The organism is Streptomyces megasporus, assembly GCF_000718985.1.
Classification (GTDB): Bacteria; Actinomycetota; Actinomycetes; order Streptomycetales; family Streptomycetaceae; genus Streptomyces; species Streptomyces megasporus.
Genome location: NZ_JODL01000010.1, coordinates 1 through 56,065, shown reverse-complemented (window position 1 = coordinate 56,065; position 56,065 = coordinate 1). Strand labels below are relative to the sequence as shown.

Below are 56,065 nucleotides of genomic sequence, written 5' to 3'. Positions count from 1 at the left end.
CTCGGTCCTCCGGGCGAGGCGGACGAGGAGCGCCCCGTGGGGGCGCCCCTCACCACCAGTAGGTGGGGTAGTCGGTGGTGGCGCGGAGTCGGCCGACCGCGACGCCGACGAGGACCAGGACCGTCGACGCGGCGGCCAACAGGACCAGGAACAGCGCCGGTTCGGGCGACTGGGCCACGACGATCACGGCGGTGGCCGCCGCGGGCGAGTGGGGGGTGCGGGCCAGCATCATCACGCCGAGCGCGAGACCGCCCGCCACCGCGGCCCCCCACGCGGAGCTCCCGGCCACCGCCAGGACGGCGAACCCGGTCAGCGCGGACAGCAACTGCCCGCCGACGACGCTGCGCGGCTGGGCCAGCGGCAGGGCGGGGGCCCCGAAGACCAGGGCGGAACTGGCCGCGAGCGGGGGGATCAGCCAGACCTGGTCCAGCCCGGTGCCGATGGCCACCAGGAGGACCAGTGCGACCACCGAGCCGGCGGTGGCCACGGCGACGGTGAGGGCGCGCGGACGCGCCGGCGCCTTGCTGCTCAGCCGCCCGGGGGCGGCGGCCGGCGCGGCCTGGACGGGGGCCGCCGCCGTGAGGGTCGGGGCCGCCGCGGTGCCGACGGACGGTTCTGTTGTCACGGAAGACCTCCGGGTCGCTGCCGTCTCTCATCTAATGGATTGGAAGCCATCTAATCCATTAGATCGGGAGTATGGCATTATCGAGTTCGAGGCAGCAACCCGGACTTGGGGAGGGCGGCAGAGACGCAGAGCAGGCAGACGCCCCGGCCACCTCTGACCGGGGAACCACTGGCACTGGACCTGGTGAACACCACGTTCGTCCAGGGTGGGTTGCGCGGTGGCCCGGTCGACGCGCTGACCACCCCGGCCGACCTGGACCGCTGGATCGAGGAGCACGCCGAGGCGTTCCCCCGGGAGCTGATCGAGCGGGCGACCGACCGGGCGACGACCTTCCACGTGGAGGAGTTCCGGCGGCTCCGCGAGGCGCTGAGGGAGCTGAGCCGCGCCTGCACCGCCGAGGAGCCCTACGACGAGCAGCCGGTCACCGTGGTGAACCGGGACGCGCGGCTGGCCGTGAGCTGGCCCGAACTCGGGCACTCCGGGGCGCCGGGGCCGGTGGTGCGCTGGGTCGAGGCGGACCCGCACCTGATCCTGCTGGGCATGGTGGCCGTCTCCGGCGTCGAACTGCTGGCGGGCCCGCGGCGACACGAGGTGCGCGCCTGCGCCGCCCCCGGCTGCATCCTGTACTTCGTCAAGAGCCACCGGCGCCGGGAGTGGTGCACCCCCGGCTGCGGCAACCGGGTGCGGGTCGCGCGCCACCACGACCGCCGGCGGTCCTGACCGTCCGCCGAAGCCTCCCCGCCGCGGGCCGGACGGCCGCGACGGGGAGGCGGAGGGAAGCCGGGCCGCGACGCCGCGGGGGGACGCGGGCGCGGCCGGCGAACGTCACTTCAGGGCGTTGGCGTAGACGTACTGGGCGAGCGCGTAACCCTGCTGCAGCGCGGCTTCGTTGTCCATGCGGAAGTGGACGCCGGCGTACAGACGGCTGTCGGCCTTCTCCTGCGCGGCCTGGCTCAGGCTGGTGAAGCTGCGGGTGACCCCGACGGCCTGCGGGTCGTCGGTGGTGCCGGTGAAGCTGATGTTGTCGGTGCCGTAGTAGGCCCGCAGGATGCCGGCCCAGGCCGCCGCGATGCCCGAGTGACCGGACGAGTAGCTCGGGAAGGACGGCGAGAAGTGGACGCCGGCCGGAGTGGACGACAGCGGCTTCCAGTTCGGGTCGGCGACGGTCAGGTCGTTGTTGTCGGTGTCGGCGAGCTTGATCGCCGTCTCCGGACGCCACAGGTTGGTGCTGTACTTCGAGTCCCAGACGGAGATGGCCGCGTCGGCCAGGCTCACCGACAGCAGGGCGAACAGCTTCGACGTCTGGTACGAGGTGTCGTTGGGCCGCAGGCTCTGCTGGACGATGATGGCGTGCTCGTACTGCTGGCCCACCGGCTTGTAGGTGCCGTCCGCGTCGTTGGCCCAGAAGCGGGCGATCTCGGTCTGGTCGGCGGTGCGCTCGGTGGAGGTCGCGCCGCCCAGCCGCTTGACCTCGTTGACCTGCTCCGCGTAGGCGTCGCTGGCCAGCAGCTCGTTCCTGTTGGCGAAGCCCAGCGGCTCGGCCGGACGGAACTGCGAACCGCTCCGGATCACCCAGGGCTTGACCTTGCCCCAGTTCGCCCCGGCGGGCATCGCGCCCGGGGTGGTCGGCCGCCAGTAGCCCGGCGCGTTGATCTGGCTGTACGGCGTCGTGTCGGCCGAGCCGTCGTTGGCGCGGGCGGCGACGATCGCCCGGCCGACCGCGGTGCCCAGCTTCGCGGCGTACGTCCGGTGGGTGCCGGTGCTGGAGTCGGGCAGGGCGAGGGCGTCCGCGAGCTCGTCGCTGAAGTCGAGCTGCGGGTAGGCGCCCTCCAGCGCGTGGTAGGCGGCGAAGTCGAGGGCGGTGTTGAGGGAGGCGTGTCTGCCGCGCGCCCCGGTCACGTCGGTCAGATAGGGCTTGCCCGCTCCGGATATGGAGTTGGCGACGTCGTAGAGAGCCGTGTTGAGCATGGCCCCACCGCGGGTGAGCGGACCGGGGTGGCCGCCGACCTCGCGGAAGGCGTCCAGGAGCACCCGGTTCCAGTAGATGACGCGGTCGGTGCCGGCCGGAGCGGTCTCGGCGACCGCGGTGGTGGGCGCGACGGAGACCAGGGTGCCGACCGCCAGGGCCGTGGCGGCGGCCTTGAACAGGGTGCGACGGCGCGGTGAAACGGTTCCGGACATGCGGATAGTCCTCTCGTGGGTCGAGTGGTGCCCCACTTGACGGACCGGCGCCGGCGACCGTGGACACCGCCGGCGCCGGTCCGTGACAGGGCCACGCGAAGGACGCTAACGACGTGGAGGGCACTCTCCGCGCCGCGTCCTCGATACCTGCCATCGGCCTGACCGATGAGGGTCCCCCAGGTGTCGGCGACATGGGCCGGATGTTGTCGGCTAATGAATTTTTGCCTTTTCATTGCCATGCGCGGACCGGGGTTTCCGTCACTGTCCGTGATCGCCGTGGTGCCTCGCCTGGTGCCGGGCGACCCGCGCGCGGTTGCCGCAGCCGTTCGAACACCACGCACGGCGGGGGTGGTGGCGGTAGAAGAACCACACACACCCCGGAGCCCGGCAACTGCGCAGCAACGCGCCCTGCTCCCCCGCCAGGAGGAGCACCAGGGCACGGGCGATCAGCCCCAGCGAGTGGGTGACGGCGTCGGCGGTGCAGAACAGTTCCGTGCCGGGTGTCCGGGCGTCCGACCAGACCAGGACGGGCCACGACTGACACATGCCGGAAGCGCGGTTGACGTGCGCGACGTCCCACGGATCAGGGGCTTTCCGGTCCACCCGCGCCGCGATCAGACGCCGGGCCGAGTCGCGCAGGGCGCGCGCGTGGCGCAGTTGCTGCCCGCTGACGCGGAGCGCCTCGTCCCCCGGCGGGAGGCCGGGCTCGGGGAGCAGGCCCCGGTGGCGCCACAGCCACGCCTCCAGGTCGGCGGGCGTCTTGAGCCCCTCCACGAGGACGCCCTTGTCCGCGGAGAGGGTGTTGGCGAACGCGACGGGCAGCGGCTCGGACCGCACCCTCCTACCGCTGTCTGTGACACGGGGTTTTGCCACTGTCATCTCCTAATGCTCTACTCGTGGTGCTAGCGTTTCATCTGTTGCGCGACACAGACCAACATCGATCACGGGTTCGCATACGGGGGCGTGGGACATCGAGTCGGGGACGGTGCGGTCGAGGCGGCGGACCGAGCAGGCCGCCGCGGGGGCTCAGGGAAGCGGGCCGGGAGGCCCGTTGCCCCATCGACCGCGGAACCGGGCCCGGGAGGTGGTCCGCTCGCGACCGTGTGGACCACCGGAACAGCCGTGGGGGGCTCCGCTGTGGATTTTTCGGTCTACCAACTCAAGACATTCTGGGAAGTAGCCAGGACCGGAAGCCTGACGAAAACCGCGAAGAATCTCGGTTACTCCCAGTCGAGCGTGACGGCCCATGTGAGATCCCTGGAGAGCAGGGTGGGTTCTCCGCTTTTCCAACGTCTGCCGCACGGCGTTCGCCTCACAGCCGCCGGTGAGACGTTCCGCGTCTACGTCAGCCGCATCTTAAGCGTCATGGACGAGATGTCCGTCGCCCTCAAGAACAAGGGCGAACCGGCCGGGCGGATCGTGGTGGGGGCGACCGCCCCCCTCATGGACTACGAACTACAGGAAATACTCCGGGAGTGCCGCTACCGGTATCCCAGAATCCACCTCTCGCTCAAGGTGGTCTGCGCCAGGGACCTGGAGGCCGCGGTGGCCTCCGGGGGCGTGGACGTGGGGCTCACCTTCGTCCGCGACCCCGGCGAGCGGCAGGACGAGACGGCGGGTGACATGCTCCGCCGGACGCTCTTCTCCGTCCCCTTCGTGCCGGTCGGCCCGGCCGCTCCCCAGCCGGGCACCCCCTCCCCGCTGGACCGGGTCCTGGTGGTGGACCCGGACTGCGCCTCCCAGGGCATCCTGCCCCGTCACCTGGCGTCGGTCCGGGGGAAGGCGCCGGCCGTCATGGAGACCGGCTCCACCCGCGGCGCCCTCAGCCTGGCGAACCGCGGGCTGGGCGTCGCCATGGTCCCGCAGGCCGCGGTCGGCTGCGGCCTGACGCCGGACGGCCTGGTGGTGATCGACTCCCTGCCCGGCGCCCTGGTGCACGTGCAGGCCCTGCTGCCGAACGGCGGCTGGCTCTCCCCCGCCGTCTCGGCCTTCCTCGACCTGGCCGGCCGGACGCGCGGCGGCCTGCCCTCCGACACTCCGGGGACGGCCGCCGATCCGGTCCCGGCCTGACCACGTCCCCCGAGAAGTCCGCTGAGAATTCCCTGAAAAACCGGTCGCCGGCCGAAGCCGGACCCTGACCGGAGAAACCGACCGACCAAACCGACCGACCAAACCGACCGACCAAACCGCCCGGCACCTTCCGAGGTGCCGGGCGGTTTCGCGTTCCCGGGCGGGCCCGCGACCTTTCCCGGCACCTCTCGCGGGGATACCGGCAAAGGGCCATCGGAAACCCCGATACCGGTCATCAAAATCTCTCCCAGGCAAGAACCCGCGGCCCGGATAGCCTCGTGTCCGGGAGTTTTCTTTCAGGCGTCGAGCCCCTTCTCCGCGTCCACTCGGGAAGGCTCACGACCCGCTTTCGAAAAAGAGGAAGAGATGTCCGACATCGAATTCATTCCCAATGTGTTCCGCAGCGGCTTCGAACTCACCGACCTCTCGTGGGTGCCCTGGAAGGAGCCCGGCCGGGTCGGGGTCGAGCACCACGTCCTGTGGGCCCCCGACGAGGAGAAGGGCGAGGACTCCGTCGGCCTGCTCCTGCGCTTCCCGCCCGGCGCCCACGGCGACTTCCACGAGCACCTGGGCTACGAGCTGATGCTCGTCCTCGACGGCGTCCTCGACCACAGCGACGGCACCTCCTACAACAAGGGGGACCTGGTCGTCGAGGCCCCCGGCACCCAGCACCAGATGTCCAGCCGGCAGGGCTGCACCGTGCTGGCCATCCGGACACGGCCCGCCGCCGCGCGCACTCCCGACCGGCCCATCCGGCCCGTCGCCGAACCGGCCGCCGCGCAGGCCTGACCCGTGTGGCCCCGGGACCGGGGGGTCCGTCCCGAAACCGGCCCCGGGGCCCAAAGCGGTCCGCGGCCCGACACCCGCCCCGCTCACCCACCGAGCTCCTCACACCACTCCACGGGAGATACGCACACCATGTCCGCTGCCGCCCCCGCGGTGATCACACCGGAGCCGCTCCCCGACACCACCGGCCCCCGCCGGGTGCTGGTCTCCAGCGTCTCCTCCGACTCCCACACCTGGAACCTGGTCTTCCTCCAGCTCCTGATCGAGGAGTACGGCCACACCGTCGTCAACGTCGGAGCCTGTGTCCCGGACGAACTCCTGATCGCCGAGTGCCGGCGCCACCGCCCCGACATGGTGGTCATCAGCAGCGTCAACGGGCACGGACACCTCGACGGCCGCCGTCTCATCGCCCGGCTGCGCGCCGAGCCCGACCTGGCCGACCTGCCCGTCGTCATCGGCGGCAAGCTCGGCACCCGCGGGGCCGAGGGCGGCGGCCACACCCGGGCCCTGGTCGAGGCGGGCTTCGACGCGGTCTTCGAGGACTCCGTGGGCATCGGCGAGTTCCGCCGCTACCTCGCGGCCCCCGACACGCGGGCCCTGCGCACGGCCGGCTCCGCGGCTCCGGCCCTGTGAGCGCCCCCGTCGGACGCACCACCCCCACCGGTTCGTTCGCCGCCGCCGTGGCCGCGGCGCGCTCGGACGGGGAGCTGGTCGTCCAGCCGCGCATGGGATTCCCGACCGTGGCTCAGATGGGCGCCGGACTCAAGGCCGTCCACGGCACCTCCGCCCGCACGGTGGGCACCATCACCCTGGACAGCTACACCCGGGTCGGCGACCACGCCTCCGCGGCACGCGCCCTGGAGAGGGACGAGGAGCTCAACGGCTTCCCCATCGTCGCCCACGGAGGCCGAACGACCCGCGAGATGATCGCCGCCGCCGGCGCCGGGGACTTCGCCATCCAGGTGCGCCACGGCTCCCCCCTGCCCCTGGGCATCGTCCAGGCCCTGATCGACGCCGGGCTCGACGCCACGGAGGGCGGGCCGGTCTCCTACTGCCTCCCCTACAGCCGCACCCCGCTGGTCGAGGCCGTCGACGCCTGGGCCCGCAGTTGCGAGGTCCTGGCCGAACAGGTTCCCGGGGCCCACCTGGAGAGCTTCGGCGGCTGCATGCTCGGCCAACTGTGCCCGCCGAGCCTGCTGGTGGCCCTCTCCGTCCTGGAGGGCGTCTTCTTCCGCCGGCACGGCCTGCGCAGCATCTCCCTCAGCTACGCCCAGCAGACCAGCTTCCCCCAGGACGTGGCGGCCCTCGCCGCGCTGCGGCGGCTGGCCGGGGAGTACCTGGGGGACACCGACTGGCACGTGGTGCTCTACACCTACATGGGCGTCTTCCCGCGCACCGTCCCCGGCGCCCAGGCCCTGCTGCGCGAGAGCGCGCGGCTGGCCGCGCTCACCGGCACCGAGCGGCTCATCGTCAAGACGGCCGCCGAAGCCCACCGCATCCCCACCATCGAGGACAACGTCCACGCCCTGGAGACGGCCTCCGAGGCGGCCCGCACCGCGACCGCCACCCCGGCCGACCGCCCCGACGAGGGCGAGGCGGAGGAGATCCACGCCGAGGCCCGGGACATGGTGGAGGCCGTCCTGGAACTCCACCGCGACATCGACCGCGCGATCCCGGCGGCGTTCGCCCGGGGATACCTCGACGTCCCTTACTGCCTGCACGCCGACAACGCCCAGCGCACCCGCAGCCACATCGACTCCCGAGGCCGGCTGCGCTGGTCCTCCGTCGGCCGGATGCCCGTCCGGAGCGCGCCCGGCGGCACGGCCGCGTCGGTCGGCGCCGACGAGCTGCTCGGGATGCTCTCGCACGTCCAGAACACCTTCGACCGCGCGGCCCTGGACCCTGCGGCGTCACCGGAAGCCCTGCCGGCCGCGGGCCGGATCCGACAGGAAACGAAGTGAGGAACAGTGACCGGACTACCGACTGATCCGCAGCCGCTCGCCATCGCCGTGATCGGCACGGGCCCGCGCGGACTGTCCGTGCTGGAGCGGCTCGCCGTCCGGCTGCGGGAGGAGCCCGCGCCGCGCCGGCGGCTGCTCGTCTACGCCATCGACGCGGTCGAGGTCGGCGCGGGCCGCGTGTGGCGCACCGACCAGCAGGACTGGTTCACCATGAACACCGTCGTCGGCCAGGTGACCATGTACTCCGGGGACCCCGACGACGGTCCCGCCCGGCCCGGCGCGGGCCCCAGCCTGGGCCAGTGGATAGCCGAGCGTGCCCGTGCCCACGGCGAGGAGCCCCTGGGGCCGAACGACTACGCCTCCCGGCTGCGCTACGGGCAGTACCTGCGCTCGGTCTACCGCACCATCGCCGAGCACCTGCCCGAAGAGGCCGAACTGATCCCGGTGCGCGACCGGATCGTCCGGCTGCGACCGCGCCCGGGCGGGGGCTACGACCTGGTGCGCGAGAACGACCCGATGCCGCTCTCCGTCGACAAGGTCGTCCTGACCACGGGTCACCCCCGCAACGAGCCCGACGACTTCGCGCGCGAGATGCTCGACTTCGCGGCCGACCGGCCCGGGGTCCACTACCTGTGCGGCGACTCCGCCGCCGACCTCGCCCTGGACGCCGACACCATCCCGCCCGGCACGGCCGTCGGCATCCTGGGCATGGGGCTGTCCTTCTACGACGTGATGGTCGCCCTCACCCTCGGCCGCGGCGGCGCCTTCACCACCCTGCCCGACGGCACCATGCGCTACGAGCCCAGCGGTCGCGAGCCGCGCATCGTGGCCGGCTCCCGCAGCGGGCTGCCGATCCCGGCCCGCGGGAAGAACCAGAAGGAGCCGCACCACAGCCACCGCGCGCTCTTCCTCACCCCCCACGCCGTCGAGCAGGCCCGCAAACGGCGCGCGGCGGAGACCGGCAGCCCCCGCCTGGACTTCGACGAGGACGTGCTGCCGCTGCTCCTGCGGGAACTCGACCACGTCTACTGGACGGCGCACGTCACCGCCCGGGACGGGAAGGAGGCGGGCGAGCGGTTCGCCGAGCGCCACGCCGCCGTGCTGCTCTCCGGCGGCGACCCGACCGAGCTGCTGCGCGAGGCCGGCCTCGACGGCGTCCCCGCCCTCGACCTCCACCGTCTGGCCCGCCCCTTCGGCGACCGGAGCTTCCCCGACCCACAGGCCTTCCGCGCCGAGCTGCTGGAGGTCATGCGCCGGGACCTGGACGAGGCCGACCTGGGCAACAGCGAGGGCCCGCTCAAGGCCGCCCTGGACGTCCTGCGCGACATCCGCAACGTGGTCCGGGAGGCGGTCGACTACGGCGGGCTGCGCCCCTCCTCGCACCAGGACGCCTTCCTCCGCCGCTACCTGCCCGTCAACGCCCTGCTGTCGGCCGGGCCGCCCCGGTACCGGGTCCGCCAACTGCTGGCCCTCATCGACGCCGGGATCGTCGAGGTCGCCGGTCCGGCCACCGCCTACACCCCGGACGAGGAGGCGGGCGGCTTCCGCGTCGCCTCCCCGCGGGTGGCGGGCTCGGCGCGGACGGTCCGGGTGCTGATCGACGCCCGCATCCCCACCCCGAACCTGCACCGCGACACCTCCCCCCTCGTCCGCGGCCTGCTGGCCGACGGCCTGGTCTCGGAGTACGTGGTCGAGGACGCCGTCCACGGCGAGCGGTTCGAGACCGGCGGCCTGGCCGTCACCCGTGCCCCGTTCCACGTCGTCGACGCCGCCGGCCGCGTCCGCACCGACCTGTACGCGCTGGGCATCCCCACCGAGCACACCCGCTGGTTCACCCAGGTCGGCAGCAGTCGCCCGGGGATGCGCACCCTGTTCCACCGGGACGCCGACGCCATCGCCGCGGACCTGCTGGCCGACGCCCCGCGGGAGTCCCGGCCCACCGGGCGGGCGCTCGTCGGCGCCGCCTCGGGGGCACCGGCCGGAGGGGAGGGGGCATGACGTTCGGCCCGGCGGGGCTGCTCTTCAAGCAGGCCCGCGACACCCTGCTGCGGCACCGGGAGGACCTGACGGCCGCCCGCCGGGAGTTCTCCTGGCCCCGGCCGGACACCTTCAACTGGGCGCTCGACTGGTTCGACCCGATGTCCCGCGACAACCACCGCACCGCCCTGCGGGTGGTGGGCGGGGAGGGCGACGTCGAGCTGTCCTTCGCGGACCTGTCCCGGCGCTCGGACCAGGTGGCCAACTGGCTGCGCGACCAGGGTGTGCGCCGCGGCGACCCGGTGCTGGTCGCCTTGGACAACCGGCCCGCCCTGTGGGAGACGGTGCTGGCCTCGATCAAGCTCGGCGCGGTGGTGGTGCCCACCTATGTGACGGCCTCCCCGGCCGAACTGGCCGACCGCGTCGTCCGCGCCGGGGTCCGGCACGTCGTGGCGGAGGCCGCCCTGGCCCCCCGCTTCGAGGGCCTGCCCGGACGGTGGACCCGGATCTCGGTGGGCGGCGAGCCCGCCGGCTGGATCGACCACCGGCACTCCCGGTCCGCGCCGGCCGACTTCCGGCCGGACGCCGCCACCGCCGCCGACGACCCGCTGTTCTGCTACTTCACCTCGGGCACCACGTCGCTGCCGAAGATGGTCCTCCACACCCATCTGAGCTACCCCGTGGGCCACTTGTCGGGCATGTACTGGAACGGCCTGCGCCCCGGCGACGTCCACCTCAACATCTCGGCCCCCGGCTGGGCGAAGCACGCCTGGAGTTCCTTCTTCGTCCCCTGGAACGCCGAGGCGCAGATCGTCGCGTTGGCCGCCGAGCGCAGCGGTCCCGAGCACATCACACAGGTGCTGCGCACCCGCGAGGTGACCTCGTTCTGCGCGCCGCCCAGCGTGTGGCGCGCGCTCGTCCGGCACGGCATCGGGCGGCGCCCGCCCGTGCTGCGCGAGGCCACCAGCGCCGGCGAACCGCTGGACCCGGAGGTCTTCCGCACCGTCCGGGACGCCTGGGGCGTCGAGATCCGGGACGGCTACGGCCAGACCGAGACCACCGGACAGCTCGGCACCCCGCCCGGCCGTCGGGCGGTGCCCGGCCGCATGGGCTGGCCGATGCCCGGCTACCGGGCCGTCGTCGTCCACCCGGAGACGGGCGCGCCGCTGCCGCCGGGGGAGGCCGGCGAGCTCTGCGTCGACCTGGGCGTCGACCCGGCGGACCGGCCCGTCGGCGTGATGGCCGGGTACGCGGGCGACGAGCGGCGCACGGCGGCGGCCTTCGCCGGCGGCCTCTACCACACCGGCGACCTGGTGGTGGGCGAGGCCGACGGGAGCTTCCGCTACGTCGGTCGGGCCGACGACATGTTCAAGTCCTTCGACCACCGCATCTCCCCGCTGGAGTTGGAGCGCGTCCTGTTGTCCCACCCCGCGGTCGCCGACGCGGCCGTGGTGCCGCACCCCCACCCGATCGGGCAGTGGGTGGCCAAGGCGTTCGTCGTCCCGGCCGCCTCCCACACCGGCGACCGGTCCACGGCACGGGAGGTCTTCGCCCACCTCGACGAGGAGTTGCCCCCGCAGAAGCAGGTGCACCTGATCACCTTCACGGACCGGTTGCCGCGCACCGCGTCGGGGAAGGTGCGCCGGGCCGAGCTGCGCGAGCGCACCGGGACCGTCGACTTCCGGCGGGAGCGGTCCCCCGCGCCGGCCCACGCCGAGTGAGCCGGGCCGCCGGCCGGACCACGGCCGGCGGCCCGTCGTCAGACCACGGAGTGACCTATGGAAACCACCGCGCCGACCGATGTCGACGCACTCATCGCACGGGTCGCCGCCGCCCAGGAGGACTTGCGGGCCACGGTGGCCTCCCTCGACGACGCGGCCCTGACCGCGCCCTCGGCACTGCCGGGGTGGACCCGCGGCCACGTCTGCGCCCATGTGGCCCGCAACGCCGACGGCCTGCGCAACCTCCTGACCTGGGCGGAGACGGGCGTGCCCCGTCCGATGTACGCGGGCGACGGCGCGCGGGAGGCCGAGATCGAACGGGACGCGCACCGGCCCCTCGCCACGCACCTGGCGGACCTGGCCCGCTCCGGGGAAGGGCTCGTCGAGCACGCCCGCCGGCTGGACGACGGCGCGTGGTCGGTCGAGGTCGTCCTGCGCAACGGCGACCGGCTGCCCGCCCGCGGGCTGCTGGGGCACCGGCTGCGCGAGGTGTTGATCCACCACGTGGACCTGGCGGCCGGCCACACCCCGGCCGACTGGTCCGAGGAGGACGCCCGGTTCCTGGTGGCCTCCCTGGCGTCCGCCTGGTCCGGGCGCCGGGACTGCCCGCCCCTGGTGCTGCACGTGGCGGGCACCGCGGAGCTGTTCACCGCGGGAGCCGGTTCCGAGGACCCGGTGCGGGTGACCGGCCCGGCGCACGCCCTGGCGGCCTGGTTGGCGGGGCGCGGGGCCGGGCACGAGTTGCGGTGCGCCCGGGGCGGGCTTCCCGCGCTCCCCGCCTGGATGTGACCGCCGCGTTGATGTCGACCGCCGCCTCGATGTGACCGCCGCCCGCGGGTGGTGGGCCCGGGGCTCCCCGGCGGCCGGTGCCGGACCGTGGTCCGGCACCGGCCGCCGGGCCGTCTTCCGGCGATCGCCCGGGGGGCGGGACTACCCCCGGTCCTCCGTGTCCTCCCGGTCCCGGTGCCGGCGGGTGCGCGCGTAGTGCCGCGAGGCCTTGGCGCGGTTCCCGCAGCCGGACATGGAGCACCAGCGGCGGGTGCCGTTCCGGGAGACGTCGTAGAAGTGCAGGACGCACTCGTCGTTGGCGCAGGCCCGGATGCGGTCGGGTGCGGTGCCCACCAGACGCAGGTAGTCGTCGGCCGCCAGCCAGGCCGCCAGCCAGGCGGGGTCCTCGGGCTCGACGCGCTCGGCGGGCCCGTCGGGGCCGAGGCTGCGCAGGACGCGCCCGCGCGCCAGGACGGCGTTGAGCCCCTCGCGGGCGCGCTCGTCGCCGGGGGTCGCGACGACGGCTCCCAGGGCCTCCCGTGCCTCCAGGGCGGCGGCCAGTGCCTCGGGGCCGGCGCCGGCCCGCTCCAGCAGGCCGTGGCCGGCCAGCCACACGGCGAACCCGTCGACGTCCTTCAGCAGGTCGTGTCGGACCCCGTTCTCGATCCACCGGGTGTTGAGCAGGTCCAGGCTGAGCGGTTCGCCCCGGAGCGGCCTGGGGTCGGCACCGGACGCCGTGGGCGGAGGGCTGGTGTCTCCCGTGCCGGCACCCATGCGAGCTCCTTCCGTCGGCTGTCGTTCCCCCACTCTAACCGGCTAACGCGCAGTAGGAAGTTGACCCTCTCTCCTTCTAACCCCTAAAGTCTTCGACAACGGTTAGTTCGGGGTGGTCCCGAACACCGTGTTGGAGGTAATCCGTCATGTCCGCTTCCGCCGTCCCCGCCGCTCTGCAGACCGGCCACATCGGCCTGAACGTCACCGACCTGGACCGTTCGCTGGACTTCTACCGGAAGGTCTTCGGCTTCGAGATCCAGGGCGAGGGCCGCGAGCCCGGCCGCGCCTTCGCCTTCCTCGGCCGCGAGGGCCGCCTCATGGTGACCCTGTGGCAGCAGAGCGAGGGCGGGTACGCCCCCGGCCTCTCCGGCCTGCACCACCTGTCCTTCCAGGTGGAGACCATCGAGGAGGTCCGGGCGGCCGAGGAGGTCCTGCGCAGCCTGGGCGCCGAGTTCAAGTACGACGGCGTCGTCCCCCACGGAGAGGGCGCCTCCTCCGGCGGCATCTTCTTCACCGACCCCGACGGCATCCGTCTGGAGATCTACGCCCCGGCCGGCGCCGACGCCGCTCCCGCCCCCGTCGCCGCCGCCCCCACCTGCGGCTTCTTCTGAGCCGCTCCACGGCCGGGTGGCCGCCGCACCCTCTCCCCGACCGCGGCCACCCGGCTCCTCCCGCCCGCCCCACCGCACCGCCTTCCGAGGAGCGACCACCGTGACCGGCCCCTACCACCACGGCGAGCGCGAGGTCCAGCGGCGCGCCGGCCTCCGGGACGAGGCCGACGTCTCCGGACGCGCGATCCGCGACACCGTGCCTCCCGTGGCGGCCACCTTCCTCACCCAGCAGCGTCTGCTGGTCGCCGGGGCCGCCGACGACCACGGGGACGTCTGGGCCACCCTCCTCACCGGGCCCGAGGGGTTCCTCCGGGCCCCGGACGAGCGCAGCCTGTCCATCGCGGCCCGCCCCGCCCCGGAAGACCCCCTGGCCCCCGTCCTGGAGCGGCCGGTCCACCTGGGGATGCTCGCCATCGAGGCCGCCACCCGGCGGCGCATGCGGATGAACGGCACGGCGCGCCCGCACGACGGCGGCCTCCTGGTCGACCTCGACCAGGTCGTCGCCAACTGCCCCAAGTACATCCAGAAGCGCACCCCGCCGGAGACGGACGCCGGTCCGCCCGCCGCACGGCCCCCGGCCCGCCGGGGCGACCGGCTCGACCCCGACCAGCAGCGCCTCCTCACCGGCGCCGACACCTTCTTCGTCGCCACCGCCGACGAGCGGGGCCGGGCCGACGCCTCCCACCGCGGCGGCAACCCGGGCTTCCTCCAGGTGCTGTCGCCCACCCGACTCCGCTGGCCCGACTACACCGGCAACGCGATGTTCCTCACCCTGGGGAACCTCCTCGTCAACCCCCGGGCGGGTCTGGTGGTCCCGGACTACCTCACCGGCGCCACCCTCCACCTCACCGGCACCGCGGAGGTCGTCTGGGACGCCGACGCCGTCGAGTCCGGCGGCACCGGCCGCATGGTCGAGTTCACCGTCGCCGGCGTCGCCGAACTCCCCGGCACCCTGCCCGCCGGCTGGAGCCCGCCCGCCGCCTCCCGCTTCAACCCTCCCCTCCCCCAGGCCGGGCCCCGAAGCGCCGTCTGACGCCCCGGCTCCGGCTCGCCACCCACCAGGAGAGATCCGTGCACATCCACGTCGACATGAACCGCTGCGAGAGCCACGGCCAGTGCGTCTTCGCCGCCCCCGACCACTTCTCCTTCGACGAGGACGACACCCTCGTGGTCCACCAGGGCGTCCCCGACGGCCCCGAGGGCGAGGCCGTCCGCGCCGCCCTCCGGGAGGCCGCCGCCGCCTGCCCCGTGCAGGCGATCACCCTCCAGGACACCCACCACGGCGCCGGGGCCGGGGCATGAGCGCACGTCACATCGTCGTGGTCGGCGCGTCCCTGGCGGGCTCCCGGACCGCCAGGGCCCTGCGCGACCAGGGCTTCGACGGCCGGCTGACCCTGGTGGGCGACGAACCGCACGCCCCCTACGACCGGCCGCCCCTGTCCAAACAACTCCTCGCCGACGCCTGGGAGTTCGACGACATCGCCCTGCCGTCCACCGACGACCTCGACGCCGACCTGCGCACGGGCGTCCCCGCCGCCGCGCTGCGGCTCGCCGACCGCGAGCTCGTCCTCGCCGACGGCGACCGAGTGGGCTGGGACGGACTCGTCATCGCCACCGGCGCGGCGGCCCGCCCCTGGCCCGCGACCGTGCCCGACGGCGTCCACACCCTGCGCACCCTCGACGACGCCCGCGCGCTGCGTCGGGACCTCACCGCCGCCGGCGCCCGGCTCCTCGTCGTCGGTGCCGGGTTCCTCGGCTCCGAGGTCGCCGCCACCGCCGTGGCGCTGGGGGTTCCCACCACCCTCGTCGAGGCCGAGGAGCTCCCCATGGCCCGCGCCATCGGGGCCGTCGCCGGGGACTTCGTCGCCAGGCTGCACCAGGAGGCCGGCGTCGACCTGCGCACCGGCACCACGGTCCGGTCCTTCACCGGCGCCGACCGCGTCACCGGGGCCGACCTGGGCGACGGCACCCACGTCCCGGCCACCGTCGTCCTGCTGGCCCTGGGCGCCGTCCCGCACACGGCGTGGCTGCGCGGCAGCGGCCTGCGCGTGGACGGCGCGGTCGTCTGCGACGAGTACGGCCGCGTCCTCGCCGAGGACGGCACGGTGGTGCCGGACGTCGTCGCCGTCGGCGACGTCTCCCGCCGTCCGCACCCCCTGGCCGACGGACCGGCCGACGGAACGCTCCACCTCGGGCACTGGAGCGCGGCGGTGGAGCACTCCGCCCTCGCCGCCCGTGTCCTGCTGCACCCGGCCGGGGACGGCGACCTCCCCGAACCCCCCGTCACGGTGCCCTCGTTCTGGTCCGACCTGCACGGCGTCCGCATCCGCTCGCTGGGGCTCCCCCACCTCGCCGACGAGGCGCGGACCGTCGAGCACGACCTCCCCGGGCGACGCCTGGAGATCTCCTACCACCGCGACGGCGAGCCGATCGGCGCCCTCACCGTCGACCGTGCCCGCCGGCTCGCCGCCTACCGCCCCCTCCTGGTCGAGGCCGCGCGCCGCCGCCGCGCCGCGCCCACGACGGTCGGATCCGTGCCCACGACGGTCTGACCGGACGCCGTCCCGGTGCGGCGGGACGGCGGAACGCGCGAGGCCCCCACGAGCGGAAGCACGCTCGCGGGGGCCTCGCACGCGGTGTGCCGGAAGCCCTTTCCACCCCTACCGGGCCCGGCCGCGCCCGGAACGGCGGAAGAGGGCGAAGCACCCTGTGCCACCAGGTGGCACAGGGTGGCGTGCGCCGCGTACCGTGAGCGAGCGGGGCCCCACACGGTCCGCCGGAACGAGGAACAGGACGACCACGACGAGCACATGGAACGGGCCGGGAGGCTCGATGCGCTCCAGCGCGCGGAGAACGAGTTCGCCCCGATCCCCTTCGGCGCGGAAGCGGCCCGCGCCTACGGGCGGGTCTGCGCCGCCGTGGTCTCGGCGGGCCGCAAGCCCCGGCGCCGCGTGGCCGACCTGATGATCGCCTCCACCGCGATCGCCGAGGACCTGCCGCTGTTCACCACCGACCCGGACGGCTTCGCGGGGCTGGACGGCCTCGTCACCGTGGTCCCCGTGACCCGCCCGGTGGCGCCGCACGAACGACGAGACGCGCCGGCCGGGGCATGCGAGCCGTTCGGCGCGACCCCGATCGGAGCGCCCTCACCTCCGGACGCGACCGCGCTCGGGGCGGCAGAAGAGGGCGAAGCTCGCGATCGCCAGGAGGACGGCGCCCAGTTGCGTCGCCGCCATCGGCACGGCCGTGTCCTCGCCCGCGATGCCCACCAGCGGAGGGGCGAGGGAACCGACGAGGAACTGGGAGGAGCCCAGCAGCGCGGAGGCCGAGCCGGCCGCGTGCGAAGCCCGCATCAGTCCCTGGGAGTTGGCGTTGGGCAGCACCAGGGCCATCGCGGACATCAGCACGAACAGCCCGACGGAGACGGGAAGCAGCCCGACCCGCCCGAACACGCCGGAGGTCATCAGCAGCAGCGCCACGGCCGACAGCAGGATCACGGCCAGACCGACGGCGATGACCCGGTCCAGGGACACCCGCCCGACCAGGAGCTTGCCGTTGACCTGCCCCATGCCCACCAGTCCGATGGAGTTGACCATGAACAGCAGGCTGAACGTCTGCGGCGAGGCGCCGTAGATCTCCTGGACGACGAACGACGACGCGGACACGTACGCGAACAGCGCCGCGAAGGCGAAACCGCCCACCAGCAGGTACCCGGTGAACGCCCGGTCGGCGAAGAGTCCCCGCATGGTGCGCAGCGCGTCGGGGACGCCGCCCCCGTGTCGCCGTTCGGGCTCCAGGGTCTCCGGCAGGCTGCGCGCGGTGACCAGGGTGACGACCAACCCGAAGCCCGCCAGGACGAGGAAGACGCCGCGCCAGTCGGTGAACCGCAGCACCTGCCCCCCGAGCACGGGCGCCAGGATCGGGGCGACACCGGAGATCAGCATCAGGGTGGAGAAGAAACGGGCCATGGCCAGCCCGTCGAACATGTCGCGGACGACCGCGCGGGCGATCACGATGGCCGCCGCCCCGGCCAGGCCCTGGGCGAGACGGAAGGCGGTCAGGGAGTGGACGCCGGGGGCCACCGCACAGGCGACGCTGGCCAGGACGTATCCCGCCATGCCGATCAGCAGCGGGCGGCGGCGGCCGAACCGGTCGCTCATCGGACCGGCGACGATCTGCCCGACGGCCAGGCCCAACAGGCACGCGGTGAGGGTGAGTTGCACCTGGGCGGCCGGACTGCCGTAGGCGGTGCCGATGTCGGGCAGCGCCGGGAGGTACATGTCCATCGACAGCGCGGGAAGCGCGGTGAGGCTGCCGAGGATGAGGGTGATCAGCAGGCCGGCGCGGGCGCGACCGGAGGGCCGCGCCGTGTCGGCGGTCGTGGGCGCGGGACCGTGGCCACCGGGTCCGCGCGGTGTCTCGCGTGGTGTCGCGCCTGCCGTCTCGCGCGGGGTCCGGGATATCCGGGTTTCGGCGGCCGGGGACGGGCCGGAGTCGGACATGCACCTCTCCAGTGGAATCGATGAGAACCGTCCGATCATCCCAGGTTTTCCGTCCCCGGCCCATCTCGTTCCGGGGGATGGAACACCGCCCCCCGGAACACCTCCCTCGAGGGGTGTCAGGCCGGCGACAGCCCCGGCTCCCCCGCCGGCGAGACGAAGGACGCCGCGGTGGCGATCGGCGCGCCCGGGGTGGTGACCGCCGGGACCGTCCGGTAGTCGGCCCGCAACTTCTCCCGGTCCAGGCCGAGGACGACGTAACCGCGCCGCCCGTTGTAGTACTTCAGGTGCGGGTTGGCGGTCATCAGCGTCTGCCAGTTGGCGGGCCTCTCGGCACCGTCCCGGCCGCTGGTGACGGAGGTGGTGACGATCTCCACGCCGGCGGTGCGGGAGTCGGGGTCGTCGAAGTCCCGCTTGATGTCGAATCCGTAGTGGACGTGGACGTCGCCGGTGAGGACGACCAGGTTCTCCACGCCCGCGGCGTCCGCGCCCGCCAGCACCCGCTCGCGCGAGCCGGGGTAGCCGTCCCAGGCGTCCATCGACAGCGGCCAGGGGCCCTCGACCCGGTTGCGGCGGCGGGAGAAGACGACCTGCTGCGGGACGACGTTCCACAGCGCCCGCGACTGCCGCCAGCCGTCGATCAGCCAGCGCTCCTGACCGGCGCCGAGCATGGTGCGCGAGGGGTCCTCGGACTCGGGGGTGGGAACCTTCCAGCCGTCCCCGTTCGCCTGGTTGTCGCGGTACTGACGGGTGTCGAGGACGTCGAACTGCGCCAGGTTCCCGTAGTGGAGGCGCCGGTAGAGCCGCAGGTCGGGGCCCTGGGGGCGCTGGGGGCGGCGCAGCGGCATGTTCTCGTAGTAGGCGCGGTAGGCGGCGGCGCGGCGGATCAGGAACTCCTCCGGCGGGACCCCGTTCTCGGGCACGCCGTTGGCGTAGTTGTTCTCGGTCTCGTGGTCGTCCCAGGTGACGATCCAGGGGTGGGCGGCGTGGGCGGCGGCGAGGTCGGCGTCGGACTTGTACAGGGAGTACCGCAGCCGGTAGTCCTCCAGCGTCACCGTCTCCCGGTCGAAGAGGTCCGGCAGGAGGCGGTCGGTGTGGTTGCGGTGGCCGCCCACGGCGGAGACGGCGTACTCGTACAGGTAGTCGCCGAGGTGGAAGACGGCGTCGAGGTCCTCGTGCGCGAGGTGTCCCAGGGCCGTGTAGTAGCCGTCGTGGTACGCCTGGCAGGAGAGCAGGCCGAAGCGGAGCGCGGCGGGCGAGGAGCCGGCCGCGGGCGCGGTGCGGGTGCGGCCCGCCGGGCTGGTCCAGCGGCCGACGCGGAAGCGGTAGTGGTAGACGCGGCCGGGTTCCAGACCGGGCACGTCGACGTGCACGGCGTGGTGGAACTCGGGGTGCGCGACGACGTGACCGCGGGCGGCCGGGCGGCGGAAGCGCTCGTCGTGGGACATCTCCCACCGGACGGCGACCGGGCGGGCCGGCATCCCGCCGGCCGGCTCGTACGGCCTGGGGGCGAGGCGGGTCCACAGCACCACGGAGTCCGGGCGCGGGTCCCCGGAGGCGACGCCCAGGGTGAAGGGGTCCTCGGCGATCCGAGCGGGGTCGAGGGTGGGCGCGGCGTGCGCGGTGGACGGCAGGTTGGTACCGAGGGCCAGTGCTGCGGCGGCCCCGGAAACGGTGAGGAACCGCCGGCGGTTCAGATGGCGTGCGGCGGCTCTGAGTTCGGCGGTGGCACTCGGCATAGGCGTCATGTACACGATTACAGAGTTCCGGGGCGGCGCCCCGGCGGCGCGGTGTTGGCCCGTACTCGACGCTTGTATGGCCGACAGGTGACGCCGGACGGCTCGCGGCGCACAAGGGACCGGAGACCGCCGGCGCCGGGCGAGGCCGCCTGGAATACCCCTCCCGCGAAAGGGAGTTGACCGGGCATGACCACGAAGAGCACCGGGGCCGGCGCCCCCGAGGTACTGCGGTACACGGCGTTCTCCTCCGACCCGGACGGCGGCAACCCGGCCGGAGTCGTCCTGGACGCGAGCGGCCTGGGGGAGACGGAGATGCTCGCGATCGCGGCCGAGGTCGGGTACTCGGAGACGGCCTTCCTCACGCCTCCGCCCGCCGGACTCGGCGCCGAGCCGGGGCGCGGCTTCGGCATCCGGTACTTCAGCCCACTCGCCGAGGTGCCCTTCTGCGGGCACGCCACGGTGGCGAGCGCCGTCGCGCTCGCCGAACGGATCGGGCCGGGCGAGCTGGTCTTCGCCACCTTGGCCGGCCACGTCCCCGTCACCGTCGCCGACGACCTGCGCGCCACCCTCACCAGCGTCGAGCCCCACGTGGCGGACGTCGCCGACGGGGACGTGGCCGAGGCCCTGGCCGCGCTCGGCTGGGAGAGCGGCGAGCTGGACCCGGTCCTGCCTCCCAGGGTCGCCTTCGCCGGGGCCCGGCACCTGGTGCTCGCCGCCGCCGGCCGGGAGAGGCTCGCGGCGCTGGAGTACGACGTCGAGCGGCTGAAGGCGTTCATGCTCCGCCGGGACCTGACCACCCTTCACCTGGTGTGGCGGGAGTCGGAGACGGTCTTCCACGTCCGTGCCCCCTTCCCCGTCGGCGGTGTCGTGGAAGATCCCGCCACAGGGGCGGCAGCGGCGGCGTTCGGCGGGTATCTTCGCGCCCTGGGCCTGGTCACCGCACCGGCGCGGCTCACTCTCCACCAGGGGCACGACCTGGGTCGCCCCGGTCTGTTGGAGGTCGAGTTGCGCGCGGACGATCCGCGCGTGCGGGTGTCGGGAAGGGCGGCCCGCATCGGGTGAGCCGCGTGGGGCCACGGCGAGAGCCGCGGAGAAGGGAGCGGGCGATGAGCGACACGGAACGGGACGCCGGGACGGCGACGGGGGCGTCGGAGGCGGTGGAAGCGGCAGCGGCAGTGGAAGCGGCGGGGGCAGCCGAGGCCGTGGTGGGCACCACCTTCGGCGCCTACCAGAGCGAGATCTACCTCAACGGCCTGGGCGGCGTGCTTCCCCCCTTCACCACCGACCCGACCGCCCTGGAGGACTCCGCCCGGGAACGGATGGAGGACGGCCCGTTCCGGTACGTCGCCGGGGCGGCCGGTTCCGGCGCGACCGCCCGCGCCAACCGGGAGGCGTTCGACAGGTGGCGGCTCGTCCCCCGCATGCTGCGCGACGCGACCGTCCGCGACCTGCGCACCACCGTGCTGGGCACCGAGACGCCCGCCCCCGTGCTGCTCGCGCCCGTCGGCGTGCAGTCCATCGTCCACCCCGACGGCGAACTCGCCACCGCGCGGGCGGCGTCCGCGCTGGGCATTCCCATGGTGCTCTCCACCGCCTCCTCCCACACCCTGGAGGAAGTGGCCGAGGCGAGCGGGGACGGGCCGCGCTGGTTCCAGCTCTACTGGCCGAACGACGACGAGGTCTGTGCCGGCATCCTGCGGCGGGCGAAGGCGGCGGGTTTCACCACCCTCGTGGTCACCCTGGACACCTGGACGCTGGCCTGGCGCCCCCACGACCTGGACCTGTCCTACCTGCCGTTCATCCGGGGCATCGGCACCGCCATCCCCTTCTCCGACCCGGCGTTCCGAGCCGGGCTGGCCAAGACCCCCGAAGAGGACCCGATCTCGGCGGTGCTGCGCTGGGTGCCGATGTTCACCGGCACCGACCGCTCCTGGGACCGGCTGCCGTTCCTGCGCGAACACTGGGACGGGCCCATCGCCCTCAAGGGCATCCAGCACCCGGACGACGCCCGGCGCGCGGTGGCGGCGGGCATGGACGGCATCGTGGTCTCCAACCACGGCGGCCGTCAGGTGGACGGCGCCGTCGCCTCCCTGGACGCCCTGCCGGAGATCGTCGAGGCGGTGGGCGACGAGATCGAGGTGCTCTTCGACTCGGGGGTGCGCACCGGCGCGGACGTCCTCAAGGCCCTGGCGCTGGGCGCGAAGGCCGTCCTGATCGGCCGCCCGTTCGCCTACGGCCTGGCCCACGGCGGCGAGGACGGTGTGCGGCACGTGCTGCGCGGACTGCTGGCCGACCTCGACCTGACGCTGGGCCTGTCGGGCCACCGCTCCCCGGCGGAGCTGTCCCCGGACTCGTTGCGGCGCGTGTGAGGCGCGGGGCCCGCCGCCGTTCCCGGGCGCGGGCCCCGCTGCTTTCCGTCACGCTTTCCGTCACGCCCCCTTCCGCCGGAGGGGGCCGTCAGACGGCGTCCGCGAAGCGCTCCACCCTGTTGATGCGTCCGAGGACGAGGATGGCGTCCCCGTAGGCCAGGACGGTGTCGGGTCCGGCGGGCTCGAACCCGCCCTCCGCGGGCTTGACCGCGATCACGTCGATGCCGTACCGGGCGGGCATCCGGGCCTCGCCGAGGGGGACGCCGACCAGCTCCCTGGGCGGCCTGACCTTCGCGATGGCGTGGTTCTCGTCCAGCTCGACGTAGTCCTGCATGTGGCCGGAGACCAGATGGGCCACCCGCTCCCCCATGTCGTACTCGGGGTAGACCACGTGGTGGGCCCCGATCCTGGACAGGATGCGGCCGTGCTCGCGGCTGACCGCCTTGGCCCAGATGTCCGGGACCTCCAACTCGGCCAGCAGCGAGGTGGTCAGGATGCTGGCCTCCATGTTGGTGCCGATGGCGACCACGGCGCTGGGGAAGTTCGGCACGTCGAGCTGCCGCAGCGCCTCGATGTCCGTGGCGTCGGCGGTGACGACGTGGGCGAGCCGCCCGGACAGGTTCTGGACCGTCCTGGGGTTGCTGTCGATGGCGAGCACGTCGGTGCCGCGCTCGGTCAGCTCCAGCGCCAGCGCGCTGCCGAACCGGGCCAGGCCGATCACGACGACGGGTTCGTTGTTGCGGTCAGCCAACGATGATCCTCTCCTCGGGCAGGTCGTAGCGGCGGGCGCGTTCGCGCAGGGCCAGGGCGGTCGCCAGGGTCAGCGGGCCGAGCCTGCCCGCGAACATCAACACGGTCAGGAGCACCTTCGCCGCCGGGGGAAGCTCACCGGTGATCCCCGTGGAGAGCCCCACCGTGGCGAAGGCGGAGATCACCTCGAACAGGACCTGGTCCAGGGTGAAGGCCGTCATGCCCAGCACCGCGAACGTGGACGCCGCCACCGCCCCCACGCTCAGCAGCACGATGGCCAGCGCCTGCCGCTGGTTGCCCTCCGGCACCCGCCGCTTGCCCACCCGGATGCCGGGGTCCCCGCGCATCTCCGCCCAGATGACGAACGCCAGCAGGCCGAACGTGGTCACCTTGATCCCGCCCGCCGTTCCCGCGCTGCCCCCGCCGATGAACATCAGGACGTCGGTGGCCAGCAGACTCTCGGACCCCATGGCCGAGGTGTCGATGGTGTTGAAACCGACACTGCGGGCGGTGACGGAGGCGAAGAACCCCGCCAGCCACTTGTCCTCCCCGTCCAGTCGCCCCAGCGTCTCGGGGTTGGTGTACTCGGCCATGGTGATCACCAGGGTGCCCGACACCAGCAGCAGCGCCGTGAACACCACCGTGACGCGGGTCAGCACGGACCAGCCGCGGGGCCTGCGCCACGACCGGACCAGTTCGAAGACCACGGGGAAGCCCAGCCCGCCGACGATGGCCGCCGCCGCGATCGGCAGGCACACCCACGGGTCGCCCACATAGGACATCAGGCTGTCGGGGTGGGTCGAGAACCCGGCGTTGTTGAACGCCGAGACCGCGTGGAAGACGCCGTCGTAGAGGGCGTCGCCCGGCGGGCGGTCGTACCGGACGAGGAACACCACCGTCAGGACGGCGGCCACGACCGCCTCGCAGACCAGGCTGAACCGGATGATGTTGGGCACCATCCGACGCAGGTCGCCCATGCCCGGGTTCTTGGTCTCCGTCCGCGCGACCAGTTGCGCCCGCAGCCGCAGCCGGCCGGAGACCAGCACCGCGAACAGCGCGGCCAGCGTCATGATGCCCAGGCCGCCGGCCTGTATGAGCAGCAGGACGACGACCTCGCCGAACGTCGACCAGTGGCTCCCGGTCTCCACGGTGATCAGGCCGGTCAGACACACCGCCGAGGTCGCGGTGAACGCCGCGTCGACCACGTCCGTGCGCTCGCCGGACACCGCGGCCACCGGCAGGGAGAGCAACACCGTGCCGACCGCGGCGGCCACCGCGAAGCCGGCGACGGCGATCCTCGCGGGGTGCCGGAGCCGGCTCCCCTCGACTCCGAGACCGGCCGGCCTCGCCTGCCTGTCCCCGACATCCCTCACCACGACGCCGCCCTCGCCCGCACGTGACATCTCCGCATCCGTACCGGCCCGCGGCCGGGCGCCTGCCGCCGGGCCCGGTCGTACACGACAACGCGGGCAAGGTACCAAAGCCCCGACACCGACGGTCGCCGGGTCCGTTCCCACGCGCCGAACACCTCCGCATACCGCGTGACGGGTGGGGTAAACGGGTGAACGGCCATCGCCGGCACGCGGCGCAGAACGCTTGACAAGGAGTGGGTTCGTGGAGCGGATCACGCTGGGCCTCGACGACCACGGGACGGTCCCCGTGCCCCGGGCACGGGCCGGCGCCGCGTACGACGGAGGGCCGGAGACCATCCCGGCCGCACGGCACTTCGCCACCGACTTCCTGCGCCGGCTGCGCACCGAGCACGGCGTCCCCGTCGCGCCCCGGGCCGTCGACACCGTCCGACTGGTCGTGAGCGAACTGGTGACCAACGTCTGCAAGTACGCCCCCGGCCCCTGCCTGATCGACCTGGAGCTGGTCGGCGACACGGTGGAGATCACCGTCTGGGACCGCGAATCGGTCCTGCCCATCGCGCGGGCGGCCGAGCCGGGGCGGGTCGGTCAGCACGGTCTGGAGATCGTCCTCGCGCTGTGCGAGGGCTTCGACGTCCGGCGGGAGCCCGTCGGGAAGCGGATCAAGGTGCGGGTCTCCCTGAACGCCCCGGACTCCGCGGTCTGAGCCGGCGCGCGCCGGACGTCCGGGCCTCCCCTACCCCTCCTGTTCCTCGGCCGCGTCGGCCTCGGCCTTCGTGCGGTGCACGGTTCCGCGCGGGTGCTCGGGCGGGCCGTAGAGGGAGTAGATCTTCAGCGGCTCCTCGCCGATGTTGATCACGTTGTGCCAGGAGCCGGCCGGCACCAGGATCACCCAGTCGTCGGCCACTTCGCGGTCGAAGTCGAGCCGGTCCCGGGCGGGCCCCATCCGGACCCTCCCCCTCCCCGACTCCACCCGTAGGAACTGGTCGCGGTCGGGGTGCGTCTCCAGGCCGATCTCGCCGCCGGGTTCGATGCTCATCACCGTCAACTGCAGGTGGTTCCCGGTCCACAGCGCGGTGCGGTAGGTGTCGTTGGCCAGGGTGGCCTTCTCGATGTCCAGCACGTGCGGCTGCGGCCCGTGGTCCTGAGGGGCCTCGGTGCCCATGGCGGTGCTCCTTCCGTCGCGTACCGGCATCATCCGCGATGAGCGGCGTCCGCGCAGCGGTGCGGCACTCCGGTGCCACTCGGCCGGCGGCTCGCCGTCCGACGCTCCGGCCGTCCGACCGGGACCGTCTCGCCCGCCTCGGCCGTCTACCGGATCCGCGCCCCGTCCGGGACCATGCGGGCATGGCCACCACGACGACCGCCGTCCGCCCGGTCGAGGCGGACGAACTGAACGCCGTCGCCGGATTGCGGTGGCGGTGGGTGCGGGAGAACGGGGAGGAACCCGCCGTCGCGCGCGAGGAGTTCACGCGGGGCTTCACGGCGTGGGCGCGGGAGAACGCCTCGTCCCACCGCTGCCTGGTCGCGGTCCGCGACGGCACGGTGCTCGGCATGGCGTGGCTCGCGGTCGTCCCGCGCGTACCCACCCCCGGCGACCTCGACCGCGGCTCGGGCGACGTGCAGTGCGTGTACGTGGTGCCCGAGGAGCGGGGCGCCGGGCTGGGCGGACGGCTCGTCGACGCGGTCCTGGACCTCGCGCGCGAGCTGGGCCTGGAGCGAGTGACCGTCCACTCCAGCGACCGGGCCGTCCCGGCCTACCGCCGCCACGGATTCGCGTCCGCCCCGACGCTGCTCCACACCCACCTCGCGGACCGGGGGCGTCGAGAACGGAATCGGTGAACCCGACGGGCCGTCAGGCCATGAGTTCCTTGAGCTCCTCGGTCGCCAACACGATCCCCACCGGGTCGGGCAGCCGCAACTCCTCGCCGAGACCGGTGGTGGTGTGCACGTCGCGGTAACGGCCCTTCTCGGGGTGGGAGTGGACGACGAGTTCCTGCCGCTCGCGGTCGACCAACAGGTGCACCGGGATGCCGGCCTCCGCGTACCCGTCGGTCTTCCCAGCGTGGTCCTTCCCCGGCCGGGCGGAGGCGACCTCGACGGCCATCAGCACACCGCTGGGGTCGGACCACTCACCGCGCCCGGCGAAGTACCCCTTGGGAGCCAGCGCGCCGTCGGGTCGAGCCCGGCCGTTGCCGTACTTCTCGACGATGAGTCCTTGCTCGGGATACAGGCGAAGTTCGGGGCGCTGTGCCATACAGCGCTCCAGCAGCCACATGACGATCTCTCCGTGGTCCCCATCCGGCACCGGCTTGACCCTCAACTCTCCACGAACGAATTCCAGCGTCACCGTCTCCGGGGCCGAGGCTTCGAGTTGCTCGAACTCCTCGACGCTCATCTGCGCGGAGTCACTCGCCTGTACGGACCGATCGATGGCCATGGTCATCACGGGTCTCCCTTCGACTCCACCGTAGCGGCGCCCTTCGCCCCGCGCGCACGATAACGGCGCTCTCGCGCAGGGAAGGGTGGAGAAGCCCGGCGCTCACCCGAAAGGGTGAGCGGGACGGCGGGCGGCCTTGTGGGTGTCGAGGCCCGAGCATGACGGCGCTCGCGGCGGGACATCTTCACCTCGGAACCGCACCGCACGCCGTGAGAACCGGCCGGGCACCACACCCGACGCACACGAGAGACGAGGCAGGGCCATATGAACAGTCCCTTACCCAGGAAGGTCGTCGTCGTCGGCGGCACGCGCGGCATCGGCGCCGCGATCACGTCCACGTTCGTGGCCGCCGGAGCGGACGTCCTCCTGACCGGGCGCAGCGTTCCCGACCACGTGGTGGAGACCTTCCGGAGAGCCGGGTGCCGGGCCGGGCAGACCGTGGAGGGACTCGCTCTCGACGCCACCGCGCCCGACTTCGCACCCCGGCTGGCCGAGTCCGCCCGGACGTCGCTCGGCGGTCTGGACGTGCTCTGCCTCAACGCCGGTGTCTTCCCCAACAAGCCGCTGGCGGACCTGACGCACACCGACGTACGCGAGGTCTTCGCCACCAACGTGGAGAGCCAGATACTCGCCGTCGCGGCGTGTGTGCCGCTGCTGCGGGAGTCGCGGCGCGGCCGGATCGTGCTGACGTCGTCGATCACCGGCCCCCTCACGGGCTTTCCGGGCTGGAGCCACTACGGCGCCAGCAAGGCCGCACAGTTGGGTTTCATGCGTACCGCCGCGCTGGAACTCGCCCCGTACGGCATCACCGTGAACGCGGTGGCACCCGGCAACGTGGTGACCGAGGGGCTTGAGGAGTTGGGTGCGGCCTACCTCGCCCAGATGGCCGCGACCGTTCCCCTGGGCCGCCTCGCCCGGCCGCGGGAGATCGCCGATGTGGTGGAGTTCCTCGCCGGCGACGGGGCGTCGTTCATCACGGGGCAGGTCATCACCGTCGACGGTGGCCAGACCCTGCCCGAGTCACCGGAAGCGGTGCTGCCGACCGGCCCGGACGACCGGTCCTGACCTGCGGCGCCGAGCGGGGTCGGAATCCCCCGGGCAGTCCCCGGCCCTCGTCCGGAGGCGGACGGGGAGGGCGTCTCGGCAGGTCGGGGCGGGGAGCGAGCGGGTAGCGGCAGACGAGTCGCGCTGTACGCCGGGTTCTGTCTCCGGCGGGCCTCGCGGCCCGCCGGGAGGCGGTCATCCATCTGGGACCGATGTCGCCACCGGCCTCGTGCGGTCCACCCGCGGACTCGGGCGGGCCACCCTCGAACATCCGCGCAGGGCCGCCGTCCCTTCCGGGACGGCCGCCCCTTTTGACCTTGCTCCGGGTGGGGTTTACCGAGCCGCCCAGGTCACCCTGGGCGCTGGTGGTCTCTTACACCACCGTTTCACCCTTACCGGGGGCGGTGAGGCCCCCGGCGGTCTGTTTTCTGTGGCACTTTCCCGCGGGTCACCCCGGGTGGGTGTTACCCACCACCCTGCCCTGTGGAGCCCGGACGTTCCTCGACGGTTTCCCCGAAGGGGCCCCGCCGCGACCGCCCGCACGACTCGTCTGCCGTGCCGTCCATGCTACCGGCCGCGTCCCGCGCCCTTGACCTTGTCGCGACGTCAATGTGTTGACTCGGGGCCATGAGGATCGGCGAACTGGCCGCCCTGGTGGGTGTCACCACCCGTACCGTGCGGCACTACCACCGTCTGGGTCTGCTGCCCGAGCCCGTGCGGCGCGCGAACGGCTACCGCGAGTACGGGCTGCGCGACGCGGTGCTGCTGGCGCGCGTGCGGCGGTTGACCGAGCTGGGGCTGAGCCTGGACGAGGTGCGGGACGTCCTGGCCGACGACGACTTCGGCGCGGGGCGCGAGCTGCACGAGGTGCTGACCGAGCTGGACGGCGACCTGGCCCGGCAGGAGGCGGCGCTGCGGGAGCGGCGGGCCCGCGTCCGTGAGCTGCTGCGGCTGGCCGAGCGGGGCGAGTTGCCCGCCGAGGGGCCGGTCTCCCCCGAACTGGCCGCGCTCTTCGGGGAGATGGCCCGCGCCGCGGCGGATCTCCCCGGTCCCGAGCCGGCGATGGCGGCCCGGGAACGGGAGTTGCTGGCCCTGTTGGAGACGACCGCGTCGCCCGAGGTCCGCCGGGAGTTGTTCGCGGCGCTCGGCGAGACGGGCGGCGATCCGGCGGCAATGGCCCGCGCGTACGAGGTGTACGCCCTGCTGGACGCGTTGGCGGACGCCGAGGTGGACGATCCGCGCGTGGCGGGGACGGCCCGCGCGGTGGCGGACGCCGTACCGGAGGCGGTGCTGGGGACGATCGGGGGCGTCCCCTCCGGCGCGGGGGACGGCAACGGGTTCGACGGGTTCGCCGAGGCGCTGTTCGCCGACTTCTCCCCCGCCCAGGTGGAGGCCCTGCGGCAGGCGATGCGGCTGCTGGCGGAGCGGGCTCGGTGAGCCGGGGGCGGGCCGCGCGCCGGGTCGCGCGGTGGGGGGTGTGCGCGGTGGTGCCGGTGGAGCTGGGGCTGGTCGTCTGCCTGGTGGCCGGGGTGCGGGTGCCGGCGCCGGTGGTCGTGGCCGCCGAGGCGCTGGTGGGGTGCGTGCTCGCCGTGGAGGCGACGGTGTCGGCGCGTGCCTGGCGGGCGGCGCGGCGCGGGGGATCGACCGGTCGGGAGGCGGCGCGCGCGGCCCTGCGGGCGGCCGTGCCCGCCCCGGTGCGGCGACTGGTCCTCCACGAGCTGCGGGTGGTGGCGAGCCTGGTCCGGTGGGCGGCCCGGCGTCCGCACGGGGTGGGCGCGGGCGACACGGCCGTGCGGTACGCGGGCGAGCAGGCGCCGATGATGTACGGGCTGCTGTTCGTGACCGTCGTGGAGACGGTGGCGATGAGTCTGCTGCTGACCCGGTGGCCGACCGCGCACCTGGTGGTGCTGGTGCTGGACGTGTGGGCCGTGGTGCTGGTGCTGGGCCTCCACGCGGCCTGCGTGGTGCGTCCGCACGTGGTGGGCGCGGACGGTTCGCTGCGGGTGCGGTACGGCGCGCTGGTGGACGTGCGGGTGCCGGCGGGGCGGATCGCCTCGGCGCGGGTCGAGCAGCACTGCCCCGACGGGCGGCTGCTGCGGGTCGTGGACGGGGTGATGGACCTGGCGGTGGGCGGCCGGACGACGGTGACGGTGGAGCTGGACGCGCCGGTGGAGATCGTCCGTCCGCTCGGCGGCCGGGAGCGGGCGCGGGTGCTGCGGTTCTGTGCCGACGATCCGCGGGCGGCGGTCGCCGCGCTGCGGGGGACGGCCGGACGACGAGCCCTGCCCACCGGCTGACCCCCGACGGACGCACGGGCCCGGACCTCCCCGAACGGGATCCGGGCCCGTGCGTCCGTCGGGCAGGCGCCGGGGGCTCGCCCCGCGAGGTTCGTGTACCTCTTCGAGCCCGTTCGGCGCGGCGCCGGCCGCCACACCGACCGCTACACCGACCGCGTCTCGCCGCTGCGGTCCAGGTAGGCCTCGACCGTCCGGCCCGCCAACGCCGTCATGACGCGTCGGTGCAGGTCGTGGACCTGTTCCGCGTCCCCGGTGTGGACGGAGGGCGCCAGGGTGTCCCGGACCGTGTCCGCCGCGCGCCGCACCTCGGCCGCGTCCTCCTCGTCGCGCACGGCCACCGCCAGGTCGCGCAGCATGCGCAGCAGGGCCACCAGGACGGTGGGCTCGGCGGCCGCGTAGCGCCGTAGCTGCCCGCAGGCCAGGTCGAGGTAGTACCGCAGGTCGCGGTCCGGTACGACCGCCCGCCCCACACCGTCCGGGTCCTCGTGCACGGTCGGCCCCAGGCGGCTTCCGGCGAGCCTCACCAGCAGGTCGGCCATGTGTCCCACGGCGGTGCAGGCGGTCTGCGGGTCGTTGTTCCCCGGTGCCACCGCCTTGACCGCGATGTCCTCCAACTGGCGGAAGCCGAGGCCACGTCCTGGTCCAGGGTCCGCTCGTAGCCGAGCACCAGGGCGTCGCCGACCAGGTCGGCGGCGCCGGCCTCGTCGGGGTACGGGCTCAGGGCCCCGGTGGAGGGGTCGCGTGCCCACACGGTGGCGACGGGATTGCCGGAGACGACCAGATCGCCGGGGCGGACGAGGAGCCGCACCACGGCGCCGTCCCGGCGGGCCCGTTCCACGAGTTCGTCGACACGGACCAGCCGCACGAAGCCGCTGTTCCGCCCGTGCGCCGTCGTGCCGGGCGTCCGGTCCAGGCCCGGGTCGTCCGGGGAGCGCCGGGGCGGATCGGTGCGGGCGGGGTAGAACATCCCGATCGCCTCGTCGGTCTCGTCGTGGACCGACAGCATCATGGAGTCCACCCGCACCTCGCGGACGATGTGGGTCAGGAATCCCAGCACGGCGGCCAGGGAGGCGATGCCGAGCGAGGCCGCGCAGAACAGCGCGACGGCGGGCACCGGCCGCTTCGCGTCCAGGAAGGCGAGGGTCGTCAGGGTGAACACGGCCGTCGCGATCAGCACGGTCAGGACGGCCTTGATGGTCCGGTCGCGCGCGTACCGCCGCAGCAGGCGCGGGGAGAACTGCTGCGAGGCGAGTTGCAGCGTCACCACGGTGATGCTGAACGCCACGGTGGTCACCGTGACGGCCCCGGTCGCCAGCACCTGTAGCGCCGTGGAGGCGGAGTCGGTGTCGCCGGGCCACAGGACGGAGAGCGGCGTGCCGCGCTCGGGCCTGATCCGGGCCAGCGCCAGTGCCGCGACGAGGGCGCAGACCCCTCCTGTGGCGGGCCACGTCCACAGGGGGTGGCGGGCCTTCTCGGCCTGGGGTGTCCCGGAGGTTCGGAAGCGTTTCATCCTGCTCGACTTGCCGTGTCGCCGGGGGCCGACACCGGCATCCGGAATCGGTGCGTCCATGCGGCGGACGTACGCTGCTGACCGCGCCGGTGTGTGCGGCGCGTGTACCGCCCTGTGAGGAGTCCCACCGTGCTCGTGCTGCTGCCACCGTCCGAGGGGAAGGCCACCGGCGCCTTTGGTCCCGCGCTCGACCTGGGCGCGCTGTCGCTGCCGGGGTTGACGTCCGCCCGCGAGGCGGTGCTGGACGAGTTGGTGGAGCTCTGCTCGGCCGACGAGGAGAAGGCGCGGGAGGTGCTCGGGCTGAGCGAGGGTTTGCGCGGTGAGGTGGCCCGGAACGCCGCGCTGCGGACGGCTCCGACGCTGCCCGCCGGGGAGGTCTACACCGGCGTGCTCTACGACGCGCTGGACCTGGCCGGGCTGGACGCGGCGGCGCGGGAGCGGGCCGAGCGCCGGCTGCTGGTGTTCTCGGGGCTGTGGGGCGCGGTGCGGATCACCGACCCGGTCCCGCCCTACCGCTGCTCGGGCGGGGTGAGGCTGCCGGGGCTGGGGAGTCTGGGCCGGTACTGGCGGGAGCCGCTGGCGGCGGTGCTGCCCGAGGCGGCGGGCGACGGGCTGGTGCTGGACCTGCGGTCGTCGGCGTACGGGGCGATGTGGAAGCCCACGGGCCGGCTCGCCGAGCGCACCGCGACCGTGCGGGTGCTCCAGTCGAAGATCGTCGACGGAGTGGAGAAGCGGTCGGTGGTGAGCCACTTCAACAAGGCCACCAAGGGGCGGATCGTCCGTGCCCTGCTCCGGGCGGGCGAGGAGCCGGCCGGCCCGGCGGAGCTGGCCGAGGCGCTGCGCGGGCTGGGGTACACGGTGGAGGGCGAGCCGCCCGCGCGGGGCGGGACGCCCTGGCGGCTGGACGTGGTGGTCACCGAGCTGTGAGCGGGGCCGGCGGACGGGGGCCGGCGGACGCGCCGGCCCCCGTCCGTCCCGGCGTCCGTCCCGGCGTCCGTCCCGGCGTCCGTCCCGGCGCGTCTCAGCGCAGGTGGCTCGTGTCGTTGAAGAGTCGCACCGAGGCGTTGCCGTCCGGGTAGTGGGCCACCGCCGACAGGGAGGCGGCCGACAGCTCCATCCGGAACAGCGACTCGGGCGGCGCGCCCAGTGCCAGCCGCACCAGCACCTTGACGGGCGTGACGTGGGAGACCACCAGCACCGTCCGGCCCGGGTAGCGGGCGAGGATCCGGTCCAGGGCGCGCTCCACGCGGCGGGTGACGGCGGCGAAGGACTCGCCGCCGGTGGGGGGCGCCTCGGGGTCGGCGAGCCAGGCGTTCAGGTCGTCCGGGTGGCGTTCGCGCGCCTCGGCGAAGCTCAGTCCCTCCCAGGCGCCGAAGTCGGTCTCGCGCAGGTCCTCGTCGATCTCGACCTTCAACCCGAGCCGTTCGGCGACGATCCCGGCCGTCTGCCGGCAGCGGGTGAGCGGCGAGCTGACCACGTCCTGGACGGTGCCGCGCGCCGCGAGCGCGGCGGCGACGGCCTCGGCCTGCCGCAGTCCGACCTCCGACAGGGCGGGGTCGGTGCCGCCGCTGCCGGAGAACTTCTTGAGGGGGGTGAGGGGGGTCTCGCCGTGCCGCAGCAGCACCAGGGTGGTGGGGGCGTCGAGGGAGGGGCCCCAGCCCATGGAGGGGGTCTTCGGCTCGGTCTCCTCGGGGAGGGCCGTGGGGTCGGCTCCGGTGTCCCGTGTCGGGTCCGGCGCCGTCCCGCCGGGGCGGGAGGCGTCGCCCCGCGCGGCCCGCCGCACGGCGTCGCGGGCCGCGGCCCGTGCCTCGGCGGAGCTCTCGGGGGTCGCCGGGGCGGCCTCGGCGAGGGCGTCGGCGTCCCGCGCGGCGAGTTCCGCCGTCGAGGCGGACGGCTGCCAGGTCTCGCCGCGGCGGCCGGCGTCCATGGCCTCGTTGGCCAGCCGGTCCGCGTGGCCGTTCCGCTCGCGTGGGATCCACTCGTAGGAGACGGCGTCGGGCGGGAGGATCGAGGCGGCCTCCACCGCCAGGGGACGCAGGTCGGGGTGCTTGATCTTCCAGCGGCCCGACATCTGCTCAACGACCAGCTTGGAGTCCATCCGGACCCGCACCGTCGCCTCCGGGTCGAGCGCGTGGGCCGCGCGCAGGCCCGCGATCAGGCCGCGGTACTCGGCGACGTTGTTGGTGGCGGTGCCGATGTACTCGGCCGTCTCCGCCAGGGCCTGTCCCGTCCGGGCGTCGCGGACCACCGCGCCGTACCCGGCCGGGCCGGGGTTGCCGCGGGAGCCGCCGTCGGCCTCGACGACGAAGGAGCGTCGGGACGTGGGAGGGGACGCGGGAGAACCCGTCATCACAGGCCGGACTCGGGGGTGCGGACCAGGATGCGGCGGCAGTTCTCGCAGCGCGTCACCGAGTTCGCCGGGGCCTGACGGATCTCGTTGATCTCGGTGATGTTCAACTCCAGGCGGCAGCCCTCGCAGCGCCGCTGGTAGAGGCGGGCCGCGCCGACGCCGCCGTGCTGCTCGCGGAGCTTGTCGTAGAGCTTGATCAGGTCGGCCGGGACCGCGCCGGCCACGACCTCGCGCTCCTTGGTGACCGTGGCGGTCTCGGCGTCGATCTCCTCCAGCGCGGCGTCGCGCCGCGCCGTCGCGTCGTCGATCCTGGACTGGACGGACTCGACCCGCCGCGTCAGCTCCGCGACCCGCTCCTGGGCGGCCTCGCGGCGCTCCATGATCTCCAGGACGACGTCCTCCAGATCGCTCTGGCGCCTGGCGAGGGAGGCGATCTCCCGCTGGAGGTTCTCCAGGTCCTTGGGGGAGGTGATCGCTCCGGAGTCGAGCCGCTCCTGGTCGCGGGCGGCGCGCTTGCGGACCTGGTCCACGTCCTGTTCCGCCTTGGTCTGCTCGCGGGCGGTGTCGCTCTCCTCCGTCTGGGCGGCGATCAGCAGGTCGCGCACCTGGGCGAAGTCGGCGTTCAGGCTCTCGAGTTCGGCGTGCTCGGGCAGGTTCTTGCGCCGGTGCGCGAGCTGGGTGAGCCGCAGGTCGAGGGCCTGGACGTCGAGGAGACGGATCTGGTCGGCTGGCTCGGCGTTCAGTTGGGGGCTCCTGTGTGGGTGGTGGGTGCGGCGCCGTCGGCGGGGGCGGACGCCGCGTGGGTGGTCCAGGGGTCGGTGGCGGTCCGGGAGACGTGGACGCGCAGGTTCCAGCCGTGCCGCCGCGACACCTCGTCGAGCTGGGCGGCGGCCTGCTCGCACCAGGGCCACTCGGTGGCCCAGTGCGCGGCGTCCACCAGCGCCGGTCCCCCGGTGAGGGCGGCGTGCTGGACGGCCTCGGAGGCCGGGTGGTGCCGCAGGTCGGCGGTGACGTAGGCGTCGACGCCGGCGGCCCGCACCTCGTCGAAGAGGCTGTCGCCGGAGCCGCCGCAGACCGCGACCGTGCGGATCGGGCGGTCGGGGTCGCCGGCGGCCCTGATGCCCTGCGCGGTGGCGGGCAGGGCGTCGGCCACCCGCCGCGCGAAGCGGGCCAGCGGCTCGGGCGCGTCCAGTTCGCAGATCCGGCCGAGCCCGCGGCGTCCGTCCGCGTCGGTGGGGTCGGGCACCAGCGGCGCCACGATCCGCAGGCCGATGGCTCCGGCGAGGGCGTCGGAGACGCCGGGGTCGGCGCGGTCGGCGTTGGTGTGGGCGACGTGCAGGGCGACGTCGTTCCGGATCAGGGTGTGGACGACGCGCCCCTTGAAGGTGCCGGCCCAGACCGTGTCGGTGCCGCGCAGGTAGAGGGGGTGGTGGGTGAGGAGCAGGTCGGCGCCGAGTTCCACCGCCTCGTCGGCGATCTCCTGAACGGGGTCGACGGCGATCAGCACCCGGTTCACCTCGGCGTCGGGGTCTCCGCAGACCGTTCCGACGGCGTCCCATTGTTCGGCCCGCTCGGGGGGCCACAGGTCGTCGAGTGCGGCGATGACATCGGAGAGTGCAGGCACGGGTGAGAGGTTACCTTCCGTCCGCCCCGGCGCGTCGGGCCGGAGGTCCGGCCGCTCCGGGGCCCGGCGGGGCGCGCCGTCTCACCGCCGGGTGGAGCACATCGCGCACCGGCGTCCCCGGCGATTCCGTCCGCCGTCCCCCGAACGTGTGAAGGCTCCCGACTCGTGCCGCCCGGCCGGGAACACGAAAACTAGCTTCACTACCGGAGGTGATTGGTCGATGACAGTCTGTGCTGTCGACACCGTTCCGGGTGACGGCGGGAGAGCGGCGTACACCGGCTTCACGATCGCCGCGGACGGCTCCTACGCGGCCAGGCTCGCGGTGGCCGAGGGGGGCGGGGGGTGGACTCCCGAGCGGTGGACGCTGGACGGCCCCGAGCCGTACGCGGTGCCGCTGCCGGGGCCCCGGCCGGAGGGGCCCGGCACCCAGGTGCTGCCGCTGCCCGACGGGCGGGTGCTGATCTGCCGCAGGGCCGCCGACCGGCACCACCTCGCGCTGCTCTACCCCACCGGCCCGTGCACCGGCGAGCTCCACCTCGGCTCGGTGGAGTCGGAGCGGCTGACGCTGCTGCCGCCCGCTCCGGGCGGCCTGTCGGCGTACGCGCTCTCCCCCGGCCGGGCCGGCGCGAACAGCACGGCGGTGTGGCTGGTGCACGGCGGCCCCTACGGCCCGGAGCCGGTGGCCGAGGTGCCCGGCCGGTGTTCGGGCGGCACCTGGCTGGATCGCGGGGGGCGGCTGCTGGCGCTGGACCGCACCGACGCCTCCGGCCGGACGAAGGCCGTCGTGGTCGACCTGGAGCGCGGCGAGGTCTCCCCCCTGCTGCAGATCACCGACGACAGCGACGACCGGCTGCTGCTCGCCGACCCCGACAGCGGGCTGCTGCTGGTGCGGTCCGACGCCCCGGGCGAACCGCGGCTGGGCTGGGGGGTGCTCGGCAGTCACCGGCCCGTGCGCTTCCCCGAGGCGCTGCGCCCGCAGGGGGTGGCGCTGGCCCCGTTCGCCATCCAGCCCGGTCAGGCCCTGGTGCCGGAGGGCTGCGCGGTGGCGCTGCGCGTGGACGGGCCGAACGGAACGTGGGTGGCCGTGTGGCGGCCCTCGCAGCGGCGGTTGCAGCACCTGGCGGCTCCGCAGGGGTGGCTGCGGGGTTCGGGGTTGTGGACGGTCGACGGGGAGTTGCGGCTGCCGTACTCCACCGGCCACACGCCGTGCGGGCTGGCCCGGATCACGGTGTCGCGTCCGGAACCCGAGACGCTGCCGGGTCCGCGTCCGAGGCCGACGGTCGAGGAGGTCGGGCCCGCGCCGGCGGCGCGGGCCGCGGTGGAGGAGGGGGAGACCGGCTCGTTCACCGTCTTCACCCTCCGGTCGGTCGCGCGCGCACCGACGCCCCTGCAGCAGGCGCCGCTGTCGCGGACCGCCGCGGACCGAAGATCGTAGAACTACTACGATCCGGTCGGGTACGGAGGGAACCGACCGGATTCACGGAGTAGTTGGCGATGTCCCAGACCCAACCCCAGACCCAGACCCACGTCCAGCCCCAAGCCCAGACCCACGTCCAGCCCCAGTCCCGGCCCGCGAACGGCGGCGGGACGGGCGCCGCGGCGGGCGGCGAGACCACCGAGAGCCGGGGCAGGCACCGAGGGCCGGCCGCCGTCGGCGAGGAGGCGACGGTACCCGCCCAGGGCCGTCACCGCCGCCCCGGCGGGCAGGAGGGAAGCGGCCGGTAGCACCGCCGAACGGCCGAGACCGGCCGGACGCGCTACGTGTGGCGGACGACGGTGTCGGCCAGGACGGGGGCGTCGTCGCGTTCGACCGCGGTGACGGACGCCCTCAGCCGGGTGTCGTCCTGCCGCCGGACGCGGATGCGCAGGGTCTCGCCGGGGAAGGCGACCCCGGCGAAGCGCGTGCCGTAGGCGCGCACCCGGTCGGCCTCGCCGTCCAACACGGTGTCCACCACGGCCTTGAGGACCATGCCGTAGGTGCACAGGCCGTGGAGGATCGGCCGGTCGAAGCCCGCCAGGCGGGCGAAGTCGGGGTCGGCGTGCAGCGGGTTCCAGTCCCCCGACAGCCGGTACAGCAGCGCCTGGTCCTCGCGGATCGGCCGGGTGAGGACCAGGTCCGGCTCGCCTTCGGGCACGTCCGCGCGGACGGACGGGCCCCGCTCGCCGCCGAAGCCGCCCTCGCCCCGCACGAAGATCACCGCGTCGCAGCTCCACAGCGGCCCGTCGCCGTCGGCGACCTCGGAGCGCAGCGTGATGACGGCGGCCTCGCCCTTGTCGTGGACGGCGGTGATCCGGGAGGTCTGCCGGGCCCTGCCGTTCACCGGGACCGGCCGGTGGAGCACGAGGGACTGGCCGCCGTGCAGGACGGAGGCCAGGTCGACGTCGACGCCCGGCATGGAGAGGCCGTCCAGCAGGGTCAGCCGGCCGCCGGCGACGGTGGCGAAGCTGGGCAGGACGTGCAGTCGGCTCTCCAGGGTGTAGCGCAGTTCCCGCAGGTCGTCGGCGGGGACGCCCGCGCCGATCCCGAGGTGGTAGAGCTGCACGTCCTTGTGGCCCCAGGCGAGTTCGGTGGTGACGGGTTCGGCTGCGAGGGCCTTGGCGGCGTCGATGGGCATGGGAAGCTCGCTCCTCGGCGACCGCGGACGGCAGAGGGTGTGGCAGGGGCCGCGGCCCGCCCCCGACCGCACCGGAAACGGGGGGCGTTCCGGCCGGCGGCTTTCTTGCATAGCACACGTATCGCCTCCGGCGCCTGCCGAGAACGTCCCCCGCACCCCGCCCCCGCCCGGTGCTCCCCCGCGCCTCGCTCCCTCGCCCGAGAGGGAGACCGACCCCCGCCACCGGCCCGTCGGCGCCGTGCGGCAGCATGGGCCGCGGCACCGGGCCGGTCGGACCGGGTGGGCCGGTCGGGTCAGGTCGGGGAGGTCGTCGATGGAGTCGGTGGAGTCGGTGGAGGAGTCCGTCAAGCCCGCAGCGGATGTGGTCGCCACGTTTCTGACGGCGAAGGGCTTCATGCCTCTCGACGAGGGGATGGCCCTGTACGCGGCGGCGTTCGAGGCGGCGCGGCTGGGGCTGCCGCTGCTGGAGATCGGCACCTACTGCGGGCGCTCCACGATCCTGCTGGCCGACGCCGCCCGGCGGGCCGGCGGGGACGCGACCGTTCTGACCGTCGACCACCACCGGGGCAGCGAGGAGCAGCAGCCCGGCTGGGAGTACCACGACCCGGAGTTGGTCGACCCGGAGGTCGGCCTGATGGACACCCTCCCGACCTTCCGCCGCACCCTCCACGCCGCCGGGCTGGAGGACCGTGTGATCGCGCTCGTCGGGCGCTCGCCGCGGGTCGCGGCCGTGTGGGGCGGGAAGCTCGGGCTGGTCTTCGTCGACGGCGGCCACACCGACGAGCACGCGACCGCCGACTACGAGGGGTGGGCGCCGCACCTGGCCGAGGGCGGGCTGCTGGTCGTCCACGACGTGTTCCCGGACCCGGCCGACGGCGGTCAGGCGCCGTACCGGATCTACCGCCGGGCCCTTGCGTCCGGCGCCTTCGTCGAGGTGTCCGCCCTCCGGTCGCTGCGCGTTCTGCGGCGTACGGGCCCGGGGATCTGACCCGCGCCACTACGATCTGCGAGCATGTCCCTCGGCAGACGGCTGTTCATCGTCCTCGCGGTCCTGCTCCCCGTCTGCCTCGCGGGCTGGTTGGCCTGGCGGTCGGCGGGAGGGACGGGCGCGGACCCGACAACCGGACGCTCCCCCTCGGCCTCCCCCTCCCTCTCCTCACCGGCGCGCGGCGCGTCGAAGGGCCCAGAGGAGCCGGAGGGTTCCGATGGACGGCCGGGGGACGGCCTGCTGCTGCGGGGCACGGTGGTGGTCCTCGACCCGGGACACAACCCGGACAACCGCGAGCACACCCGCGAGATCGCGCGCCGGGTCGACATCGGCACGGGCCGCAAGGAGTGCGACACCACCGGCACGGCCACGGACTCCGGTTACGCGGAGGCGCTGTTCACCCTGGACGTCGCGCGTCGCGCCCGCGCCATCCTGGAGGAGCGGGGCGCCACCGTGGAGTTCACCCACGACGGCGACCGCCCGTACGGGCCGTGCATCGACGAGCGCGCCCGGGCCGGGAACGAGGCGGGGGCCGACGCCGTGGTCTCCGTGCACGCCGACGGCTCGACCGCCGGCAACCGGGGCTTCCACGTGATCCTCCCGGCCCGGGTGCGGGAGGGGGCCGCCGACACCACGCGGATCGTCGGTCCCTCACGCCGGCTGGGCGAGCACCTGGCCGACGCCTTCGCCGAGGCGACCGGTTTCGCACCGGCGGACTACCTGGGCCCCGCCACGGCCGACAGCGGTCTGGTGACCCGTGGCGATCTGGGCGGGCTCAACCTGTCCCGGGTGCCCAAGGTCTTCCTGGAGTGCGGCAACATGCGCGATCCCCACGAGGCCCGGCGGTTCACCGATTCCGAGTGGCGGGGGCGCGCGGCCCGCGGCATCGCCGACGGCGTCACGGCCTTCCTCCGGGACGCGGACGGCCGTTACCACGGTGAGACGCACAAGACGGACCCGCCGGACCGCGCCGGGCGTCCTTCCGTACGATAGGGCCCGCCCCCGTCTGACCAGACCATGACGAAACCGATTAAGGATATTACGTGAACATCCGCTCGCTCACCCGAAGCGATGGCGCGGTAATCGGAGCAGCGGTGCTGCTGTTCATCGCCTCCTTCCTCGCCTTCTTCCAGGCAGAGGACAAGGATTGCACCGGGACCTGCTCGTTCAACACCTGGGATCCCGCCCTCTTCCCGCTGCTGCCGACCGTGACGATCGCCGGTCTGGCCGCCGCGGCGCTGCTCGCCCTCGGGCACATGCTTCCCGGAGAGCGCAAGATCCTCGGGCTCGGTCTCGACCAGTGGGGCACCGCACTGGCGGTCTTCGTCGGCTGGTCGGCCCTGTGGTCGTCGTTCTCCAACCTCTTCCCCGATCTGAACTCGGAGTTCGGGGACTCCAACGAGGGCGTGGAGCTGGGCGTCGGCGCCTGGCTGACCCTCATCGGCGGTCTGGTCATGGCGATCTTCGCGGTCCTGGGCAACAGCGTGCCCGCGCTCAAGGGCCCGCTGCTGCCGGCCCCGTCCCCGAAGGCCCCGAACCCCTACGGTCCGGGCCCGCAGCCGGGTCACCCCCAGCCGGGCGGTTACGGCTACCCGGGCGGCCCCCAGCCGGGCCAGCCCCAGACCGGTGGCTACGGCTACCCGGGCGGCCCCCAGCCGGGTCACCCCCAGCCGGGCGGCCCGCAGCCGTCCCAGCCGCAGCCGTACGGCGGTCAGCCCACCCCGGCGGCGGGCCCCGGCGCCCCGGCCGACCCGAACTTCCAGCCGTTCTGGTTCGCCGTGCCGGTCGCGCGTCCGCTGTTCCCGGAGGACGGCTCCCCCAACCCGATCGCCGAACTGGCGCCGGGCACCTGGTACCTGGCGGTCGAGCAGCGCGGCCAGGCCCTGGTGGCGCAGACGCAGGACGGCCGGCGCGGCATCCTGCAGGACACCTCGGGCATCCAGCGCGGCTGACGTCCGCCGCGCGGCCGTCCGACGGCGAAGAACCCCACGGCCCTCCGTCCGGCCCCGGACGGAGGGCCGTCGCCGTCTCCCGTCGCCGTCTCCCGTCGCCGTCTCCCGGCGTCTTCTCCACCGCCGTCTCCCGGCGCCCCGGACGCACCACCGGGACACCGCGCGGCGATTCCATGGCAGCGACCCCAACCCCTCACCCGGAGCGAAGAGTTGGGGTTTGTCGGTGTTTCACACGGCAATCCGGACGTTATGGTCACCGCTGTCGGGCGACGCCGCGGAGATCGCGGCGGTGACCCGCCTGTTCCCGGGTCATCCGCTCGCGGCCCGGGCCGTCGGTACCGACGGCCCGGCCGACCGTGGGGACGGTACGGGGCGGGCCGGACGGCCTCAGCAGCAGTCCGGCTCCAGCCCCACCGGCAGTCCCTCTCCGCCGAAGACCGTCACCGTCGCCTCGTCGCCGCCCAGCGCGGCCACGGCCAGCAGCAGCGAACCGGCGGTCCAGGCGGTCAACTCCTCCGGCCAGACGGCGTCGTCCTCGAAGACGTAGCCGGTCCAGTACAGGCCGTTCTCGGCCCGCAGGTGCTGTATCCAGCGCAGGATGTCCAGCGCCCGGTCCGACTCCCCCATCACCCACAGCGCGAGCGCGAGTTCGGCGCTCTCGCCGCCGGTCACCCACGGGTTGGGCAGCACACAGCGCACGCCCAGGCCGGGGACGACGAAGCGGTCCCAGTCCCTCTCGATCCGCTCCTTGGCCGCCGGACCGGTCACCGCGCCCCCCAGGACGGGGTAGTACCAGTCCATCGAGTAGCGGCTCTTGTCCAGGAAGCGCTCGGGGTGGTTCCGGATCGCGTGGCCGAGCTGCCCCAGGGCCAACTCCCAGTCCGGCTGCGGGTCCTCGCGGTGCTCGGCGAGGGCGAGCGCGCAGCGCAGCGCCTGATGGATGGAGGAGCAGCCGGTGAGCAGGGCGTCGGCGACGGGGGTGCCGTCGGCCTCCCGCTTCCAGCCGATCTGTCCGCCGGGCTGCTGGAGGGCCAGGACGAACTCCACCGCCGCCACGACCACCGGCCACATCCGCTCCACGAAGGCGTCGTCACCCGTGGCGAGGTAGTGGTGCCACACCCCGACGGCGACGTAGGCGCAGAAGTTGCTCTCCTTGCCCGCGTCGGTGGGGTGTTCGGCGTCCCCGTCGGCGTACGCGGCGTACCAGGAGCCGTCCGCGTTCTGGTGCTCGGCCAGCCAGAGGTAGGCGGCCTCGGCCCGCTCGTGCTCGCCGGCCACGTCCAGCGCCATGGCCGCCTCGACGTGGTCCCAGGGGTCGAGGTGGTGGCCGCGGAACCAGGGGATCGCGCCGTCGGGGCGCTGGATCGCGGCGATGCCCGCCACGGTCCGCGCGGCCTGTTCGGCGGTGAGGACACCGGGCAGGACGAGCCGTTCGGTACGGCCCGGGCTCGTCACGCCCGCTCCGCGTCGGACGCCGCCGCGGCGGTGGCGGGGAGGTGCGGCTTGGTGGCGTAGGCCACGAAGCTCTTGCCCATCACGGGGTTGAGGAGGTTCTCGGCGAGGCGGGTGGCCAGGGGCTTCTTCATGATGTCCCAGACCAGCAGCTTGTGGTAGGCCCGTACCGGCAGCGCGGCGTCGTCACCGTCCCGGTTCACGCCGAAGGCGCACTTGAGCCACCAGTACGGGGAGTGCAGCGCGTGCGCGTGGTGCGTCCCGTATGGCCGCAGTCCCGCCTCGCGCATCTTCCCCAGCAGTTCGTCGGCGCGGTAGATGCGGATGTGGCCGCCCTCGACCTCGTGGTAGGCGTCGGAGAGCGTCCAGCAGACCTTCTCCGGGCCGTAGCGCGGCACGGTCACCGCGATCCGGCCGCCGGGGCGGAGCACCCGGACCATCTCGGCGAGGACGCCCTTGTCGTCGGGGATGTGCTCCATCACCTCGGAGATGATCACGGCGTCGAAGCTGTCGTCCGGAAAGGGCAGCGCGAGGGCGTCGCCCTCCATGGCGGTGGCCTCGGCGCCCGCCGGGGCCTCCCCCGCCTCCTTCATCGCCGCGAACCACTTGGCGACCTCGCGGATCTCCTCGCCGTTGCGGTCGAGCGCGACGACGCGCGCGCCGCGCCGGTAGCACTCGAAGGCGTGGCGCCCGGCGCCGCATCCCAGGTCCAGGACCCGGTCGCCGGGGGCGAGCGGGAAGCGGGAGAAGTCCACGGTCAGCACTGGCGGTCTGCCTTCCTCGGTGACGTGCGGGGGTCTAGCTGAGGGCGGAGTCGGGGGTGCGCCGGGTCGCCGTGTTCAGGAGCGCCGCGCGGTAGTGCTCCACCGTGCCACGGGCGGCCTGCTCCCAGGTGAAGCGGCTCAGCACCCTCTCCCGTCCGGCCGCGCCCAGCCTCGCCCGCAGGTCGGCGTCGCCGAGCAGTCTGCCCAGCGCCGCGGCGAGCGCGCCCGCGTCGCCCGGGGGCACCGCCAGGCAGGTCTCGCCGTCGGGGCCGGCGACCTCGGGGATCGCGCCGCCGGTGGTGGCGACCAGCGGGGTGCCGGTGGCCATGGCCTCGGCGGCGGGCAGCGAGAAGCCCTCGTAGAGGGAGGGCACGCAGGCGATTTGCGCGCCGCGTACCAGGTCCACCAACTCCCGGTCGCTGATGCCCTTGACGAACTCGATGGCGCGGTCGAGGCCGTACCGCTCGACGGCGGCGGCGACGGGACCGCTCTCGGGGCGTTTGCCGACGACCACCAGGTGCGCGTCCGGGTGCTCGGTGCGGACCTTGGCCAGGGCCTCCACCAGGTGGACCAACCCCTTGAGCGGGACGTCGGCGCTGGAGGTGGTGACGATGCGGCCGGGGACCTCGGGCACGGACGGATCGGGCGAGAACAGCCCGGTGTCGGCCCCGATGGGCACGACGTGGACGCGCTCGGGACGCACGCCGAGGTGCTCGGTGATCTCCCGGCGGGAGGAGCCGGAGACGGTCAGCACGCTCGGCAGCCGCCGGGCGACCCGCTTCTGCATGCGGGTGAAGGCGTACCAGCGGCGCACGGACGCCCGCCGCTTCCAGTCCGGGGCGGCGTCCAGCTCCACCTGCCGGTCCACGGTGACGGGGTGGTGGACGGTGGTGACCAGGGGGAAGCCGAGGCGTTCCAGGCCGAGCAGGCCGTAGCCGAGGGTCTGGTTGTCGTGGACGACGTCGAAGTCACCGCGCCGGGCGGCCAGATGGCGGCGGGCGCGCAGCGAGAAGGTCAGCGGCTCGGGGAAGCCGCCGGTCCACATGGTGGCGACCTCCAGCGCGTCGATCCAGTCGCGGTACTCCTCCCGCCTCGGGGTGCGGAAGGGGTCGGGCTGCCGGTAGAGGTCGAGGCTGGGGAGCTTGGTGAGGGTGACCTCCCCCGCCCGGTCGGCCTCGCCGTCGAGGACGGGGTCGAGAACGGGGTAGGGCTGGGCGCCGATCACCTCGACGCGGTGCCCCAGCCGGGCCAGTTCGCGCGACAGGTGGCGCACGTAGACGCCCTGGCCACCGCAGAACGGGTTCCCCTTGTAGCTGAGCAGCGCGATCCGCAGCGGTCGATCACCGTCGGCGGTCTCGCCCGCCAGGGGGCCAGCGGCTTCCCGGGTGGCCTCTGCCGTCACTCACGGCCCCCTTCCGACAGATCCTCGCGGCAAACGTCCGCGGGAGCGTAACCGCTCGCGTTAATCTGGAACAAGTTTCAAGGACGGCCCGACCGTGCCCCGCGGCACCCCCGGTCACGCCCGGCTTCCGGAGCCGCCGAACGGCTCCGACCCGCAAGATTACCGGCCGGTACACGATCCGGACCGACCGGGTCCGGGTGATTCGCACCACGGCTCCGCCCACGAGGTCGTGCGCGCTCCCGCGGGGCGTGCGGGAACGCGGCCTTGGGCCGCCGCGGGCCGATGGGGGAAGCGCGGCGGGACGGACGGGCCCCGGGACAGACGGGCAGGGAACATGACGGCACGACCCGACTCCCCTTCCTCCGCACCGCCGCTCACCGAGCGTCAGGAGGCACGTCGCCGCCGCATCCTGGACGCCACCGTCGAGCTGGCCCGGCGCGGCGGCTTCGGCGCGGTGCAGATGCGCGAGGTCGCCGACTCCGCGGACGTCGCCCTCGGCACGCTCTACCGCTACTTCCCCTCCAAGATCCACCTGCTGGTCGCCGTCCTGCGCGACCGGTTGGAGGGGTTGCGCGAGACGCTGCACGAGCGACCGCCCGGCGGCCGGGAGCCGGGGGCCAGGGTGGTCGAGGCGCTGACGCGCGCCTTCCGGGCGCTCCGGGAGGAGCCGCGTCTGACGGAGGCCATGGTGCGCGCGTTCACCTTCGCGGACCGCTCGGCCGGTGCGGAGGTGGAGGCGGTCTCGCGGCTCACCACCGCGATCGTCCTGGACGCCGTGGGGCGGCAGGGTCCGCCGCCGCCCGAACTGCTCTCGGTGGTCCGGGTCGTCGAGCACACCTGGCACTCGGCCCTGATCGGCTGGCTCTCCGGGCGCTGCTCCGGCGAACAGGTGTACGGAGACATCAAAACCGTGTGCGAGCTCATCCCCGCGGAAACCCCGGGCGGCGCGCACCGATAAACAATTCACTCCCCGCGCGCCCCCTGATCGCTCCCGCTGCTTCGAATGCCGGTGGGTTCTGGCTGAAAGTACGCGTTATCCGATGGCCTTTATAGGTATCTGTTGACGGGTGTTCGACAACCGTCACCCGTACAGGGCACTGAAGGAGCCGAACGTGATTGAGGTACTACTGGTGCACCACCTGGGCCTGTTGCGATCCGGCCTGGCGGCGCTGCTGAACGAGGCGCCCGACATGGAGGTCAAGGATGTCCCCTGGTCAGGTGATCCCGGTCGTCTTCGGTCCTTGCGGGCGGACGTGTGCGTCGTCGACATGGAGCTCCCGGAGTCGCCGGACGGGGGCGGTGTCGCGGAATTGTGCCGGCATATGACGTCGGCACAGTGCGGCCTCCTGATTCTGGCCACCCCCGGACGGCCCGGCCTGCTGCGCCGCGCCTATGACGCACAGGCCCTGGGATTCGTGAACAAGGACGCGACCCCGAAGAAGCTACGGGAGGGAATACGGCACGTCGCCGCCGGAAGAAGATACGTGGACGAGTCCCTCGCCCACGACCTCCTGCGCGCCGCGGACATGCCGCTGACCGCGCGGGAGTTAAGCGTCCTGTCGCTCGCCGCCAAGGGCGCCACCGTCTCCGAGATCGCCGGTCGTCTGCACCTGTCGCGCGGCACCATCCGCAACTACATGTCCGCGATCACCCGTAAGACCGGGGCCCGCAACCGGGTCGACGCCATACGGATCTCCCAGGGCGCGGGCTGGGTGTAGCACCCCTTCGCCCCTTCCCCGTCGTGCGGCCGGCCCCGGGTCCGGGGCCGGCCGCCGTGCTCCCTACCGGGTCCCCCGGTCACCGCGCGGGCCGGGCGCCGAGAGCGTCGCGTCCCGGCCGGGTCCGCCTCCGGGCCGGCGCCCGACCCGACCCCCGACCCGATCCCCGGTCCGATGTCCGGCCCGATGTCCGGCCCAGTGTCCGACGAGGTCGCGGTAGAGGGGCGAGCGGTCCAACAGGTCGCGGTGGCGCCCGACCGTGGCGTGGGCGCCGTCCATCACCAGCACCCGGTCGGCCCGGTGGACCGAGTCGATCCGGTGGGCGATCACCACCAGCGTGCCGGGTCGGTCGGCGAACGCCCGCTCGGCGCGCGCCTCCGCCGCCGGGTCCAGATGGCAGGTGGCCTCGTCCAACAGCACCAGGGGCGCGGGCGACAGGTGGGCCCGCCCCAGCGCGATCAGTTGCCGCTCCCCCTGGGAGAGGACCGCCGGATCGACCGTCGCGTCCAGTCCGCCCAGGCGCTCCACCAGCGGGCCGAGTCCGACCGCGGCCACCGAGGCGGCCACGGCCTCCTCCGGGACCTCCTCCGGCCCACCGGGGCACAGGTAGTGGAGGTTCTCGCGGAGGGTGCCGGTGAAGACGTACGCCTGCTGCGGGATCAGCACCCGCCTCCGGGCCGGCTCCCCGCCGGCCGGCCCGGAGGCCGTCGCCGGTTCGCCGTCCACCAGCACCAGCCCCTCGCAGGGGGTGAGCAGCCCCGCGATCAGGGCGGCGAGCGTGGACTTGCCGATGCCGCTGGGTCCCACGACGACCAGGTGCTCGCCGGGCTCGACCACCAGGTCCACACCGTGGAGGACCGGTTGGGCGGCGGGCCCGTAGGCGAAGGTCACCGAGCGCAGCTCCACCCGGGAGCCGGCGGTGCTCCGGGCGGCGGGGGCCGGGAGCGGGACCGTCCCCGCACCGCCTCCCCGGACGTCCGCGGAGGCGTCCTCAAGGTCGCCGTCCGGACCGTCCCCGACGAGCCGGTCCAGGACGACCAGCAGCCGGGTGCCCGCCGCTCCCAGAGCGTTCATCAGGGTGTGGAGGGCGGGCAGCAGCGACTGGGTCAGGTAGGTCAGCGCGCCCAGCAGCGCACCCGCCGTGACGCCCCCGTCCAGCAGCCACGGGGTGGCGACCAGCAGCAGGACGACGGGCAGGTGACCGGCCACCCCCAGCGCCAGGGTGCGGGCCGCGGCCCACCGGGCGAGCGCGCGGGCCGCCCTCACCTCGGCGTCGACCAGCTCGTCCGCCCCCGCCGCCACGCGCCGCTCGGCGCCGCACGCCACCACGTCCCGCAGCCCCGCGGCGACGGCGCCGTACCGGGTGGAGAGGGCCTCGTCCGCGCCGAGGAACTCCCGTTGGCGGGCCGCCATCGGCACGAGCGTGGCCGTGAACAGTACCAACCCCAGCACCAGCGGCGGCAGGACGACCAGCAGCAGCGGAAGGGCGAGGGAGGCCAGCCCGGCCAACGCCCCGGCCGCCGTGAAGACGAAGGACCGCAGCACCAGCACCAGCCCGGCGAAGCTGTCGCGGGCGAGCTCGGTCTGGTGGGTGAGGCGGGAGACGGCCGAGGCGTCCGCGCGGGCCGGGTCGGCCACCGCCTCGCGCAGGGCGCGGGCCACCACGCGGCGCAACAGCCCGTCCCGCAGCGGCTCGACGAGGTCGGCCAGGCCCCGGAAGACGCCTCGGGTGGCCAGTCCGCCCAGGGCGGTGGCCGCGGCGGCGACCACCAGCCAGAGCAGCCCGGTCCCGACCCGCCCGGCGAGGAAACCCCGGTCCAGGGCCTGGGCCACGCCGTAGCCGATCAGGAAGGTCTGCGCCGACTCCAGCAGCGACCAACCGCCGAGCAGGAGCAGCACGCGCCCCCGGTTCCGCAGGAAGCGCAGTGCCCGCGGCAGGAGTCGGCGGGCCGGTCCCCGAGCGCGCCGGCTCACCGGGCCCCCTCCCCGGCCGTACCGGCGTCCGCCGCCCGCGTCTCCTCCGCCGCGAACACCGCGCGGTAGTCGGGGAGTTCCCACAGCGCCGTGTGGGGGCCGACGGCCCGGACGCGACCGCCCTCCAGCCAGACCACCAGGTCGGCGCGGGCGGCGGAGGAGACCCGGTGCGCGACGATCAGCCGGGTGCCGGCCCGCACCTGGTCCGTCAGCGCCCGACCGACCTGGAGTTCGGTGACGCTGTCCAGGCTGGAGGTGGCGTCGTCGAGCACCAGCAGCCGGCCCGCGTGGGCGAAGGCCCGTGCCAGGCCGAGGCGTTGGAGTTCGCCGCCGGACAGCGGCGCGTCGGCGAGCGCGGTGGCGTACCCGGCGGGCAGACGGCGGACGAAGGCGTCGGCGCCGGCCGCCCGCGCGGCGGCCTCCACCGCCTCCGGTTCCGGCTCGTACGCCCCGAAGGCGACGGCCTCGCCGACGGAGGAGCCGAACAGGGCGGGGCGTTCGAAGGCGTAGCCGACCTCCCGGCGCAGTTTGGCGGGGTCGAGTCCGTCCAGCGGGACGCCGTCCAGCAGCACCCGCCCCTCCTCGGGGTCGGCGAGCCGTCCGGCGATCGCGGCCAGGGTGGACTTGCCCGATCCGGAGCGTCCCACGACGGCCACCGTGGTGCCGCCGGGGACGGTCAGGTCCACGTCCGTGAGCACCGTCCGTCCGCCGCGCACGGCGGTGACGCCGCGCAGCTCCAGCCGGCCGGTGCCGTCCGGCGGCAGGGAGCGCCGGCCGTGCCCGGTGCGGGGCACGGTGAGCAGTTCGGCGGTGCGCCGGGCGGCGGCACGGCTCCGCACCAGGGCGCTGACCTGGCTCGTCACACCGCCGATGCCCGCGGCCAGGGAGGCGTAGCGGAACGCGGCCAGCAGCTCGCCGACGCTCAACTGCCCGGCGGCCAGGCGCATGCCGCCCACCGCCAGGACGGCGAGCGTCAGCAGGGGCACCAGGACGCCGCTGCCGACGACGGCCCGCCCGTACACCCGCCACGTCCGCCGCCCCTGGGCGGACAGTTCGGGCAGCCGGGCCAGGACGCGGGCGCGTTCGCGGTCGACGGTCCCCGCGGCGGCCACGGTGCGGGCGCCGGCGAGCGCCTCGACCAGGTGGCCGGCGATCTCGCCCTGGACGCGCTGGTAGCGGGAGACGCTGTCGGAGGAGCCGCGGGCGAAGGCCCGCAGCAGCAGCACCAGCAGGGGCACCCCGGCGCAGAAGACCGCGGCGAGCCAGAGGTCGGTGACCGCCAGGGCGATCAGGGCCCCCAGCGGGGTGAGGAGCGAGGTGAGCGCGCCGGCGACGGCGGCGGGCGCTCCTCCCGCCTCGGCCGCGTTGCCCGTCAGGCGGGTCACCAGGTCCCCGGGGGCGAACCGGGCCGCCCGGCGCGGTCCCACGGCCAGCAGGTGGTCCAGGCCGCGGCGGCGCAGCCAGGCGGTGGAGCGGGCGACCGTGGTGCCGGTCAGCAGGGCGGCCACCGCGTCCAGGAGCACCTCGGCCGCGACCAGCGCCGCGCACAGCGCGAGCCAGGGGCCCGCGCCCCCACCGCCGTCCCGGCCGAGCAGCAGGTCGAGGGTGTGGCCGAGGACGGCGGGCAGGGCGATGGTGGCGGCGGCGGACGCGGTGTTCAGCAGGCAGATCGCCGTGGTGCGGCCGGCGCTGTGGCGGACCGCGGCCAGCAGGAGGCGGTCGGCCGGGTCGCGCCCGCTCCTCTCGCCTCCGCCTTCGGGACCCTGGGGTTCCGTCGGCTCGTCCGGCGCGCCGCCGGTTCCGTCGGTTCCGTCGGTTCCGTCGGTTCCGTGGACGGTGGGGTGGATGGCCATGGGCGGTGGAATCCTCGCGTCCGTGGACGGTGCGGCAGGGGTACGCGCGGGGTTGCGGGGGTACACCTTGGACAACGGCGACGCGGCCCCGGGCGTCGTGACCGCCCGGGACCGCGTTGACCGTTTCACCGCCGCGGGATCAGTGTCCGCGGCGCCGGGGTCAGTTGCAGGTGACGAGGCTCAGGGAGCTGTCGCCGCACAGCAGCAGGCTGGCCTGCGAGCCGCCGCCGGTGAACTCGTCGTCCTGCGGGGTCTCCATGGTCTGCAGGTCGAGAAGCGTCATTTCTCTGTTCCTTTCGTTTCCGTGGGGACGGGTTTTCCTGGTACGGCCTTCCGGACGGAAGACCGGCTCTGGGGCCGCCGGAGCGGCGGGAGGAAGGGCAGGTGCACGGGTGTGTCGTGCAGCGCGCTGCCCAGGGCGAGCAGGCAGCCGGCGGTGCCGGTGGCGAGGTCCGTCGACAGCCGCATCATCTGCTCGCCGGGGAAGGCCAGTCGGCCTCGGTAGGGGACGGCCGCCCGGGTCAGCGAGTCGATCTGACGGCGCAGATCGGCCTCGCGGGCGCCGGGGTCGCCGGTGGTCGTGCGGGCGAGGTGGAGGATCATCCCCGCCACGCCCCGGAACAGGCCGGGCTGTGCGTAGAACCTGGACCGGGCGGCTTCGAGGATGTCGTGCCGCGCCTTTTCGAAGCGCTCGTCCTCGCGGTGGACGGCGTAGTCGTCGAGCACCATCCCGATGCCGACGCTGCCGGCGCCCAGGTAGGGCATGGTGCGCCAGCCCTCGTCCACCTGGAGGGCGCCGTCGACGCCGGTCACGCAGCAGTCCAGGTCGCGGCGGAGGGCGCCGGCCGCGCGGTCGAGCAGCTCGGTCTGGCCGGTGCGCTCGTACAGCCGCAGGAAGAGCAGGGCCTCGCCGGTCGAGCCGTACAGCAGTCCGGCGCGGGGCGCTCCCTTGACGGCGGGCCGGGGACGATCGCCGCGCCGGTCGGCCTTGTCGGCGACGAGTTGGGCGCAGCGCAGCGCCTTCTCGTGCAGGACGCTCTCGCCCGTGGCCGCGGCCAGGGCGTCCAGGGCCAGACCGATGCCGGACAGTCCGCCGTGCAGGTCGGTGGCGAGATCCTCCCAGGGCTGGGCGAGGACGGTGTCGGCCAGTTCCAGGGCGCGGTCGGTGTGTCCGAACCTCTCCAGGGCCCAGGCGACGCCGGAGAGTCCGTCGTAGAAGCCCAGCGGTGTGCCGGAGGCGGGTTCCTTGGTCTTCCGCAGCAGCCACTCCTCGGCCTCGGGGCACCGCTCGCCGCCGGTCTCGGCCAGGACGTGGAGCACTCCGGCCGCGCCGTGGGCGAGGTTGATGCCGCCGCCGGGGGCGAACTGGGCTATGTCGCCGGGGAAGAAGCGGTCCTCGCGTTCGGGGGTGGCCGCGTCGAGCACGGCCCGCGTCATCGAGTCGCGGCTGCGCGGCCAGTCGGCGGGGTGCACGGGCAGGTATCCCCCGTCGATTCCGCTCGACGTGGCGCCCGTCGTGCCCTTCCGCGTCGCGCCGTCGGTCCCGGCGTCCTCCGCGGGCAGGCCCCGGGTGATCTCCGCCACCGCCTCGTCGAAGAACTCGCGCGGCACGTCGGGGAACTCCCGGGCGGCGATCCGCGCCAGGTGCGCGGCCTTCTCCCGGTCGATCGCGAACAGGTTGGTCAGCGGCAGGAAGAGGGCGATGCGCAGGCAGGCCAGGGCGTAGCGGTCGACGTCGAACCCCCTGCGGTCGGCGGGGGCGACGAAGCCGGGGTTGGCGATGACCTGACGCCGGCCCTCGTCGACGTGGGCGGCGGCCTCGAAGTCCAGCAGCGTCACCGAGGACTCGTCCTCGGAGACCATGATGTTGAACAGGTGCAGGTCGTTGAAGACGACGCCGCGTGCGTGGATGGCCTCGACGGCCTCCTCCACCAGGCGGTGCATTCGCAGGGCCCACTCGGTGTACTCGGCGATCCGCTCGGGGCTCGGGTCCGACTCGATCAGCGGGTGTCGGCGGGCGAAGAAGCCGTTGAGCGGTTTGCCCTCGATGTACTCCAGGGCCAGGAAGCGGTGGTCGCCGAGGGCGAACCAGTCGCGCACCTCGGGGGTCTGGGGCAGGCCGGACAGCCTCTCCAGGGCCTCCTTCTCCCGTGCCAGCCGGGTGACGGCGTCGGCCCCGTCGGCGGCCAGACCGGCGTGCGGGCGGCCCTCCTTGAGGACGACCCGCTCACCGGTGCGGGTGTCGGTCGCGACGTAGACCCCGCCGCCGTTGGAGAAGTGCAGGGCCTTCTCGACGCGGTAGGGGATGTCGCCGACCTTGGTGGCGTTGCGGGCCTGGAGGTGGGGCGCGAGGAAGTCCGGCAGGGTGACCCAGTCCGGGACGTGGAAGGTCGGGTCCCTGCGGTCGGGCACCAGACGGCCGGCGGCGTCCTCGATCGCGGGGCGCGGTTCGCCGTTCTCGTCGTAGCAGTGCCGTTCGGTGAAGCTGCCGTAGCGCAGGTACACCGGGCCGTCGCCCCAGCGCAGGTCGCTGAGGATGTAGGGGCCGGGCTCGCCGGTCAGCAGCGCGTCCAGCTCCTCGGCGATGGCGCGGCACTGGTCGTCGTCGGTCGGGTAGACGGTGACGAACTTTCCGCTGCCGCCGCGGTCGGCGTACTTGGCGTTGCGGTTGTGCAGCAGGTAGCGGTTCGGGATGAACTTGAAGGCGATGCCGCGGGGCACGCAGTGGTCCCAGACCGCGTCGATGATCCTCTCCGCGTTGTCCAGGCAGGCGGAGACGTGGATCTTCCAGCCCTGCTTGGGCAGTTCGGCGTCCTGCGGGCGCAGGGCCAGCCAGTCCCCGGAGCGGTGGCGCTGCCACCCCTCGGGAACCGGACGGCGCGTGGCCTGCCAGGCGCCGGTGCGCTCGGTGTCGTCGGAGACCCGGTGGGGGGCGTCGTAGAACCAGCGGTCCGCGTCGCAGTAGGCGGCGTACCCCTTGCTCATCGGTCCCCCTTCGGCTCGTCCGGCTTCCCGTGTGGCGACGGCCATGACTTTTCCATGTGCGGGGGGTGACGGAACAGTCACAGGTGTCACGACTCGACCGTGAGAAACGCACGAGTAACCGGAGTGTGACGGCCGTGTCACGCGGGCCCGTGTCGCTGGGGGACGCGCCTCGGCCCGCACCACCGGGCGGTGACACGGGCCGAGGAGGTTCTCCGCCGACATGGGCGCGACGTGGGCGTGACCTGGGACGACGCGAGGCGTGACCTGGGACGGCGCAGCGCGACGCGGGCGACGCCGGGTCCTACCTGCCGGCCTGCAGGGCTCCCCAGGTTCCGCCGCCGACGACGCCGTCCACGGTCAGGCCGCGGGTGCGCTGGTAGTCGCGGACGGCCGTGTCGGTGTTCGGACCGAAGAGGCCGTCGATGCCCACGGTCCGGCCGAGGGCGGCCGTCAGCGCGCGCTGGAGCCTCTCCACGTCCACGCCCGAACTCCCCTGTCGCAGGGTGGGCTTGGTGCCCGCCGACAGCAGGGCGGTCCAGGTGCGGGCGCCGACGACGCCGTCGGCGGTCAGGCCGCGGTTGCGCTGGAACGCCCGCACGGCGCCCTCGGTGCCGGCGCCGAAGACGCCGTCCACCGCGCCGGCGTCGAAACCGTTCTGGTTCAGCAGGTGTTGGGCGGCCTTCACCTGGGCGCCGGTGGAGCCGGTGCGGAGCGTGTCGTAGGAGGGGAAGTTCACCTGGACGGGAGCGGTGGCGTCGCCGTCGCGGACCAGTTGCATGTAGTAGGACCAGTTCCAGTTCGGGCCCGGGTCGGTGTGGTCGTTGCCCGGTACCTCGACGTGGCCGACGATGTGCGTCCGGTCCTTGGGGATGCCGTGCCGGTCGCACAGGTGGCGGGTCAGCGCGGCCGAGGAGCGGTACATGGCGTCGGTGAACCACGAGGGGTTGTCGACGTAGCCCTCGTGCTCGATCCCGATGGAGTACGGGTTGCCGGAGCGGGCGTGCCAGGCGGTGTCGCGGTCGCGGACCATCTGCGTGACCTGCCCGTCGGAGGAGCGGACCACGTAGTGGGCGCTGACGTTCGCGTCGGGGTTCCGGAACCAACTGATCGTCCCGGCGTACGAGCCCTGGGTGACGTGGACGACGACGTGGGTGATCGGCGACGTGCGGCCCGCGACGTAGTTGCCCGGGTCCGCCGGCACCCACAGGGCGGGCGGGTAGTCGGTGCTCAGGGCGCCCGTGTCGGAGGACGGGGCGGGCTCGGCGAGGGAGCGGACCTTCGCGTACCGGCCGCGTTCGGGGGCGACGTCCCGCGGTGCGACGGTGACCCGCTCGCCGTCCGGGGTGAGGGCGCTGAAGCCGTCCGCCAGGAAGTCGTAGACGGTGTCGGCGTACAGCTTCGCGGCCCGGTCGTCCTCCGCGCCGCCGTAGCGGGCCACCACCGGGTACCAGGCGTCCGCGTCGCGGCGTTCGGAGGCGTCCAGGCCCGCCTCGTCGGCGTAGGCGCGCAGGACGGCGGCGCCGCCGAGGATGTTGGCCTCGGTGTCCCGCCTCAGGTCGGTCTCGGACTCGCCGGTCAGGTCGGCGGCCTCCCCCAGGGTGTCGCGCACGGGGTTGTCGACCAGGTGCATCACGCCGTGGCCGCCCGCGTGGCTGGGCTTCCCGTCGTGGTCGTCCAGGTGGGTCTCCCCGTAGCCGACCGCGACGAGCAGGTCCCGGGGGACCTGGAACTCCTCGGCGGCCTGGGCGAACGCTCGGTTCATCGGGTTCGACGGCGTGAGGTCCGCGGGCGCGGCGCCCGCGGGTCCGCCCATGGCGAGCAGCGCGGCCACGGTCAGACCGCCGAGCACGGCTGCGCCCGACCGTCTCGCGGCCAGGGGGCGTCGGAACATTCTTCCTCCAGGTCAGCATGCGCGTGGGGGGGGTGAGCATCGATGGCTCGCTCACGCCGGTGGACGGGACGAATTCCTATCGTTAAGACATGAGCACGTCAATAACGCCGCGATGATTCGCCGTGAATTCGCCCATGAGGCCGGAGGGAATTCGGAAGCGGGGTCCGGGAAGGGCACCGACACACGAAATTCCGCCCCGGACCACCGCCACCACCTGCACGGACACCTCGGCGCGACCGTCCACGCGCCGGGGTTCCGCGGCCCTTGAGCGTCACGGGTCGCCACCGCGCGCGTCAACCGGTCGCGCCGGAAAAACGGAAGGATTCTTTGGTGTGAACCACTGGAGAATCCACGCGGGGAGGCGGACATCGCGTCTACTCCCCTTGTTCCGCGCCTTCTTCCTGCTTCTTCCTTCTTTCTCCCTTCTTCGTTCCTCCTCCTTTGCTTCTTTCTCTCCCTCTTCGGCCGACCCCCTCCGGTCGTCCCACGGCCGCTCCCGAGCCGTCCCGGCGGTTCTCCCCAACTCCCCGCCGACACACGGCACATGCTCCGGCCGGTCCCGCGCCCCGGTCCCGGCCCCGGTGTGATCCCGCTCCCACACCGACGGGACCAGGCCGGTCGCCCGTTAGAGTGAGCCGACGAACGTCATGTGCCCGATCGGGGGAAGCCGGTGCGAATCCGGCGCTGACCCGCAACCGTGAGCGCGACGGACGCACCCCGTCCGTCGCGGAAGCCGGAGCACCCGCCCGGGCACGAGCAGGCTCCCGGAACCGACGCCTCCACCGTGTGGCGGAGCGACGGTCCCGGTACCGGCACCGTCGAGGAATGCGGAGTCGAGCCCGGTGTGCCCCCGTGCGGCGAGCGCGGTCGGCCGTCGCGCGCGGCTGCGCCCGAAGACGCCCACGAGAAAGGCTTCCCAATGCTGATGTCAAGCCGCCGCTGTGACAGGCGGTGTGGCTTGGTAGCACGCTCCGTCACGGATCATGGCCCACAGGACGTTGACGC

The 56,065-nt window shown here is 74.0% G+C and carries 49 protein-coding genes, 1 other RNA gene and 3 pseudogenes; 29 read left to right on the top strand and 24 right to left on the bottom strand.

Annotated elements, in window-relative coordinates:
• Positions 1-49 precede the first annotated feature (49 nt).
• Positions 50-625 (bottom strand): HPP family protein, encoded by a 576-nt coding sequence (locus IF47_RS0111115; RefSeq protein WP_031508472.1) that lies wholly within the window; start codon positions 623-625, stop codon positions 50-52.
• Between the two features lie 105 nt (positions 626-730).
• On the opposite strand from IF47_RS0111115, the gene IF47_RS0111110 reads away from it, so the two are divergent.
• Positions 731-1,345, top strand: coding sequence for a CGNR zinc finger domain-containing protein (locus IF47_RS0111110; protein WP_031508470.1), 615 nt, complete (start codon positions 731-733; stop codon positions 1,343-1,345).
• A 105-nt stretch (positions 1,346-1,450) separates the two neighbouring features.
• Here IF47_RS0111110 and IF47_RS0111105 read toward each other — a convergent pair whose 3' ends face one another.
• Together IF47_RS0111105 and IF47_RS0111100 are read right to left on the bottom strand one after the other, a co-directional pair.
• Positions 1,451-2,806, bottom strand: a complete 1,356-nt coding sequence (locus IF47_RS0111105; protein ID WP_106982537.1) for a vanadium-dependent haloperoxidase — start codon at positions 2,804-2,806, stop codon at positions 1,451-1,453.
• Positions 2,807-3,064: 258 nt separating this feature from the next.
• Entirely contained in the window at positions 3,065-3,643 is a 579-nt protein-coding gene (locus IF47_RS0111100) for a CGNR zinc finger domain-containing protein (RefSeq protein ID WP_051717432.1), read from the bottom strand.
• 126 nt (positions 3,644-3,769) lie between these two features.
• On the opposite strand from IF47_RS0111100, the pseudogene IF47_RS32125 reads away from it, so the two are divergent.
• The 8 genes and pseudogenes from IF47_RS32125 to IF47_RS0111065 form a co-directional block, all read left to right on the top strand.
• Positions 3,770-4,123, top strand: a pseudogene (locus tag IF47_RS32125) (helix-turn-helix domain-containing protein); the annotation flags it as partial.
• Positions 4,124-4,171: 48 nt separating this feature from the next.
• On the top strand, positions 4,172-4,876 hold the full coding sequence (locus IF47_RS30645) for a substrate-binding domain-containing protein (RefSeq protein ID WP_051717430.1): 705 nt from the start codon (positions 4,172-4,174) through the stop codon (positions 4,874-4,876).
• A 366-nt stretch (positions 4,877-5,242) separates the two neighbouring features.
• A complete protein-coding gene (locus IF47_RS28685) occupies positions 5,243-5,665 on the top strand; it encodes a cupin domain-containing protein (protein WP_031508465.1) in 423 nt (140 codons plus the stop codon).
• 129 nt (positions 5,666-5,794) lie between these two features.
• Complete coding sequence (locus IF47_RS0111085; protein ID WP_078591731.1) at positions 5,795-6,295, top strand: cobalamin B12-binding domain-containing protein; 501 nt, start codon at positions 5,795-5,797, stop codon at positions 6,293-6,295.
• Positions 6,292-7,623, top strand: coding sequence for a methylaspartate mutase (locus IF47_RS0111080; protein WP_031508463.1), 1,332 nt, complete (start codon positions 6,292-6,294; stop codon positions 7,621-7,623). The genes IF47_RS0111085 and IF47_RS0111080 overlap by 4 nt, the downstream gene beginning before the upstream one ends.
• A 6-nt stretch (positions 7,624-7,629) precedes the next feature.
• Positions 7,630-9,621, top strand: a complete 1,992-nt coding sequence (locus IF47_RS0111075; protein ID WP_051717428.1) for an FAD/NAD(P)-binding protein — start codon at positions 7,630-7,632, stop codon at positions 9,619-9,621.
• Positions 9,618-11,321 (top strand): AMP-binding protein, encoded by a 1,704-nt coding sequence (locus IF47_RS0111070; protein WP_031508461.1) that lies wholly within the window; start codon positions 9,618-9,620, stop codon positions 11,319-11,321. The genes IF47_RS0111075 and IF47_RS0111070 overlap by 4 nt, the downstream gene beginning before the upstream one ends.
• A gap of 57 nt (positions 11,322-11,378) precedes the next feature.
• On the top strand, positions 11,379-12,110 hold the full coding sequence (locus IF47_RS0111065; protein ID WP_051717426.1) for a maleylpyruvate isomerase family mycothiol-dependent enzyme: 732 nt from the start codon (positions 11,379-11,381) through the stop codon (positions 12,108-12,110).
• A gap of 141 nt (positions 12,111-12,251) precedes the next feature.
• Here IF47_RS0111065 and IF47_RS0111060 read toward each other — a convergent pair whose 3' ends face one another.
• On the bottom strand, positions 12,252-12,863 hold the full coding sequence (locus tag IF47_RS0111060; RefSeq protein ID WP_051717423.1) for a CGNR zinc finger domain-containing protein: 612 nt from the start codon (positions 12,861-12,863) through the stop codon (positions 12,252-12,254).
• Between the two features lie 146 nt (positions 12,864-13,009).
• Between IF47_RS0111060 and IF47_RS0111055 the strand changes: the two genes are divergently transcribed.
• The 5 genes and pseudogenes from IF47_RS0111055 to IF47_RS31455 form a co-directional block, all read left to right on the top strand.
• The gene (locus IF47_RS0111055; RefSeq protein ID WP_031508457.1) at positions 13,010-13,474 is read left to right on the top strand and encodes a VOC family protein; all 465 of its coding nucleotides are present in this window, start codon (positions 13,010-13,012) and stop codon (positions 13,472-13,474) included.
• Positions 13,475-13,574: 100 nt separating this feature from the next.
• On the top strand, positions 13,575-14,507 hold the full coding sequence (locus IF47_RS0111050) for a pyridoxamine 5'-phosphate oxidase family protein (RefSeq protein WP_031508456.1): 933 nt from the start codon (positions 13,575-13,577) through the stop codon (positions 14,505-14,507).
• Positions 14,508-14,545: 38 nt separating this feature from the next.
• The gene (locus IF47_RS0111045; RefSeq protein ID WP_031508454.1) at positions 14,546-14,776 is read left to right on the top strand and encodes a ferredoxin; all 231 of its coding nucleotides are present in this window, start codon (positions 14,546-14,548) and stop codon (positions 14,774-14,776) included.
• Entirely contained in the window at positions 14,773-16,026 is a 1,254-nt protein-coding gene (locus IF47_RS0111040) for an NAD(P)/FAD-dependent oxidoreductase (RefSeq protein ID WP_031508452.1), read from the top strand. Before IF47_RS0111045 ends, IF47_RS0111040 begins: the two co-directional genes overlap by 4 nt.
• A gap of 204 nt (positions 16,027-16,230) precedes the next feature.
• Positions 16,231-16,560 (top strand): annotated as a pseudogene (locus tag IF47_RS31455) (PIN domain-containing protein); the annotation flags it as partial.
• A gap of 60 nt (positions 16,561-16,620) precedes the next feature.
• Here IF47_RS31455 and IF47_RS0111030 read toward each other — a convergent pair.
• Entirely contained in the window at positions 16,621-17,976 is a 1,356-nt protein-coding gene (locus IF47_RS0111030; protein ID WP_051717420.1) for a multidrug effflux MFS transporter, read from the bottom strand.
• Between the two features lie 116 nt (positions 17,977-18,092).
• Positions 18,093-19,721, bottom strand: a complete 1,629-nt coding sequence (locus IF47_RS0111025; RefSeq protein WP_031508450.1) for an alkaline phosphatase D family protein — start codon at positions 19,719-19,721, stop codon at positions 18,093-18,095.
• 177 nt (positions 19,722-19,898) lie between these two features.
• Here IF47_RS0111025 and IF47_RS0111020 point away from each other — a divergent pair, with 177 nt between their 5' ends.
• Together IF47_RS0111020 and IF47_RS0111015 are read left to right on the top strand one after the other, a co-directional pair.
• The gene (locus IF47_RS0111020; RefSeq protein WP_031508449.1) at positions 19,899-20,774 is read left to right on the top strand and encodes a PhzF family phenazine biosynthesis protein; all 876 of its coding nucleotides are present in this window, start codon (positions 19,899-19,901) and stop codon (positions 20,772-20,774) included.
• Positions 20,775-20,818: 44 nt separating this feature from the next.
• The gene (locus tag IF47_RS0111015; RefSeq protein WP_078591730.1) at positions 20,819-22,081 is read left to right on the top strand and encodes a lactate 2-monooxygenase; all 1,263 of its coding nucleotides are present in this window, start codon (positions 20,819-20,821) and stop codon (positions 22,079-22,081) included.
• A gap of 88 nt (positions 22,082-22,169) precedes the next feature.
• On the opposite strand, the gene IF47_RS0111010 is transcribed toward IF47_RS0111015, so the two are convergent.
• Both IF47_RS0111010 and IF47_RS0111005 read right to left on the bottom strand, forming a co-directional pair.
• Positions 22,170-22,832, bottom strand: coding sequence for a potassium channel family protein (locus IF47_RS0111010; protein ID WP_031508446.1), 663 nt, complete (start codon positions 22,830-22,832; stop codon positions 22,170-22,172).
• Positions 22,825-24,234 carry a TrkH family potassium uptake protein gene (locus IF47_RS0111005; RefSeq protein ID WP_078591729.1) on the bottom strand — a complete coding sequence of 470 codons (1,410 nt, stop codon included), beginning with the start codon at positions 24,232-24,234 and terminating at the stop codon, positions 22,825-22,827. The genes IF47_RS0111010 and IF47_RS0111005 overlap by 8 nt, the downstream gene beginning before the upstream one ends.
• Positions 24,235-24,454: 220 nt before the next feature.
• Here IF47_RS0111005 and IF47_RS0111000 point away from each other — a divergent pair, with 220 nt between their 5' ends.
• A complete protein-coding gene (locus IF47_RS0111000; RefSeq protein ID WP_051717461.1) occupies positions 24,455-24,907 on the top strand; it encodes an ATP-binding protein in 453 nt (150 codons plus the stop codon).
• 30 nt (positions 24,908-24,937) lie between these two features.
• On the opposite strand, the gene IF47_RS0110995 is transcribed toward IF47_RS0111000, so the two are convergent.
• A complete protein-coding gene (locus tag IF47_RS0110995) occupies positions 24,938-25,366 on the bottom strand; it encodes a cupin domain-containing protein (protein ID WP_031508441.1) in 429 nt (142 codons plus the stop codon).
• 182 nt (positions 25,367-25,548) lie between these two features.
• On the opposite strand from IF47_RS0110995, the gene IF47_RS0110990 reads away from it, so the two are divergent.
• A complete protein-coding gene (locus tag IF47_RS0110990) occupies positions 25,549-26,043 on the top strand; it encodes a GNAT family N-acetyltransferase (protein ID WP_037732379.1) in 495 nt (164 codons plus the stop codon).
• Between the two features lie 13 nt (positions 26,044-26,056).
• Here the strand turns inward: IF47_RS0110990 and IF47_RS0110985 are convergent, their stop codons facing one another.
• The gene (locus IF47_RS0110985; RefSeq protein WP_031508439.1) at positions 26,057-26,647 is read right to left on the bottom strand and encodes a Uma2 family endonuclease; all 591 of its coding nucleotides are present in this window, start codon (positions 26,645-26,647) and stop codon (positions 26,057-26,059) included.
• Between the two features lie 258 nt (positions 26,648-26,905).
• Here IF47_RS0110985 and IF47_RS0110980 point away from each other — a divergent pair, with 258 nt between their 5' ends.
• Positions 26,906-27,706 (top strand): SDR family NAD(P)-dependent oxidoreductase, encoded by an 801-nt coding sequence (locus IF47_RS0110980; protein ID WP_031508438.1) that lies wholly within the window; start codon positions 26,906-26,908, stop codon positions 27,704-27,706.
• A gap of 110 nt (positions 27,707-27,816) precedes the next feature.
• Here the strand turns inward: IF47_RS0110980 and rnpB are convergent.
• Positions 27,817-28,234: RNase P RNA component class A (gene rnpB / locus IF47_RS28695), an RNA gene on the bottom strand.
• Between the two features lie 78 nt (positions 28,235-28,312).
• Here rnpB and IF47_RS0110975 point away from each other — a divergent pair.
• Complete coding sequence (locus IF47_RS0110975; RefSeq protein WP_031508437.1) at positions 28,313-29,122, top strand: MerR family transcriptional regulator; 810 nt, start codon at positions 28,313-28,315, stop codon at positions 29,120-29,122.
• Positions 29,119-29,982, top strand: a complete 864-nt coding sequence (locus tag IF47_RS0110970; protein WP_245641078.1) for a hypothetical protein — start codon at positions 29,119-29,121, stop codon at positions 29,980-29,982. The genes IF47_RS0110975 and IF47_RS0110970 overlap by 4 nt, the downstream gene beginning before the upstream one ends.
• Before the next feature lie 143 nt (positions 29,983-30,125).
• Here IF47_RS0110970 and IF47_RS0110955 read toward each other — a convergent pair.
• Positions 30,126-31,492: pseudogene (locus IF47_RS0110955) on the bottom strand (DUF2254 domain-containing protein).
• Positions 31,493-31,621: 129 nt separating this feature from the next.
• Here IF47_RS0110955 and yaaA point away from each other — a divergent pair.
• Entirely contained in the window at positions 31,622-32,419 is a 798-nt protein-coding gene (gene yaaA / locus IF47_RS0110950; protein ID WP_031508431.1) for a peroxide stress protein YaaA, read from the top strand.
• Between the two features lie 94 nt (positions 32,420-32,513).
• Here the strand turns inward: yaaA and IF47_RS0110945 are convergent, their stop codons facing one another.
• From IF47_RS0110945 to IF47_RS0110935, 3 genes are read right to left on the bottom strand one after another with little or no spacing between them, the layout of a single operon-like run.
• A complete protein-coding gene (locus IF47_RS0110945) occupies positions 32,514-33,842 on the bottom strand; it encodes a bifunctional RNase H/acid phosphatase (RefSeq protein ID WP_031508429.1) in 1,329 nt (442 codons plus the stop codon).
• The gene (locus tag IF47_RS0110940; protein ID WP_031508428.1) at positions 33,842-34,585 is read right to left on the bottom strand and encodes a zinc ribbon domain-containing protein; all 744 of its coding nucleotides are present in this window, start codon (positions 34,583-34,585) and stop codon (positions 33,842-33,844) included. The genes IF47_RS0110945 and IF47_RS0110940 overlap by 1 nt, the downstream gene beginning before the upstream one ends.
• Positions 34,582-35,466 (bottom strand): Nif3-like dinuclear metal center hexameric protein, encoded by an 885-nt coding sequence (locus tag IF47_RS0110935; RefSeq protein WP_031508426.1) that lies wholly within the window; start codon positions 35,464-35,466, stop codon positions 34,582-34,584. Before IF47_RS0110935 ends, IF47_RS0110940 begins: the two co-directional genes overlap by 4 nt.
• Before the next feature lie 220 nt (positions 35,467-35,686).
• On the opposite strand from IF47_RS0110935, the gene IF47_RS0110930 reads away from it, so the two are divergent.
• Positions 35,687-36,901, top strand: a complete 1,215-nt coding sequence (locus tag IF47_RS0110930; protein ID WP_031508424.1) for a hypothetical protein — start codon at positions 35,687-35,689, stop codon at positions 36,899-36,901.
• Between the two features lie 59 nt (positions 36,902-36,960).
• Positions 36,961-37,191 carry a hypothetical protein gene (locus IF47_RS0110925; RefSeq protein WP_031508423.1) on the top strand — a complete coding sequence of 77 codons (231 nt, stop codon included), beginning with the start codon at positions 36,961-36,963 and terminating at the stop codon, positions 37,189-37,191.
• A 32-nt stretch (positions 37,192-37,223) separates the two neighbouring features.
• On the opposite strand, the gene IF47_RS0110920 is transcribed toward IF47_RS0110925, so the two are convergent.
• Positions 37,224-38,081 (bottom strand): MaoC/PaaZ C-terminal domain-containing protein, encoded by an 858-nt coding sequence (locus IF47_RS0110920; RefSeq protein ID WP_031508421.1) that lies wholly within the window; start codon positions 38,079-38,081, stop codon positions 37,224-37,226.
• Between the two features lie 313 nt (positions 38,082-38,394).
• Here IF47_RS0110920 and IF47_RS0110915 point away from each other — a divergent pair, with 313 nt between their 5' ends.
• The 3 genes from IF47_RS0110915 to IF47_RS0110905 all read left to right on the top strand — a co-directional run bounded on the left by IF47_RS0110915 (position 38,395) and on the right by IF47_RS0110905 (position 41,021).
• Entirely contained in the window at positions 38,395-39,069 is a 675-nt protein-coding gene (locus IF47_RS0110915) for a class I SAM-dependent methyltransferase (protein ID WP_031508419.1), read from the top strand.
• Positions 39,070-39,093: 24 nt separating this feature from the next.
• Positions 39,094-40,062 carry an N-acetylmuramoyl-L-alanine amidase gene (locus IF47_RS0110910; RefSeq protein WP_078591725.1) on the top strand — a complete coding sequence of 323 codons (969 nt, stop codon included), beginning with the start codon at positions 39,094-39,096 and terminating at the stop codon, positions 40,060-40,062.
• Between the two features lie 101 nt (positions 40,063-40,163).
• Entirely contained in the window at positions 40,164-41,021 is an 858-nt protein-coding gene (locus IF47_RS0110905) for a hypothetical protein (protein ID WP_425423574.1), read from the top strand.
• Positions 41,022-41,408: 387 nt separating this feature from the next.
• On the opposite strand, the gene IF47_RS0110900 is transcribed toward IF47_RS0110905, so the two are convergent.
• From IF47_RS0110900 to IF47_RS0110890, 3 genes are read right to left on the bottom strand one after another with little or no spacing between them, the layout of a single operon-like run.
• A complete protein-coding gene (locus tag IF47_RS0110900; RefSeq protein ID WP_031508416.1) occupies positions 41,409-42,476 on the bottom strand; it encodes a prenyltransferase/squalene oxidase repeat-containing protein in 1,068 nt (355 codons plus the stop codon).
• Positions 42,473-43,237: a class I SAM-dependent methyltransferase gene (locus IF47_RS0110895; protein ID WP_031508414.1), complete on the bottom strand. Its 765-nt coding sequence runs from the start codon at positions 43,235-43,237 to the stop codon at positions 42,473-42,475. The genes IF47_RS0110900 and IF47_RS0110895 overlap by 4 nt, the downstream gene beginning before the upstream one ends.
• A gap of 34 nt (positions 43,238-43,271) precedes the next feature.
• Entirely contained in the window at positions 43,272-44,639 is a 1,368-nt protein-coding gene (locus tag IF47_RS0110890; protein WP_031508413.1) for a glycosyltransferase family 4 protein, read from the bottom strand.
• Between the two features lie 334 nt (positions 44,640-44,973).
• On the opposite strand from IF47_RS0110890, the gene IF47_RS0110885 reads away from it, so the two are divergent.
• Positions 44,974-45,597, top strand: coding sequence for a TetR family transcriptional regulator (locus IF47_RS0110885; RefSeq protein ID WP_031508411.1), 624 nt, complete (start codon positions 44,974-44,976; stop codon positions 45,595-45,597).
• A 154-nt stretch (positions 45,598-45,751) separates the two neighbouring features.
• On the top strand, positions 45,752-46,357 hold the full coding sequence (locus tag IF47_RS0110880) for a response regulator transcription factor (protein WP_031508410.1): 606 nt from the start codon (positions 45,752-45,754) through the stop codon (positions 46,355-46,357).
• A gap of 63 nt (positions 46,358-46,420) precedes the next feature.
• On the opposite strand, the gene IF47_RS0110875 is transcribed toward IF47_RS0110880, so the two are convergent.
• The 5 genes from IF47_RS0110875 to IF47_RS0110855 all read right to left on the bottom strand — a co-directional run bounded on the left by IF47_RS0110875 (position 46,421) and on the right by IF47_RS0110855 (position 55,060).
• Entirely contained in the window at positions 46,421-48,331 is a 1,911-nt protein-coding gene (locus IF47_RS0110875; protein ID WP_211257187.1) for an ATP-binding cassette domain-containing protein, read from the bottom strand.
• The gene (locus IF47_RS0110870) at positions 48,328-50,184 is read right to left on the bottom strand and encodes an ABC transporter ATP-binding protein (protein ID WP_078591723.1); all 1,857 of its coding nucleotides are present in this window, start codon (positions 50,182-50,184) and stop codon (positions 48,328-48,330) included. Before IF47_RS0110870 ends, IF47_RS0110875 begins: the two co-directional genes overlap by 4 nt.
• Before the next feature lie 160 nt (positions 50,185-50,344).
• Positions 50,345-50,467, bottom strand: coding sequence for a SapB/AmfS family lanthipeptide (locus IF47_RS0110865; protein ID WP_031508406.1), 123 nt, complete (start codon positions 50,465-50,467; stop codon positions 50,345-50,347).
• Positions 50,464-53,169 (bottom strand): class III lanthionine synthetase LanKC, encoded by a 2,706-nt coding sequence (lanKC, locus tag IF47_RS0110860; protein ID WP_078591722.1) that lies wholly within the window; start codon positions 53,167-53,169, stop codon positions 50,464-50,466. Before lanKC ends, IF47_RS0110865 begins: the two co-directional genes overlap by 4 nt.
• Positions 53,170-53,470: 301 nt before the next feature.
• Positions 53,471-55,060, bottom strand: a complete 1,590-nt coding sequence (locus IF47_RS0110855; protein WP_031508403.1) for a peptidoglycan-binding protein — start codon at positions 55,058-55,060, stop codon at positions 53,471-53,473.
• Positions 55,061-56,065: the final 1,005 nt, after the last annotated feature.

Bases quoted from the DNA above. Each gene is read 5' to 3' on its own strand.
- IF47_RS0111105 (WP_106982537.1), bottom strand. From the start codon at position 2,806: ATGTCCGGAACCGTTTCACCGCGCCGTCGCACCCTGTTCAAGGCCGCC.
- IF47_RS30645 (WP_051717430.1), top strand. From the start codon at position 4,172: ATGGACGAGATGTCCGTCGCCCTCAAGAACAAGGGCGAACCGGCCGGG.
- IF47_RS28685 (WP_031508465.1), top strand. From the start codon at position 5,243: ATGTCCGACATCGAATTCATTCCCAATGTGTTCCGCAGCGGCTTCGAA.
- IF47_RS0111085 (WP_078591731.1), top strand. From the start codon at position 5,795: ATGTCCGCTGCCGCCCCCGCGGTGATCACACCGGAGCCGCTCCCCGAC.
- IF47_RS0111070 (WP_031508461.1), top strand. From the start codon at position 9,618: ATGACGTTCGGCCCGGCGGGGCTGCTCTTCAAGCAGGCCCGCGACACC.
- IF47_RS0111065 (WP_051717426.1), top strand. From the start codon at position 11,379: ATGGAAACCACCGCGCCGACCGATGTCGACGCACTCATCGCACGGGTC.
- IF47_RS0111060 (WP_051717423.1), bottom strand. From the start codon at position 12,863: ATGGGTGCCGGCACGGGAGACACCAGCCCTCCGCCCACGGCGTCCGGT.
- IF47_RS0111055 (WP_031508457.1), top strand. From the start codon at position 13,010: ATGTCCGCTTCCGCCGTCCCCGCCGCTCTGCAGACCGGCCACATCGGC.
- IF47_RS0111040 (WP_031508452.1), top strand. From the start codon at position 14,773: ATGAGCGCACGTCACATCGTCGTGGTCGGCGCGTCCCTGGCGGGCTCC.
- IF47_RS0111030 (WP_051717420.1), bottom strand. From the start codon at position 17,976: ATGTCCGACTCCGGCCCGTCCCCGGCCGCCGAAACCCGGATATCCCGG.
- IF47_RS0111025 (WP_031508450.1), bottom strand. From the start codon at position 19,721: ATGACGCCTATGCCGAGTGCCACCGCCGAACTCAGAGCCGCCGCACGC.
- IF47_RS0111020 (WP_031508449.1), top strand. From the start codon at position 19,899: ATGACCACGAAGAGCACCGGGGCCGGCGCCCCCGAGGTACTGCGGTAC.
- IF47_RS0111015 (WP_078591730.1), top strand. From the start codon at position 20,819: ATGAGCGACACGGAACGGGACGCCGGGACGGCGACGGGGGCGTCGGAG.
- IF47_RS0111005 (WP_078591729.1), bottom strand. From the start codon at position 24,234: ATGTCACGTGCGGGCGAGGGCGGCGTCGTGGTGAGGGATGTCGGGGAC.
- IF47_RS0110995 (WP_031508441.1), bottom strand. From the start codon at position 25,366: ATGGGCACCGAGGCCCCTCAGGACCACGGGCCGCAGCCGCACGTGCTG.
- IF47_RS0110990 (WP_037732379.1), top strand. From the start codon at position 25,549: ATGGCCACCACGACGACCGCCGTCCGCCCGGTCGAGGCGGACGAACTG.
- IF47_RS0110985 (WP_031508439.1), bottom strand. From the start codon at position 26,647: ATGACCATGGCCATCGATCGGTCCGTACAGGCGAGTGACTCCGCGCAG.
- IF47_RS0110980 (WP_031508438.1), top strand. From the start codon at position 26,906: ATGAACAGTCCCTTACCCAGGAAGGTCGTCGTCGTCGGCGGCACGCGC.
- IF47_RS0110975 (WP_031508437.1), top strand. From the start codon at position 28,313: ATGAGGATCGGCGAACTGGCCGCCCTGGTGGGTGTCACCACCCGTACC.
- IF47_RS0110945 (WP_031508429.1), bottom strand. From the start codon at position 33,842: ATGACGGGTTCTCCCGCGTCCCCTCCCACGTCCCGACGCTCCTTCGTC.
- IF47_RS0110930 (WP_031508424.1), top strand. From the start codon at position 35,687: ATGACAGTCTGTGCTGTCGACACCGTTCCGGGTGACGGCGGGAGAGCG.
- IF47_RS0110925 (WP_031508423.1), top strand. From the start codon at position 36,961: ATGTCCCAGACCCAACCCCAGACCCAGACCCACGTCCAGCCCCAAGCC.
- IF47_RS0110920 (WP_031508421.1), bottom strand. From the start codon at position 38,081: ATGCCCATCGACGCCGCCAAGGCCCTCGCAGCCGAACCCGTCACCACC.
- IF47_RS0110915 (WP_031508419.1), top strand. From the start codon at position 38,395: ATGGAGTCGGTGGAGTCGGTGGAGGAGTCCGTCAAGCCCGCAGCGGAT.
- IF47_RS0110910 (WP_078591725.1), top strand. From the start codon at position 39,094: ATGTCCCTCGGCAGACGGCTGTTCATCGTCCTCGCGGTCCTGCTCCCC.
- IF47_RS0110885 (WP_031508411.1), top strand. From the start codon at position 44,974: ATGACGGCACGACCCGACTCCCCTTCCTCCGCACCGCCGCTCACCGAG.
- IF47_RS0110870 (WP_078591723.1), bottom strand. From the start codon at position 50,184: ATGGCCATCCACCCCACCGTCCACGGAACCGACGGAACCGACGGAACC.
- IF47_RS0110865 (WP_031508406.1), bottom strand. From the start codon at position 50,467: ATGACGCTTCTCGACCTGCAGACCATGGAGACCCCGCAGGACGACGAG.
- lanKC (WP_078591722.1), bottom strand. From the start codon at position 53,169: ATGAGCAAGGGGTACGCCGCCTACTGCGACGCGGACCGCTGGTTCTAC.
- IF47_RS0110855 (WP_031508403.1), bottom strand. From the start codon at position 55,060: ATGTTCCGACGCCCCCTGGCCGCGAGACGGTCGGGCGCAGCCGTGCTC.